Annotated in this window: 53 protein-coding genes (1 of these 53 only partly in view); 27 read left to right on the top strand and 26 right to left on the bottom strand. The window is 43.8% G+C overall.

Annotated features, from left to right (window positions below):
- The first annotated feature begins 381 nt into the window (after positions 1-381).
- Together rimM and metF are read left to right on the top strand one after the other, a co-directional pair.
- Positions 382-909, top strand: coding sequence for a ribosome maturation factor RimM (gene rimM, locus LKO28_RS05975; RefSeq protein ID WP_227693798.1), 528 nt, complete (start codon positions 382-384; stop codon positions 907-909).
- Positions 910-975: 66 nt separating this feature from the next.
- Positions 976-1,932 carry a methylenetetrahydrofolate reductase [NAD(P)H] gene (gene metF, locus LKO28_RS05980; RefSeq protein WP_227693799.1) on the top strand — a complete coding sequence of 319 codons (957 nt, stop codon included), beginning with the start codon at positions 976-978 and terminating at the stop codon, positions 1,930-1,932.
- 53 nt (positions 1,933-1,985) lie between these two features.
- Here metF and LKO28_RS05985 read toward each other — a convergent pair whose 3' ends face one another.
- On the bottom strand, positions 1,986-3,656 hold the full coding sequence (locus LKO28_RS05985; protein WP_227693800.1) for a glutamine--tRNA ligase/YqeY domain fusion protein: 1,671 nt from the start codon (positions 3,654-3,656) through the stop codon (positions 1,986-1,988).
- A 251-nt stretch (positions 3,657-3,907) separates the two neighbouring features.
- Between LKO28_RS05985 and LKO28_RS05990 the strand changes: the two genes are divergently transcribed.
- Positions 3,908-5,185 carry a hypothetical protein gene (locus LKO28_RS05990; protein ID WP_227693801.1) on the top strand — a complete coding sequence of 426 codons (1,278 nt, stop codon included), beginning with the start codon at positions 3,908-3,910 and terminating at the stop codon, positions 5,183-5,185.
- Between the two features lie 38 nt (positions 5,186-5,223).
- Here LKO28_RS05990 and LKO28_RS05995 read toward each other — a convergent pair whose 3' ends face one another.
- The 16 genes from LKO28_RS05995 to LKO28_RS06070 all read right to left on the bottom strand — a co-directional run bounded on the left by LKO28_RS05995 (position 5,224) and on the right by LKO28_RS06070 (position 20,000).
- Positions 5,224-6,270: a TerC family protein gene (locus LKO28_RS05995; protein ID WP_227693802.1), complete on the bottom strand. Its 1,047-nt coding sequence runs from the start codon at positions 6,268-6,270 to the stop codon at positions 5,224-5,226.
- 11 nt (positions 6,271-6,281) lie between these two features.
- Complete coding sequence (locus LKO28_RS06000; RefSeq protein ID WP_227693803.1) at positions 6,282-7,253, bottom strand: polyprenyl synthetase family protein; 972 nt, start codon at positions 7,251-7,253, stop codon at positions 6,282-6,284.
- A gap of 146 nt (positions 7,254-7,399) precedes the next feature.
- The gene (locus LKO28_RS06005) at positions 7,400-7,963 is read right to left on the bottom strand and encodes a DUF3109 family protein (RefSeq protein WP_227693804.1); all 564 of its coding nucleotides are present in this window, start codon (positions 7,961-7,963) and stop codon (positions 7,400-7,402) included.
- Between the two features lie 5 nt (positions 7,964-7,968).
- Complete coding sequence (locus LKO28_RS06010; RefSeq protein WP_227693805.1) at positions 7,969-8,757, bottom strand: DUF3108 domain-containing protein; 789 nt, start codon at positions 8,755-8,757, stop codon at positions 7,969-7,971.
- A 31-nt stretch (positions 8,758-8,788) separates the two neighbouring features.
- Positions 8,789-9,304 (bottom strand): DUF2480 family protein, encoded by a 516-nt coding sequence (locus tag LKO28_RS06015; RefSeq protein ID WP_227693806.1) that lies wholly within the window; start codon positions 9,302-9,304, stop codon positions 8,789-8,791.
- Positions 9,305-9,363: 59 nt separating this feature from the next.
- On the bottom strand, positions 9,364-11,463 hold the full coding sequence (locus LKO28_RS06020) for a peptidylprolyl isomerase (RefSeq protein WP_227693807.1): 2,100 nt from the start codon (positions 11,461-11,463) through the stop codon (positions 9,364-9,366).
- Positions 11,464-11,577: 114 nt separating this feature from the next.
- A complete protein-coding gene (gene lptC, locus LKO28_RS06025; protein WP_227693808.1) occupies positions 11,578-12,180 on the bottom strand; it encodes an LPS export ABC transporter periplasmic protein LptC in 603 nt (200 codons plus the stop codon).
- A gap of 2 nt (positions 12,181-12,182) precedes the next feature.
- Positions 12,183-13,505, bottom strand: a complete 1,323-nt coding sequence (locus tag LKO28_RS06030) for a hypothetical protein (RefSeq protein WP_227693809.1) — start codon at positions 13,503-13,505, stop codon at positions 12,183-12,185.
- A 105-nt stretch (positions 13,506-13,610) separates the two neighbouring features.
- On the bottom strand, positions 13,611-14,594 hold the full coding sequence (locus tag LKO28_RS06035; RefSeq protein ID WP_227693810.1) for a DUF6427 family protein: 984 nt from the start codon (positions 14,592-14,594) through the stop codon (positions 13,611-13,613).
- Between the two features lie 6 nt (positions 14,595-14,600).
- The gene (locus tag LKO28_RS06040; protein WP_227693811.1) at positions 14,601-14,798 is read right to left on the bottom strand and encodes a CcmD family protein; all 198 of its coding nucleotides are present in this window, start codon (positions 14,796-14,798) and stop codon (positions 14,601-14,603) included.
- Between the two features lie 10 nt (positions 14,799-14,808).
- The gene (gene ccsA, locus LKO28_RS06045; protein ID WP_227693812.1) at positions 14,809-15,474 is read right to left on the bottom strand and encodes a cytochrome c biogenesis protein; all 666 of its coding nucleotides are present in this window, start codon (positions 15,472-15,474) and stop codon (positions 14,809-14,811) included.
- Positions 15,475-15,564: 90 nt separating this feature from the next.
- Positions 15,565-16,224 carry a heme exporter protein CcmB gene (locus tag LKO28_RS06050; protein WP_227693813.1) on the bottom strand — a complete coding sequence of 220 codons (660 nt, stop codon included), beginning with the start codon at positions 16,222-16,224 and terminating at the stop codon, positions 15,565-15,567.
- Between the two features lie 57 nt (positions 16,225-16,281).
- Entirely contained in the window at positions 16,282-16,656 is a 375-nt protein-coding gene (locus tag LKO28_RS06055; RefSeq protein WP_227693814.1) for a hypothetical protein, read from the bottom strand.
- Between the two features lie 110 nt (positions 16,657-16,766).
- Positions 16,767-18,608, bottom strand: coding sequence for an ABC transporter ATP-binding protein (locus LKO28_RS06060; RefSeq protein WP_227693815.1), 1,842 nt, complete (start codon positions 18,606-18,608; stop codon positions 16,767-16,769).
- 56 nt (positions 18,609-18,664) lie between these two features.
- Positions 18,665-19,213: a hypothetical protein gene (locus tag LKO28_RS06065; RefSeq protein ID WP_227693816.1), complete on the bottom strand. Its 549-nt coding sequence runs from the start codon at positions 19,211-19,213 to the stop codon at positions 18,665-18,667.
- Between the two features lies 1 nt (position 19,214).
- Positions 19,215-20,000 (bottom strand): S-adenosyl-l-methionine hydroxide adenosyltransferase family protein, encoded by a 786-nt coding sequence (locus tag LKO28_RS06070; RefSeq protein WP_227693817.1) that lies wholly within the window; start codon positions 19,998-20,000, stop codon positions 19,215-19,217.
- A gap of 278 nt (positions 20,001-20,278) precedes the next feature.
- On the opposite strand from LKO28_RS06070, the gene LKO28_RS06075 reads away from it, so the two are divergent.
- From LKO28_RS06075 to LKO28_RS06125, 11 genes are all read left to right on the top strand, one after another.
- Positions 20,279-21,238 (top strand): PhoH family protein, encoded by a 960-nt coding sequence (locus tag LKO28_RS06075; RefSeq protein ID WP_227693818.1) that lies wholly within the window; start codon positions 20,279-20,281, stop codon positions 21,236-21,238.
- Between the two features lie 72 nt (positions 21,239-21,310).
- On the top strand, positions 21,311-22,258 hold the full coding sequence (locus LKO28_RS06080; RefSeq protein ID WP_227693819.1) for a phosphoribosylaminoimidazolesuccinocarboxamide synthase: 948 nt from the start codon (positions 21,311-21,313) through the stop codon (positions 22,256-22,258).
- A complete protein-coding gene (locus tag LKO28_RS06085; protein ID WP_227693820.1) occupies positions 22,255-22,641 on the top strand; it encodes an STAS domain-containing protein in 387 nt (128 codons plus the stop codon). The genes LKO28_RS06080 and LKO28_RS06085 overlap by 4 nt, the downstream gene beginning before the upstream one ends.
- On the top strand, positions 22,628-23,542 hold the full coding sequence (locus LKO28_RS06090; protein ID WP_227693821.1) for a ribonuclease Z: 915 nt from the start codon (positions 22,628-22,630) through the stop codon (positions 23,540-23,542). Before LKO28_RS06085 ends, LKO28_RS06090 begins: the two co-directional genes overlap by 14 nt.
- 137 nt (positions 23,543-23,679) lie before the next feature.
- On the top strand, positions 23,680-24,759 hold the full coding sequence (hisC, locus tag LKO28_RS06095) for a histidinol-phosphate transaminase (protein WP_227693822.1): 1,080 nt from the start codon (positions 23,680-23,682) through the stop codon (positions 24,757-24,759).
- Positions 24,760-24,809: 50 nt separating this feature from the next.
- Positions 24,810-25,937, top strand: a complete 1,128-nt coding sequence (gene hisB, locus LKO28_RS06100; RefSeq protein WP_227693823.1) for a bifunctional histidinol-phosphatase/imidazoleglycerol-phosphate dehydratase HisB — start codon at positions 24,810-24,812, stop codon at positions 25,935-25,937.
- A 6-nt stretch (positions 25,938-25,943) separates the two neighbouring features.
- Positions 25,944-26,534, top strand: coding sequence for an imidazole glycerol phosphate synthase subunit HisH (gene hisH, locus LKO28_RS06105; protein WP_227693824.1), 591 nt, complete (start codon positions 25,944-25,946; stop codon positions 26,532-26,534).
- A 76-nt stretch (positions 26,535-26,610) separates the two neighbouring features.
- On the top strand, positions 26,611-27,363 hold the full coding sequence (locus LKO28_RS06110; protein WP_227693825.1) for a HisA/HisF-related TIM barrel protein: 753 nt from the start codon (positions 26,611-26,613) through the stop codon (positions 27,361-27,363).
- A gap of 2 nt (positions 27,364-27,365) precedes the next feature.
- Positions 27,366-28,118, top strand: coding sequence for an imidazole glycerol phosphate synthase subunit HisF (gene hisF / locus LKO28_RS06115; protein WP_227693826.1), 753 nt, complete (start codon positions 27,366-27,368; stop codon positions 28,116-28,118).
- A 19-nt stretch (positions 28,119-28,137) separates the two neighbouring features.
- Complete coding sequence (hisIE, locus tag LKO28_RS06120) at positions 28,138-28,719, top strand: bifunctional phosphoribosyl-AMP cyclohydrolase/phosphoribosyl-ATP diphosphatase HisIE (RefSeq protein ID WP_227693827.1); 582 nt, start codon at positions 28,138-28,140, stop codon at positions 28,717-28,719.
- Positions 28,720-28,730: 11 nt separating this feature from the next.
- Entirely contained in the window at positions 28,731-29,645 is a 915-nt protein-coding gene (locus LKO28_RS06125) for a WD40 repeat domain-containing protein (RefSeq protein WP_227693828.1), read from the top strand.
- Positions 29,646-29,650: 5 nt separating this feature from the next.
- Here the strand turns inward: LKO28_RS06125 and ruvA are convergent, their stop codons facing one another.
- On the bottom strand, positions 29,651-30,235 hold the full coding sequence (gene ruvA / locus LKO28_RS06130; protein ID WP_227693829.1) for a Holliday junction branch migration protein RuvA: 585 nt from the start codon (positions 30,233-30,235) through the stop codon (positions 29,651-29,653).
- A 2-nt stretch (positions 30,236-30,237) separates the two neighbouring features.
- Entirely contained in the window at positions 30,238-32,514 is a 2,277-nt protein-coding gene (locus LKO28_RS06135) for an NADP-dependent malic enzyme (protein WP_227693830.1), read from the bottom strand.
- Between the two features lie 191 nt (positions 32,515-32,705).
- On the opposite strand from LKO28_RS06135, the gene LKO28_RS06140 reads away from it, so the two are divergent.
- On the top strand, positions 32,706-33,737 hold the full coding sequence (locus LKO28_RS06140; protein ID WP_227693831.1) for a GntR family transcriptional regulator: 1,032 nt from the start codon (positions 32,706-32,708) through the stop codon (positions 33,735-33,737).
- 15 nt (positions 33,738-33,752) lie between these two features.
- Here the strand turns inward: LKO28_RS06140 and LKO28_RS06145 are convergent, their stop codons facing one another.
- The gene (locus LKO28_RS06145) at positions 33,753-34,478 is read right to left on the bottom strand and encodes an NUDIX hydrolase (protein WP_227693832.1); all 726 of its coding nucleotides are present in this window, start codon (positions 34,476-34,478) and stop codon (positions 33,753-33,755) included.
- 199 nt (positions 34,479-34,677) lie between these two features.
- Here LKO28_RS06145 and LKO28_RS06150 point away from each other — a divergent pair, with 199 nt between their 5' ends.
- From LKO28_RS06150 to LKO28_RS06170, 5 genes are all read left to right on the top strand, one after another.
- Positions 34,678-36,366 carry a ribulokinase gene (locus LKO28_RS06150; RefSeq protein WP_227693833.1) on the top strand — a complete coding sequence of 563 codons (1,689 nt, stop codon included), beginning with the start codon at positions 34,678-34,680 and terminating at the stop codon, positions 36,364-36,366.
- A 6-nt stretch (positions 36,367-36,372) separates the two neighbouring features.
- Positions 36,373-37,068, top strand: a complete 696-nt coding sequence (locus LKO28_RS06155; RefSeq protein WP_227693834.1) for an L-ribulose-5-phosphate 4-epimerase — start codon at positions 36,373-36,375, stop codon at positions 37,066-37,068.
- 22 nt (positions 37,069-37,090) lie between these two features.
- Positions 37,091-38,593, top strand: coding sequence for an L-arabinose isomerase (araA, locus tag LKO28_RS06160; RefSeq protein WP_227693835.1), 1,503 nt, complete (start codon positions 37,091-37,093; stop codon positions 38,591-38,593).
- 67 nt (positions 38,594-38,660) lie between these two features.
- Complete coding sequence (locus tag LKO28_RS06165) at positions 38,661-40,361, top strand: sodium:solute symporter family transporter (RefSeq protein WP_227693836.1); 1,701 nt, start codon at positions 38,661-38,663, stop codon at positions 40,359-40,361.
- A 35-nt stretch (positions 40,362-40,396) separates the two neighbouring features.
- On the top strand, positions 40,397-41,545 hold the full coding sequence (locus LKO28_RS06170; RefSeq protein WP_227693837.1) for an aldose epimerase family protein: 1,149 nt from the start codon (positions 40,397-40,399) through the stop codon (positions 41,543-41,545).
- Between the two features lie 38 nt (positions 41,546-41,583).
- Here LKO28_RS06170 and LKO28_RS06175 read toward each other — a convergent pair whose 3' ends face one another.
- Positions 41,584-42,186, bottom strand: coding sequence for an RNA polymerase sigma-70 factor (locus tag LKO28_RS06175; RefSeq protein WP_227693838.1), 603 nt, complete (start codon positions 42,184-42,186; stop codon positions 41,584-41,586).
- A 177-nt stretch (positions 42,187-42,363) separates the two neighbouring features.
- On the opposite strand from LKO28_RS06175, the gene LKO28_RS06180 reads away from it, so the two are divergent.
- The 5 genes from LKO28_RS06180 to LKO28_RS06200 all read left to right on the top strand — a co-directional run bounded on the left by LKO28_RS06180 (position 42,364) and on the right by LKO28_RS06200 (position 51,175).
- Positions 42,364-43,503 carry a FecR family protein gene (locus LKO28_RS06180; protein ID WP_227693839.1) on the top strand — a complete coding sequence of 380 codons (1,140 nt, stop codon included), beginning with the start codon at positions 42,364-42,366 and terminating at the stop codon, positions 43,501-43,503.
- 125 nt (positions 43,504-43,628) lie between these two features.
- Entirely contained in the window at positions 43,629-47,012 is a 3,384-nt protein-coding gene (locus LKO28_RS06185; protein WP_227693840.1) for a TonB-dependent receptor, read from the top strand.
- Positions 47,013-47,042: 30 nt separating this feature from the next.
- Positions 47,043-48,620 carry a RagB/SusD family nutrient uptake outer membrane protein gene (locus LKO28_RS06190; RefSeq protein ID WP_227693841.1) on the top strand — a complete coding sequence of 526 codons (1,578 nt, stop codon included), beginning with the start codon at positions 47,043-47,045 and terminating at the stop codon, positions 48,618-48,620.
- 14 nt (positions 48,621-48,634) lie between these two features.
- On the top strand, positions 48,635-50,143 hold the full coding sequence (locus LKO28_RS06195) for an arabinan endo-1,5-alpha-L-arabinosidase (RefSeq protein WP_227693842.1): 1,509 nt from the start codon (positions 48,635-48,637) through the stop codon (positions 50,141-50,143).
- Positions 50,144-50,158: 15 nt separating this feature from the next.
- A complete protein-coding gene (locus LKO28_RS06200; protein WP_227693843.1) occupies positions 50,159-51,175 on the top strand; it encodes a family 43 glycosylhydrolase in 1,017 nt (338 codons plus the stop codon).
- Between the two features lie 53 nt (positions 51,176-51,228).
- Here the strand turns inward: LKO28_RS06200 and LKO28_RS06205 are convergent, their stop codons facing one another.
- The 4 genes from LKO28_RS06205 to LKO28_RS06220 form a co-directional block, all read right to left on the bottom strand.
- Positions 51,229-51,792 carry a DUF4136 domain-containing protein gene (locus LKO28_RS06205; protein WP_227693844.1) on the bottom strand — a complete coding sequence of 188 codons (564 nt, stop codon included), beginning with the start codon at positions 51,790-51,792 and terminating at the stop codon, positions 51,229-51,231.
- Positions 51,793-52,458: 666 nt separating this feature from the next.
- Entirely contained in the window at positions 52,459-54,090 is a 1,632-nt protein-coding gene (locus LKO28_RS06210; protein WP_227693845.1) for an NAD+ synthase, read from the bottom strand.
- Positions 54,091-54,227: 137 nt separating this feature from the next.
- Entirely contained in the window at positions 54,228-54,890 is a 663-nt protein-coding gene (locus tag LKO28_RS06215; RefSeq protein WP_227693846.1) for an FKBP-type peptidyl-prolyl cis-trans isomerase, read from the bottom strand.
- Between the two features lie 71 nt (positions 54,891-54,961).
- On the bottom strand, positions 54,962-55,615 hold the full coding sequence (locus LKO28_RS06220) for an FKBP-type peptidyl-prolyl cis-trans isomerase (protein ID WP_227693847.1): 654 nt from the start codon (positions 55,613-55,615) through the stop codon (positions 54,962-54,964).
- 595 nt (positions 55,616-56,210) lie between these two features.
- Between LKO28_RS06220 and LKO28_RS06225 the strand changes: the two genes are divergently transcribed.
- Positions 56,211-56,834: a hypothetical protein gene (locus LKO28_RS06225; RefSeq protein ID WP_227693848.1), complete on the top strand. Its 624-nt coding sequence runs from the start codon at positions 56,211-56,213 to the stop codon at positions 56,832-56,834.
- A gap of 156 nt (positions 56,835-56,990) precedes the next feature.
- Entirely contained in the window at positions 56,991-57,419 is a 429-nt protein-coding gene (locus LKO28_RS06230) for a CBS domain-containing protein (protein ID WP_227693849.1), read from the top strand.
- On the opposite strand, the gene LKO28_RS06235 is transcribed toward LKO28_RS06230, so the two are convergent.
- Positions 57,416-57,671 carry the 3' portion of a thioredoxin family protein gene (locus LKO28_RS06235; RefSeq protein WP_227693850.1) on the bottom strand. The gene runs 233 nt beyond the window's last position, so 256 of the gene's 489 nt are visible here — the last part of the coding sequence; the start codon falls outside the window, past its right edge; it ends in the stop codon at positions 57,416-57,418. The genes LKO28_RS06230 and LKO28_RS06235 overlap by 4 nt on opposite strands.

Genomic DNA, 57,671 nt, shown 5'->3' on the forward strand with positions numbered 1-57,671 from the left:
TGAGTGAAGTGAGCTGATGGATACTAAAATAAATACTTGTCCATAAGAATCTTCCCTTCGAGTCTTTTACTTTAGGGTTGGTACTAAGGATGAACTTGTACAATTGTAAAACATCCGGATGGGACTTAAAAGGTAAAGAAAGGTGCCATAATAGCGGATTGCTCGCGATGGGTAATGATAGTGGCGAGGCGGAAGAAAGACGACCTTATATTGTTCTGCGGTCGTTTTTCAGCCGGCTATTCCGTTAAAAACAGCATGTTGTTTGAGCGAAGCGAGTTCCATGCTGTTTAGGAATAGGCAAAGAAAAACAGCAGAACGATATACAGTCTTGACTTTTTTGTTTCTTTTTTTGTCAAGAAAAAAAGAAAAAGAAAAAACATTATGAACATTAACGAAGCATTCTATATCGGTTATCTCACAAAAACGCGCGGTTTAAAAGGCGAAATGCAGCTTTATTTTGAATTCGACGATTATATGGACTTAGACTTGGATGTTCTTTTTTTGGAAGTGAACCAAAAGTTAGTTCCTTATTTTGTGGGGGATATAAAATTACACCATAACAGTACGGCTTATCTTTATTTGGAGGATGTGGATCATGTAGATAAAGCAAAAGAGCTGATAAAAAAGAAAGTATATCTCCCCAATGATAAAATGCCGGAAAGAGATCCAGACGATTTTCGCTACACCGATTTAGTGGGATATCTTGTTGTGGATGAGCAGGAAGGTGAACTTGGTGAAATAACCGCTGTTCAAGAGTTTCCGCAACAATTCTTGGCTACTGTTGACTTTGATGGACAGGAACTCCTATTTCCGTTGAGTGAAGATCTTATTTTGGGAATTGATGAGGAAGAACAAGTCATCGAAGTCGAATTGCCGGAAGGTCTTATCGATCTATATCGGGAGTTATAAAACGAAAATAAATTTCATTTTCATAACTCCTTTAACTTCCATATCTTTCCGCAACTTTTATATGAAATGAAGATTATAGACCATATTAAGAACGCAAACGGAAAGACCTTGTTTTCATTTGAGCTATTACCTCCAGCGAAGGGACAGGGCATACAGAGTATTTTCAGTACAATGGATGAATTGATGGAGTTCAACCCTCCGTTTATTGATGTGACGTATCACCGCGAGGATTACCTGTATAAACAACATGATAACGGGTTGTTGGAACGTGTGGCTTACCGAAAACGGCCGGGAACTGTTGCCATTTGTGCGGCTATTATGAATAAGTATAAGGTCGATGCCGTACCGCATTTGATTTGTGGCGGATTTACGAAAGAGGAAACGGAAAATGCCCTTATCGATTTAAACTTTCTGGGTATAGACAATGTATTGGTGCTGCGGGGCGATGCTAGGAAAGGTGACCCTGATTTTGTCCCGACACCTGGTGGCCATGCTTATGCAACGGAACTGCTTCAGCAAGTTGTGGATATGAATAGTGGGAAATACTTGCATGAAGATATAGAGAGTTCTGCAAAAACTGATTTTTGTATCGGCGTTGCGGGCTATCCGGAGAAGCATTTTGAATCACCGAATTTCAATACCGATTTTAAATGGTTGAAGAAAAAAGTGGAAATGGGTGCGGAATTTATTGTAACCCAGATGTTTTTCAATGTCGAAAAATATAAAGAGTTTGTCACGAAATGTAGGGATAACGGTATTCACGTCCCGATTATTCCGGGTCTAAAGCCTATGACTACCAAGAGACAATTGATTACATTGCCTAAGATTTTCCATTTGGATATTCCAGAGGAATTAAGTGAGGCGGTAGAGAATTGTAAGACGAATGCTGACGTACGTCAGGTAGGTGAGGAATGGTTGGTAGAGCAATGTAAGGAGTTAATCAAGTTCGGTGCTCCGGTCTTGCATTTCTATACGATGAGTAATCCGGGGCCGACCAAGAAAATTGTGGCGCGTTTAGCTTAGAAGATAATTGAACAAATAAAAAGCGGCTATTTTTTATGGCCGCTTTTTATTTGTTATCCCTTTTTAACCTCTTTAGCCCAGCTATCTTTTAAGGTGACTGTGCGGTTAAATACTAAGTGTTCTGTGGTGGATTTAGTATCTAGGGTGAAGTATCCTAAACGGATAAACTGATAGCCTTTACCCGCTTCTGCCGTCGCCAGATCAGGTTCTATATAAGCTTTGCGAATGATTTGTAAGCTATTGGGATTAATAGATGCTTTAAAGTCCTCCGCAGCTGCTGGATTTTCTTCATTAAACAGGCGGTCGTAAAGTCTCACTTCTGCTTCTTTGGCATGCGCTGCGGATACCCAATGGATCGTTCCTTTTACTTTTAAACCGGAAGTATCCTCGCCGGATTTCGAGTTCGGAACATACATACAATGTACTTCTGTGATATTACCTTCCTCGTCTTTCACGTAGTCGTGGCATTGCACAATGTATGCATGCTTTAAGCGAACAGAAAGGCCTGGACCCAGACGGAAAAATTTCTTGGGTGGTTCTTCCATGAAGTCATCCCGCTCTATCCAAAGCTCTTTGGTAAAGGGAAGCGCACGTGAACCCTCTCCGCCTTCTACTTCTGGGTTGTTTTCGCCGCTTAGTTCCTCTGTTTGTCCGTCAGGATAGTTAGTGATAACGAGTTTGATCGGATCTAACACCGCCATTCTTCGCCAAGCGGAGGCATTGAGATCTTCCCGTATACAGAATTCCAATAAACCGGCATCAATCATGTTTTCCCGCTTTTGGACACCAATGCGTTCGCAGAAATTGCGTATGGAGGCAGGTGTATAACCACGGCGCCTCAATCCGGAAATCGTAGGCATACGCGGATCGTCCCAGCTCTCCACATACCCCTCGTTTACTAGCTGCAATAATTTGCGTTTGCTCATGACGGTGTAGGTCATGTTTAACCGTGCAAACTCATATTGTCTAGATGGGAATATTTCGAGCTTTTCGATCAGCCAATCGTATAAAGGTCGGTGGGGAATAAACTCTAGTGTACAGACAGAATGGGTGATTTTTTCGATAGAATCGGATTGACCATGGGCAAAATCATACATCGGATAAATACACCACTTGTCACCGGTACGGTGATGGCTCGCATGTTTTATACGGTACAATAGGGGATCGCGTAAGTGCATGTTGGGACTCGCTAAATCTATTTTAGCACGGAGAACCTTCTCGCCGTCTTTGTATACGCCATCTCGCATCTCTTGAAAAAGAGTTAAGTTTTCTTCGATACTGCGGTTCCGGTCGGGTGTAGGGACGCCAGCTTCCGTGGGTGTTCCTTTGGATGCTGCAATTTGCTCAGACGTGCTGTCGTCTACGTAAGCGAGCCCCTTTTTTATTAAATCAACTGCGTAACTATACAATGTTTCGAAATAATCGGAGGTGTATAGTTCCTCTGCCCATTGGAATCCCAACCACTGAATATCCTGTTTGATACTGTCTACATATTCGGTGTCTTCCGTGACAGGATTGGTGTCATCGAAACGCAAATTGGTTTTTCCATTGTACTTTTGAGCAAGCCCAAAGTTGAGGCAAATAGATTTTGCGTGCCCGATATGGAGATAACCATTTGGCTCCGGCGGGAAGCGTGTTAAAACACGTCCGTCATGGGTGCCTTTGCGAAGATCTTCTTCGATAATCTCCTCGATAAAATTCAGTGGTTTTTCTTCGTTTAACATAACTACAAAGTTAACTTTTTTAAGTTCTTTTTTCCCTCAAAAAAGAACCAAAAAAATCGTCGCTTCGAATGTTTACATCAGGGATAGTACTAAGGATGAGTTTGTACAGTTGTAAAACATTCGGATGCGACATGGGAAGGTTAAATATGGTATGGTGCAGTGCGTAAATAAAGCGGAACCTTGCAAGCCTAGATCTTCTGCTTCTTTTCCCTCAATGGGAAAAGAAAGACAAAAATTCTGTAATTTCGAACATGAAACTTATCATCAGCAATATCTTTCTTCTAGTATTTATCGTTATACACCCTTGTTTGGGACAAAAAACGAAGAAGCCTTTGGTTATGGTGTATGGGTCGGATTTGTTAGCGTTTTCCGCTGCGGTGCAGAGTGCGAAATCAAGCGTTCCCACGTTATGGTTGGTTGAAGGGGAGCAATTCATGCCAGAATTTGCTAATGAACAGGTGGATTTGGAGACAATGCCAAACATCGATGGCGGGATTTGGATGGAAATATTGATGGAAATGGCCATGGCTAAATCGCCGAGTGATTCGCTGGCGGCAGTGGTTAAGCGGGAAATGAACCCTAGGCTATTTCAGAATGCTACTGATAAAATATTACGTAATTTATCACATCTAACGGTTATAAGGGGGGAAGATATCCTTTCCGTCAAGCAGCGGAAGCGTGATTGGGAAGTGCAGGTTTCTAGTAAAAATAAATATGTGGTGCGGTGTGTGGTGGATGCTTCGAAGGGTCAAACTTTGTCGCAACTTGGGGAAGTCTCTTGGGATGATAAGCCCAAGCAGCTGCAACCCCTTCGCGCATTATCGCTACATCAAGTTCGTACACTAGTTGCAGCCGGACAAATCGACAATATGCTTTATGGGGTAGCAATAAGTAATATACTCGATGGTGAAAAAGCGGGTTTTTTCAATTTGAGGGATTTTGAGGAAATACGGCATGCAGCTATGGCGTCTAGCGCTTTTCGGGCTGCTATTGGTCAGGCTGTCGGTGCAACAGCTGCTTACCTAGCTTTTTTTAAAACGTCTGCTGATCGCGTGGATATACGAAAATTGCAAACCGAATTAATGACCTATCAGGCACGCATTTTACCTTATCAGGATATATCGATAGACGATACGCATTTTTATGCATTACAGCGCTTTGGTTTGGCCGGTGTATTGACGAATCTAAATAAAGAAAAGGATTTTCATTTCGGGAAAGAAGAACGAGTAAGTTTCGAGGAAGTAGAACCTATTTTTGATCGATTGTATTCCCGGAGCCAATTGTGGTTTTTAGACCATACAGGAGACTATTTTCGATGGAAAGATTTTCTGTCATTAATTAAATTCGTAGGGCTCCGCGGAGATGAAATAAACCAACAGATAGAAAAGGAATGGTCCCGGAAGCTTGGGTTCGAAGGTTCTTTTGATCCGGAAGCGTTCATCAATCGCTATCAATTTGCCGTAATTCTAGATAGGTATGCAAATCCTTATGTAAAAGCTGTGACCCAAGAAGGGGATTTTATTAATTGATTTTTATGTACTTTTTACCTTGACGAAAAAAGAAAAGATCAAACCTTTTCTTTTTTCGGAAACATTAAAGATGCTACAACACTAATTAACAAAATAGATATAATAATAATTAGGGAGTGCACGGTTTGAAAACCAAAAGCTTCGAGCCAACTGTGTAGTAGCATTTTTGCTCCGATGAAAATTAATAGAAATGCTAAACCAACTTTCAGGTAATGGAATTTGTCGATAATATTCACTAACAGAAAGAACATCGAACGCAATCCTAAAACGGCGAATATATTGGAGAAGAATACGATATAAGGGTCTTTTGTGACCGAAAAAATAGCAGGAATAGAGTCTACTGCAAAAATTAAATCCGTAAACTCGATAACCAATAATACTAAGAATAGGGGAGTCATGTATCTAACTCCATTTTCTATGTGGAAAAACCGACCGCCGTCCATGCGTGGCGTCACCTTAAAATATTTGGACATGAATCTTACGACGGGGTGGTTTTGGGGGTCAACTTCCTCTTCTTTATTTCTGTTTAAATACATCATAATTCCGGTGTACACCAAAAAGGCGCCGAAAACATAGAGTATCCAAGCAAATTTCGCGATAAGAGCCGCTCCGATAAAAATAAATATACAGCGTAGAATAATCGCTCCGATAATTCCCCATACTAATACTTTGTGGTAGTACTTCTCTGGAATACCAAAGGAGGTAAACAGTAGTACCATAACAAAGATATTGTCAACAGAGAGTGCATATTCTACCACATAGCCGGTAAGGTATTCTATTGTAAGCGTTTTGTTATATAACTGTATACTTGCTGCTAGGTCGTTTGGATTGATATCTATATTATGGTAATGTCGAGCGATGATTTCCTGTAGCTGTGAGAAGTCATGAACATTGTGTAGCTCATTTCCCCAGATATACAGTACTAGGCCGAATCCTAGCGCGAAGAATACCCAGATAGCGCTCATAATGGCTGCTGCTTTAAATGATACAGGCTTGTCGCTCTTCGAGAACAATCCTAAATCAATCGCCAGCATGAGGATGATGAATACAATAAACCCTCCAAAAAATAACAGTTCGTGACTCATATGATGTTTTTCTATTTATTTCTTTCTGTCGTAAACCTGACTAGTTGCTCCAGAGCAAGTTTGTAAGGATTATCAGGAAACGTTGTTAATATATCGAAGGCTTCTTGTTGGTATTGCAACATCTTTTCTCGTGCATAATCCATACCTCCACTGCTCCTTACAAAAGTAATAACTTCGGTAGTCTTATCTTTGTTTTCATTGTGGTTTTTTACCAGATTGATAATATATCTCTTGGTGGCGGAGTCAGTTTTTTTAAGGGCATAGATAAGGGGCAAGGTCATCTTTTTTTCTTTGATGTCATTTCCCACAGGTTTCCCTACGTCGTCGAAACCGAAATCAAAAAGATCATCCTTTATCTGAAAAGCTATTCCTACTTTTTCTCCGAACAGGCGCAGACGGTCGATGGTCTCTTGTGGAGCATTTGCCGAGGATGCGCCACACGCGCAGCATGCTGCAATGAGGGAGGCCGTTTTCTTACGGATAATTTCAAAATATACGTCTTCTTGAATGTCGAGTTTGCGTGCTTTTTCGATCTGCAATAACTCCCCCTCGCTCATTTCTTCCACGGCATCCGACATAACTTTTAATAAGTTGAGTTCATTATGTTCAACCGAAAGAGACATGCCTTTCGAAAGCAGGAAATCGCCTAGCAGTACCGCAATTTTGTTTTTCCACAGCGCATTCACTGAGAAGAATCCGCGGCGTTCATTCGCATTATCAACGACATCGTCATGAATTAAAGATGCGGTGTGTAATAATTCAACCAATGAGGCAGCTCTATAGCTAGAATCATTAATGTTTCCGCACAATCCGGCGGAAAGAAAAACAAACATCGGGCGCATTTGCTTCCCTTTTTGTTTCAAAACGTATTGCGTAATGCGGTTCAATAAGGGGACAGAACTATGCATCGATTCCTTAAACCGACTTTGAAATTCTTTTAGCTCTTGTGCTATTGGGGTTTGTATATCTTTTAATTTTAGCATGAAAAATGGCTAATCACCGCGGCTTTTTAAACAGTTAAAATTGCGATAAATATAAGAAATATCCCTGTTCGGCAAAACATAAACATGGATGAATATAAACGGGATATTCCATAGGGACAAAAGATACACATTATATCTGAAATAGCTTATAAAGCGTCGATTGCTAATTCCAATTCTTTATACCAATCTTCACCGTATTCCCGAATAAGCGGCTCTTTCAGAAATTTGTATACAGGTACACCTAGTTCCTGGCCAAAGGTGCAGGCATCGCTGCAAATATGCCAGCGATCGTAATGCAACACGTCAAAGGCAGGGTAATGGGTGGTTCGAATAGGGTAGAGGTGGCAGGATATGGGTTTTTTCCAGTCTACTTCTCCTTGTTCATAGGCTGTTTCGATGGCGCATTTCGTGATCCCGTTATCCCAGGTAACATAAGCACATTCTTTATTGCCATCTACGCAAGTGGTCGTCAGATCGCCGTCCATATCGATGACGTGTGTGCCCTGTTCTTCAATAGCCTGAATGCCCTTCTCGGTCATGTAGGGTTTTACTTTAGGGTAGATTTCCCGAAGGATATGGGTTTCATTTTCGCTTAAGGGTGCTCCGGCGTCCCCTTCTACGCAGCAGATGCCCTTACATTTATTAAGATTACAAACGAAGTCATTCTTGATAATGTCCTCATGCACAAGTACGTTTCCTACTTCAATCATATTGTTTATTTTGAATAACTAACACGTTTTCCGAGTGTGTGTTTCAATCCTTTTGCGTCTACCAATTCCATGGTGACCGAACCTACTAAAATCTCGACATGGGCTTTGACAGGAATCCGGTTTCCATCATTGGTAACCCATAGGAAAAGTTGGCTGTCTTTTCGGAATATCCGGCCGGGACTAATCTCTGGGCTGAATTTAATACATTCCAATTCTCCTAATGAAGTTTTGATTTTTTCGATGCCAATATATTTTACACCTAATTGTGCTACCTCGTCATTTAAAAAATACGTGATCTTAAACGAATCGCCCTTTTTTACCGAAGACAGGTCTAGGTTACGGGAAAAATAATAGGCGGAAAGCAGGTCGAAAAACTGTGCTGTCGGACTGGTAAATGTTCCTTTCTTACCTGAAACTTTTTTGTTCCGATGGTCGAAGGTGGCGTACTCTTCGCGCGTGTAGCTCCCTTCATGGATGTCTTCTATATAGAGATAGGGCAGGTAGGTATTGCCGTCTATATAAGAATCGTATTTGTTTCTAACTTTATATACAGAAAATATCCCCGAAGTCTGGCCAAAAGCTGATAAATGGAAAGCATTGGGATTACTAAAGCGCAATTTCGATTTTTCCACCTTTAGGGTTCCGGTTGCGACGGATAAGATCCCGTATTTCAATTTATAAGTCAAATGCTCACCGGCTTGGTATGTGGGTTGAGATAGGTAAGGTAAGGTTTGTCCCATCGTCAAACCCATGCTACAAATCCAAAGCGTGATAAACGTATAAAATTTTTTCATATAGAAATGGACAAAGATAGCCGGTAATAGTTTAAAGCTTGCGTTTATACACCGGTACCGTCGAACAGGGTTCGCCATACATGATGCTCTTGACGACTTTGCTTAAGCCGAGCGTAAATTTTATAAATGCAGATTCTGGGATATAAATTTCTCCACATCCTTTTACCACTACACGTTCATCTTGATATTGTTTAAAGTCTATCTCGTCTAGGGCCTGGCTAAATAAGCTATTCCATACGGTATCTTTGTCGCCAAAATGGACCGAGACAGCGAAAGGTTCGAGCGTGTTCGCGAGGAGCATATATGCCCAAGTAGGGACGATCGCATCGGTGGAACATATGATGCCAATATGTTTATTTTGATATTGGCTCCAGTCGTGTTCTTTAATAAATGTTCTAAAATCTTTTTCTTTTAAGATAAGCCCGTGGAATAAATTATCCTTGATGTCATACACCACGATTTCCTCTTTGGGGGCGTAATTGGCCAAATCGACCGTAACTAGGCCGCTCTGGGCTACTTTATTGACGATGTTTTCTTGAATCTCCATACGATACAAAACAAAAAGCCGGACAGTTATTGTCCGGCTATAAAGTTACTTATTATATCCTAATAGAATCTAATGCGATTGTCATGAATATCGGCTTTGTGTTGAAGCGCTTGGTAAATTGCTCCCCAAGAGCGTTGTGCTTTTGCCGTTTGTATTTGTTGCTTCTGGTTATTGATATCGCTGGCAACAAGTTCTGCCGGGTTTACAAAACCGGTTACTTGTACCGCATAAACGCCTTGCTCGCCTTTGACCGCTTTCGACAGTTTGTTGGGTTGCAGGCCAAATGCTGTTCCGACTACTGCTGGCTCCATCGCAATACCTGGAAGTACTGGGTTGGCTAAGACGATATTCTCGATATCTACTGCTGGTTTTCCTAATTTTTGTGCAACCTGATCAATAGACGACGCCCCGTTTAATGCATTGTTCAGCTTTTCGGTAAGCATTTTAGCCTTTACCTCATTACGAACGCGTGCTTCCATTTGTGGCTTTGCTGCTGTTAGCGATAGCGTGCCCTTAGGTTGGATATCGGCTACGCGAGCGACGATGAAATGATCTTCAGTATCAAAGATACGCTCAGAAACGTTGCCTTTTTCTGCCTCAAAAGCCCAGCGAATTAAGTCTCTCGGTACTTCCACGCCATTAAACGTATTGTCCATGGTCATTACGCGTTCTGCTTTAAGTAACGGCGTGCTGTTTTTATTGGCGATTTCTTCAAAGTTTTTACTATTTGCGTCACTAAAGAAACTGTTTGCTTTTGCGTACGCAGCGTCCGTGGTAGCTTTACCACTGTTAATCACCTTGTCTACAATCGCTGCTTTAACAATTTTAGAGTTACCAACTTGTTTCTCAATGCGAATAATATGGGTGCCGAAACGGCTATTAACGATTACGACATCACCGATTTTACCCGAAAATACGGCTTCGTCAAATTCAGGAACCATTTGTCCGCGGGCAAAAGTACCTAAGTCGCCGCCGTTTATTTTACTACCCTCGTCTAAGCTAAATTGTATTGCCAAGGCAGCGAAACTTTCTCCTTGCTGAATCAAACCTTTGATAGAATCTGCTTTCGCTTGTGCTTTGTCTACACCACCCTCTGCGGTAGGGTTCAACAAGATATGTGACGCTTTTACGGAGTCCGGACTAAATTTTGATTCTACAACTTTCGCTATTTCAAATCTATCTTGCGATAAAAAAGGACCTACCGTCGTACCTATTGGGCTGTTGAAAATTACCGAATCCAGTGCAGGGCTAACTTGGCCTTTACGTAGGTAAGTATAGGGATATTTCGTGTCGGAGTTGACGGCTGCAAATAGTGAATCTGTCGTGGAATTTATGAGTTCACTTTTCAATTGTTCGATAACTGATTTTGTAGCGGCAGTATCATTAGCGGTAGGTGTAGCGTCAAATAATACGTACTCTATTGTTCTGGTTTCCTCTGGATTCTCAAAGGCGTTTTTATGCGCATCATAATACGCTTTATAATCTGCATCGGTTAATTTAATTTCGGCATCTTTCACCGAGGAATAATCAAGCGTCAAATATTTAAAGTTCGCCAATTTATTGCGTTGGTTGTATTCTTCTTGGGCTTCCAAAGAAGTAACATAGACACTGTTGACCAATAGATTCGAATACTTTTCGTTCAAACGTTCGTTACGGATGTTTTCTAAAAGCATCTCCCATTGCTGACGCATTTCCGGTGTTCCTTGGCTATTTATTTGTGAAAGAAACGTGTTGAGTTGGGTTTTATCAAATACCCCCGTTTGCGGATTTGTAAATGCTTGAACAATTTGAGGAGATGGGTTTGCACCAGACACCAAACTGTTGAGTTCGTCTCTGCCGACCGAAAGACCGATTTTTTCGATCTCTTGTTTCAAAAGTTCTTGGGAGATAAATTGATTCCAAACTTGTTGTACCGCATAATTACGCATCTGAGGGGATGCAGATCCTCCCATTTGCTGTTGATACATGGCCGTCGTTTGATCCACTTGTGCGTTAAAGACTTGATAGTCGATGGATTCTCCATTAACGCTGCCCACTTGATTTTGATTCTTCATCCAAAAAGGAGTCCCATAGCTGATGATATCTCCTAATAAAAACGCAATAATTGCCAAACCGATCACGGTTACTACCAGCCCCGCTCGGTTCCGCAAATAGCTCATTAATCCCATAGTCTATATACTCTGTTTATTCAGTTACTTAATTGACCTTTATTAAAAACAAGGCGCAAGATACAACTTTTATGAAAAAAAAGTGTAAAAAAATCACCAGACATTTTAATTGCCGAAAGAAGGAAGTTGTTGATCGTTTGACGGAACAAAGAAGCCCGTCATATTTTGGCCATCAATTTTTTTGAAGTCTGCGTCCGAAACGAAGGAGGTGGCCTGCAGATCTCCGCGTTGGTCCTTGAATTGGAATGTGATCGGAACTGTATTGTAATAGATGTTTTTTTTCTCGTCAAAATACAGTTCTTCTGTCTTGATGACGGAGCCATCAGCCATGTTGACCACTACATTGCGCCTAAATTCGGTAAGACCCTCGTTCTGCTTTTGGAGTGCGTATTCTGAACGAATACGTTGGGATTCGACACCCTTCTCATCAAAAAAACGTATTAATACGCCTTCTTTAAACTCGTACATCGCAATGCTATCCGGATATTCCCGAAGCTCAGGAGCGGTTAGTTCGGCCTTTACTCGTGCAGAGTCACTGTAGATGACGGTTACATCTTTAGAAACGTTTACATTTTCTTCCTGTTGTATGTTAGCGATCTTCTCTACATCCCGTAGATCGTTTTCACAGGCGATGAATACGAAGGCGCCTAACGATGCATATAGCGTTAAGGATAAGCTTTTTGTTATGTGACGACCTCGCAACAACATAGTTAGTCTAAACTGCGGCGGATAAACCAAGAGTCATTGATCGTAAATCCAAAATTGATATTAATGTACCGTTCGCGCACTAGGTTATGTTTGAGGGAGCCTTGTTGTCCAAACTCGGCTGATATGTTTATTTGAGAAAACGTGCGACCAAAGTTTGTTTCCGGAAGTGGTAATCCAATCCCAACACTAACGGCCATGTCGTTGATGCGTTGATTTCTATAGACAACAGGCGTTTGATTGTAACGAAATCCTAAGCGATAATCCACTTGGTTCCAGTAGCGTACCGAAGTGGGGTCGGGTTTAATCTGGCCTCCGACGGCAACACCATAGCTTTTCTCCAATTTGTTTTGCCCTTCTTGTACTTCGAATTTGGACCAATCGGCATAATTAAAATCGGCACCGATTAACCAATTATATCCTTTTGATAGGGTGAAGCCTATATTATGCTTTAAAGGCAGTTGGATTTTTCGGGAAGCAAAGGATCCTGTACTAACCGTGTCTAGTGGTGGTGCAATATAATCTTCGTCGAAATTATTCTCCGAAATCGTAATGATTCGACTTGGTCTCGCTGTAATATTGTTATTCAACGTTCCGGAATAACCGAGGGTTAGGTTGTACTTGTTATTGATAGATTTGCTGTATTGAAGACCATAGTCAACGGTTAATCCTCGTATGTTTCGCGTTTCCTTAAGTTCTGCCGGATACGTAGATAGATCGCCTACAAATTTGACTTGGGTTATGTCGTGTAGGTTTCCGAAAAGAAAACCAGCATTGGCCCCGATACTTAAACCTTTAATTGGGGATACCCCGTATCCTAAATAGGCTTTGTTGATGCCGCCTTCGCCAAATATTTGCTTCTCATAAACTAAGTTGTCTATGGATTCTACATTTTTCGAAGAATAGCCTACATCGGAGAATGGGATGAGTCCGAAAGAAAAACCTCCGTATTTTTGCAGCGGAATACCAATCGCGACGTGTCCGAAAGCAAAATCGGCGGTATGATCACTCACATTATCTCTGGAGAGCTGTGTGAAGTTGCCGTACATCCCCGCTTCCAGTACGGTGCGGTTTAATGCAGAATAAGAAGCTGGATTGGCAATATTCAACGTGGGGAGCCCCGTAAGGTACCTCACACCGGTGGAAATTCCTCCCATAGCACGCGTTTGAGGTAATAAGTCGTTCCGCATTTGTCCTAGACCAAATTGTGAGTAAGGCGAATGTGATGTGGATCGTTGTGCGTATCCTTGCTGAATACCTACTAAACTTAATCCTAACAATAATTGCAGTGCTATTTTGGTGAAACTTCCTATCGAACGTATGTGCATGGTCAAAATTTGCTACAAAACTATCTAATTTTTAACTATTCCGTTAGTTCTATTTGTTAAAAAAGGTTAATCGAATGGTTGTTAGGGAGTTGTGGGTTTGTTCTTCTAAACGAATTGGAAATAGATGATAGAAGCTATGATAATAAGATATAGTGTTTCGTATATCCATTTTGATTTAGAATTGGTGAAATAAAATGCAAGGTATATTGCGAATGGGGGAGCACAGAGCAAGAAATGGTTAATCGTGATATGCTTATTCAGGTAGAAAGATCCTAATGTCAGTAGGATCATGAAAAATAAAAGTTGGAATGATTTGCGCAGATGGACGACACTCTTGAAGAAATGGTCTTTTAATACAATGAGGAAAAAAAATAGGGTGATAATGACTGGCAGCAATACGAGGTAATCGTACATATTTAGAGAGAGTTCGGTCGGGAAAGCGTAGCTAAGGGGCTTGAAAATGGCGAAAAATTCGGGGAGGCGGCCCATCCAATAATAGATCACACCTAACAGGAAGTATATGGTCGAAAAGCCTAATAACGGTGTTAGCCATTCTCTCCAGTTAAAGGGACGAAAAATTAATAAACTTATCCATAAAAGTACCATCATCACCATAAAGGGGAAGTAAATCAGGCTCCCGATGGCTACGATCATTCCCAGATCAAGCATCAGCGCTTTTATGTCGTGTTGTTTATAGATATTGAATAGTTTACCCAGCATCCATATCGTGATGAAATTACAGATAAGAGGAGGGGACAAAACTAAGAAGGGGGTTAAGAGGCTAACCAGCGTCATATACATCAATGCTGGGGTGAAATTGGGTTTGCCGAGCAGGTTGAAGTTGTTGACAATACGGTTTAAAAAAAAACCTTGTAAAAGCGTGAGGATCAACGTTACCATCACGTTGGCTTCCGGAGATAAATTGGAGCCTATACGTATCCCGATTAGGTTATTGACCGCCGGCTCAAATAAAATCGGGGTGATGTGTGCTGGAAGGCTAAGGAAAATACCGAGGCATAGAACCAAACCGATAGCCGAGACGAAAATAATATTGACCGGCGAAAATTTTCGATGTTGGTTTATAATCATCGTTTTTTACTCCTCCAGCTTCTTAATCCGTCGGTCCAATAAAAACAGGAATATGCCCAATACGATAAAAATGGTTACGAGCACGAGCACGACGACGTATATCTTCCCTGAGCTACGTAGGCCAGTAGCCATCTCTATTTCGCCCTGGGCGAAGACATTGATGCTCGCGATGAGAAGTAATAAAAAGGTAGCTATCTTCTTCATGATAATACGGTTATTCGATAATGTTTCTTTTGTTTTCCAGCAGGCGTACGCGATAACGTAACGAGCATATCCAGAAGCCGAGTAGTATCCAACCGATAGTTGCGGTATAAAACACCGGACGCATTTGGTTGTCCATATCCAAATCGCCGAACGTTCCGTTGCCACCGCTTCCAGGGTGTAGGGAATCTGTCATTTTGGGCATGATGTACATCAGTACGATCATGATGGGGAACGCAAAAATATTGTATACTGCCGATATCTTGGCTCTTTTTTGCTCTTCTTCTAGGGCGTTTCGTAGCACAACGTAGGCTAGATACATGAGTGTAGCGATCGCCGAACCGTTGGTTTTTGGGTCGTTAGGCCAAAAATCTCCCCAGGTGATATTAGCCCACTGCATGCCGGTTAACAAGCCGATAATACAAAAAACAATGCCCGTATTGACGGCTTCTACGGCCATCAGATCGTCTTGAATACGGCCCTTGCTTAGATAACGCACGCTATAAATAACCGAAATCAGGTAAAGGACAAACATCGTAGACCACATCGGTACGTGGAAATACACATTACGGATGGTCTCATGTAGGAGGAATAAGGCGGGTACCGGACCGAGGAAGCCTGCAATAATGCTAATGGCCACCATCACCAGTCCTAGAATTTTCCACCAAGATTTTTTCATCTGTCGTTTGTTTTGCTCAAAATCACCATATGCTGGTGACTTAAAAAATTATCTAAAGATGATCCACCGGAAGGCGGATCGGTTGCAGCATTAATCCCGCCAAAGATAAGGAAATAACAATAAAGATATAGTAACCGTAATTACATTAATTGCTAGTAAGACGACGATATCATTTGTGCTATCTACTCTTGGTGCGCCTGCTAATGCATTTTGCGATAAGGATATCAAGACAATAAGTAGTGGGATAATAACGGGGAAACTTAAGATGGCCATGAGTGTGCTGTTGTTGCCCGCTTTTGCACTAATACCGGATACCATAGTAAAGACGGAGGCAAAACTCATACTTCCTAACAAAACTGCGGTGGCATATAAAACGGGATCACCTACCGGATTGTTAAAGGTGACACTATAGGCGAGGTACGCGATCACGGATAAGAGGACCATAATGAGCGTGTTGTAAATTATCTTCGATAAAATAACTGCGTGGGGGCTAATCAGCGTGTAGTAATAAAGTTGTCTGTTTTGGCTTTCTTGAACGAAACTTCGGCTAATAGCGTTTACACTTGCAAAGAGCATAATAATCCAGAACAGGGCGTTCCAAACAAGTGTATCTACAGATTGGAATGCTTGATAACATACAAATACTGTAGATACAACATATAATAAGATGCCGTTTATCGCGTATTTTGAACGCCATTCAAGAACGATATCTTTATAAACTAATGTTTTTACCTGTTGGAGTGTATTCATATACGATGTAAAGATACGAATACTTGCGTGTGAAACTGCGCAAACTCCAAAATAGCTTTAAGCTTTGTCGAGTTCTGATTTTGCTCGGTTGACTACTTCTTCTGCCTTGTCTTCTGCGTGGTGTACAGCTTGTGAAGCCTTGTCTGCCAATTTGTGTGCTTTGTCGGCTGCTGCATCTACTGCCCGCACGCCCGCATCTTTCGCTTTGGCTTTCAGGTTTTCTAATTCGGCTTTCGTCGATTTTGCAATTTTAGCAGCACGTTTTGCCTCTTTTTTTGAAAGTTCTTTAATTGACTTCGTCAAATCTTTTACACTTTCGTTCGCACGTTCCAGCTGGCGTTTGCCATCATCGGTGCCTAACAAATAATAAGCAGCTGCTCCAGCAGCTAAGCCAAGAAGTGCGAATGCAATGAATCCATTTTTATTTTCCATAATACCTGTTTTTTGTCTGTTCTGAAAAATTATTAATATTTTATTAATCTAACAAAAAGCGCTGCAAAAAGTTTTTCGTAAGTATTTTTTCTGAGCAAAAAAAGAGCTGTTTATCCGGTTTGGGTAACATGCTGTATTGATTGTAAAGAATACAGGTGATGATAAAGACCGCTACCTTTGGACATCAGCTCTACATGGTTTCCTATATCCGATACTTTGCCGTTTTCAATTACTACGATCTGATCCGCATCTTTTATGGTGCTTAATCGGTGGGCAATAATGACGGAGGTACGGTTGCGCATTAACTCTTCTAAAGCTAATTGAACAAGACGTTCAGATTCGGAATCTAAAGAGGAGGTTGCTTCGTCTAGAATTAGAATAGCTGGATCTTTCAATAATGCGCGTGCAATAGCGATTCGTTGACGTTGTCCACCGGACAATTTTATGCCTCTTTCGCCCACTAGTGTTTCGTAACCTTGTGGGAAGGTCATAATGAAATCGTGTGCATTCGCTCGTTTAGCAGCCTCTATAATTTCTTCGGCGTTGGCGTCTAATCGGCCATATCCGATGTTTTCGCGGATGGTACCTCCGAACAGCAACACGTCCTGCGGAACGATCGCTACTTGGTTACGGATGTCGGTAAGCGAATAAGCTGAGCTGTCCTTGCCGTCGTAGACGATATTTCCTGCTGTAGGCGCGTAAAATTGCAAAATGAGGGAGGCTATAGTTGATTTTCCCGTACCACTAGGACCTACCAAAGCCAATTTTTTACCTGCCTCAACATGAAATGAAATATCTTTTAAGATAGGGATGTCCGGCCGTGAAGGATAAGTAAATCCTACCTGGTTAAAGCTGAGCGCCCCCTTCATGGGCGTTCTGATGTCATTGTTGCTTTCCGATATTGTTATCATCTCCGGTTCTTCTTCCAAAATGTCGAGCACACGTTCGCTAGCACCAATGGAGCGTTGTATGTTCGCATATAATTCCGGGAAGCTGCCCATCGATCCAGCGACAAACATCGAATAGAGTATATAAGTCGTGAGGTCGCCTACGGAGATTTCACCTTGTGAGACAAGGGAAGCACCGTACCAAATAACGAGAATAACAGCTCCGAAGATGCAGAATATAATGAACGAGGCGAAAATGCCCCGATAAGTAGCCCCTTTTACCGCCAGTTTTACTACCGCATTCAATTTATGTGCATAGCGATGGGCCTCATAATATTCATTGACGAATGCTTTGACGTTGGTGATGCCTGATAGTGTTTCTTGCACGATCGTGTTGGAGTCGGCCAATTGATCTTGTGCTTGGCGGGATAAATTACGTATAAAGCGGCCGAAAACAATAGCGATGATGATAATGATAGGTAGAATACATAGATTCATCAGCGCTAGTTTGGGCGACACGAGGACTAACAAGCAGATACCGAAAGCGAGGCTGATGGCTTGACGTAGCATCTCTGCTAAAGTCGTTGTCAGCGTGTCCTGAATTTGAGCTAAATCTGTAGAAAGACGACTGTTTAATTCGCCCACTCGTCTATTTGCAAAAAACTCAATGGGTAAAGTGATGAGTCTATGGTAGGTGTCTTTGCGGATGCTTGCCAACGCTTTCTCTGCTATCTCTACAAAAAAGCGTATTCTGCCGAAAGATAAAATCGATTGGAAAAAAAGTAGGGTCATCGCAATGCCTCCAATGCTAAGGAGATCAGCGGGTAGCCAAGGATAGGTTTGTTGTCCCTGAGCGGCATCGATCATCGCGCCAAGTAACGCAGGGAACGCCAGCATCGTCAAGCTCGATAAAATAAGAAAAAACATGCCCCATATAAATTTTCCTCTATATGGTTTTAAATAGGTGAAAATTTTTAACGCTTTCTTAAGTAACGCCTTATTTATCTTGGGTTTAGGTAAGTCTTCCGACTGTGTATTACCACTATTCAAACGCGATCTCGCCATTCTCTTTAACTGGGATTATTAGCTAGCAAAAATACAGTATTATTTATGTGACCTTATCACTCTTGCGTCAAATTTTGATGCTTACGGTCCCTAAAATATCTGAAAGTGATAAAGCCTAGCCCTAACAGGAGGAGGATCGTGCAAAAGATGATGGTACGTTGACTGCGTTGTTGGTTGTTCAGGATGTCGATTTGCTGACGTAGTTTCTCGTTTTCGCTTTGAAGTTTCGTAATGGTTTGCATGTAGCCCAAAATTTCCCGATCATACTGTATAACCAAATTTTCATTTCGACTACTTTCATTGCCTTTGATATCGAGTAGTTTCTTCGTTTCCAGAAAGATGTCGTTATCTACTAGAACAACCTCTCGGAGAATGTTAATGGACTTCTGCATGTCTGCTTTCCGCTTGAACAAACCGAATATCCCGGTCTTCTGCCGTAAGCTAGTGTCGAACGCTCCAAAGCGTCGACTACGCTCTTCTAATAAATTATTTACGCGTTTTCTTTGTTGTTCGTAGTTGAGGGAATCTATGTCAACATTAGGTTGCGCAAGGCATCCGGGCAGTATTCCCGCAAAAAAGAATAAAAAAATGAAGAATTGCTTCATGTTAATCGTCTAGAAATTCTACCATTACGACCTCATCCTGCTGTAATCCCAATAGTCGGCTTGCATGGCCTTTGTTGATAGCAATTTCCAAGAAATTGCTGATTCCGAATAAACAAAGTTTTTCTCCTTCAGGTACTTCATTATAGTGCCAACTCAGTCTACTGATGGTTTCGTTCCTTTTAAAATGTAGTTTGAAGGCTCGTCCTTTTTGGATGTCGTTGAAAAGTTCTTTGCTGATGTTGCTAATGACGTTTCCGAATGCATCGATATAGGAAACATGTCCTTTTATCGTGTTAACGGTTACCAACGGTTGTACCAATACTTTTTTGAGCGGTTTGTCCATTGGTTGACCAATGACAGCTAGCGGTTCACCCTTAGCAATATGGCAAGCGGCTTTAGAAAGAATATCAGCAAGCGGGAAATGAAGATACCGTAAGTCTTGCATGATGTCGATTTCGAATAACTCTTGGGCTTCATGTTCTCCCAAGATAATGCTGAAAATGCCATTGTCTGCTCCCACAAAAAAGTGGTCTTCAAATTTCATCATGGCGTAGCGGGAATCCTCTTGAAAAACAGTATCGATACCGATGAGATGTACCGTTCCTTTCGGGAAATAATGGAAAGCGTTACGAAGCACGACAGCGGCACGCTGTATATCAAAAGAAGGTATTTCGTGCGTAATATCTACTAGACGGACATGCGGCAGCTGCGATATGATGCTGCCTTTCAATGCCGCTTGATAAAAATCACGGTGCCCCAAATCTGTTGTAAGCGTTATTACTCCCATACACTATGTACCCTTTAGAGATACGAAAAAAACATTAAAATGTGATGCTGCTCTCTCCTTTAAAAGAACTACAAAAGTAATAAAAGAAAGTGCAATATAAACCGTTGCCGCGCTAAATTCGGTTTTTTTGTTGCGCACCTACTAATAACGGAACGTAATTTGTATTTTTGATTCATTAAATGAATTGTATCAAGCAGCTTAATAAGAAAATTGGTCAATAGGTATAGCGGATTGCTGTAAAACATCTATCTTTATTACACATAATATATACAAACAATTTGAACGAAGTACTTATACCATTAGATGACGTTAACTTGGTGACGTTATGGGGCACTCAAAATGAATATTTTGAGTTAATAAAGAAGGGGTTTCCGAAACTGCGTTTAGTGGCCCGGGGCAATGAATTAAAGGTGTTAGGAGAAGAATCCGAACAGCAGCGGTTTGAGAAAGTATTTGCGCGCATATTGACACATATAGCGCAATTTCAAAACTTAGATGCCGCGGTTTTAGAGGATATCTTGGGTATAACAGGTTCCGCAGTGCGAACAGATGAAAAGAAAGCAGAACCGGTGGCTTTTAAAGGAGAGCCGATAGTATATGGGCCTAACGGTTTGATCGTCCGTGCCCGCACACCGAATCAACTAAAAATGGTGCAGAGTATCGCTCATAATGATATTCTGTTTGCCATCGGACCGGCGGGAACGGGAAAAACGTATACGGCCGTAGCATTAGCTGTACGGGCGCTAAGGAATAAGGAAATAAAGCGTATCATATTGACGCGTCCTGCGGTGGAAGCTGGCGAGAATCTTGGATTCCTGCCGGGCGACCTCAAAGAGAAGGTGGATCCTTATTTACGCCCATTGTATGATGCGTTGGATGACATGATTCCGGCGGATAAATTGAAAGATTATTTGGAACGCAGGGTGATAGAGGTTGCACCGCTAGCCTTTATGCGTGGTCGTACCTTGGATAATTGTTTTGTTATCTTGGATGAAGCACAGAACGCTACCGATATGCAATTGAAAATGTTTCTTACACGAATGGGGCCTACGGCAAAATTTATTGTCACTGGAGATTTGACTCAAATCGATTTGCCTAAGAAAACACAATCTGGCCTAGCGACCGCGGTAAAACTTTTAGAAAAAATAAAAGGTATCGATATTATTCACTTAAGCGGGTCCGATGTAGTTCGGCATAAGCTTGTAAGACGTATATTGGAGGCGTATGGCGATATTTAGGTTAGCATAATGATGATGAACAAGTAAAAAGAACATGCGCAAAGCACGGTACGAAGCATTATAAATAACAAGATGAACGCAATAAAAGAAACAGCATTTAAATTCCAGAAACAAAAGGCCTTTTATAAAGGCAAAGTGCGTGACGTATATAGCCTTGCGGAGGATTACTTGGTGATGGTGGCTTCGGATAGAATTTCGGCTTTTGATGTTGTTTTGCCTCGTCCGATCCCCTACAAAGGTCAAGTGTTGAACCAAATTGCGGCTAAATTTTTGGAGGCTACTCAGGATATTATTCCAAATTGGGTTATTTCGGTACCCGACCCCAACGCTACGATAGGTTATAAGTGCGAACCATTCAAAGTCGAAATGGTGATCAGAGGTTATCTTGCCGGTCATTTATGGCGTACTTATCGGGAAGGAAAAAGAACGATATGTGGGGTGACTGTGCCGGACGGGTTGAAAGAAAACGATAAACTTCCGCAGCCGATTATAACGCCTACTACAAAGGCAGATGTGGGGCATGATGAAGATATTTCGCAAACAGATCTCATTGCGAAAGGCATCGTAAGCGAAGAAGATTATGAACAATTAGAAAAATATGCGCATGCGCTCTATCAACGCGGTACAGAAATGGCGCGTGAACGCGGACTAATACTGGTTGATACGAAGTATGAGTTTGGAGAGCGTGGGGGGCAAATTTATTTGATGGATGAAATCCATACGCCCGATTCGTCTCGGTATTTTTATGCCGAGGGGTACGAGCAGCGCCAAGCCAAGGGGGAGCCACAGCGCCAACTTTCCAAAGAGTTTGTGAGAGAGTGGCTCATGAATAATGACTTTCAAGGCAAAGATGGTCAGACGGTTCCCGAGATGACGGATGAAATTGTGCAGTCCATATCTGCACGCTATATTGAACTTTACGAACATATTACTGGAGAACAATTTCAATATCCAGACAGTGAAAACATCGTTTCGCGGGTGGAACGAAATGTAATAGAAGCATTAAATAAATTGATATGAAATTTACGGTTGACAAGCATGAACGCTATGTGGTTATTGAACCACTGCGGAACTTCCTAGACGGGGAGGCTGCAGCGAAATTGAAAGGTGAGTTTATGTTGCGCCATACGGGCGGCCAGCGTAATATTGTATTAGATCTGTGTAATGTTGAGGATGCGGATGAAGACGGCTTGCGCATGGGGTTATTGGCGCGTCGGTTATGCAAAGCCTCGGGTGGGCTCTTTATTCTTACTGGCTTAAACGATAGACTCTTAACCTTGCTAAAGATGGCCAATATGGAAGGGTATTTTAAAACAGCCCCAACAGTTTCCGCTGCAGAGGATATGATTTTTGGTAATGAAATTCGATTAGATCTAAGAACGGGCCAGCATGACGAAGTTTGAGGTTTTGATTTTGGGAAACAGTTCGGCGACGCCCATGTTCGGGCGTCATCCAACATCCCAAGTTCTAAACTTTAATGAACAGCTTTTTCTTATAGACTGCGGTGAAGGTACCCAAATGCAATTATTCCGCTATGGCATAAAAGGCAGTCGGATTAACCATATTTTTATCAGCCATTTGCATGGAGATCATTATTTTGGTCTTATTGGGCTGCTTTCTTCACAACATTTGGTGGGGCGTAAGAACGAATTGCATTTGTACGGTCCGCCTGCGCTCAAAGAGATTCTGGAGGTACAATTTAAATACTCGGATACGCAGCTGCGTTACCCCTTGATTTTCCATGCAACAGATGAGCACCAGGAACAAATTATATTTGAAAACAATCTCCTTTGTGTACGGAGTTTTCCGCTACGCCACCGTATCCCCTGTACCGGTTTTCGTTTTGATGAAAAACAGCGGTCAGCTTCCTTAAAAAAAGAAGAAGTGGAGCGGTTGCATATACCGGCATCCTACCGGCGTCTTATCAAAAATGGAGTAGACTACGTGGCTGCAGACGGTACCGTTTATCCAGCCAAAGATCTGACCGATACGCCGCCCCCATCGCGTAGCTATGCATATTGCTCCGATACCGTCGTGCACGATGATTATTTGGAGGCTATCCGTGGAGTCGACTTGTTATATCACGAAGCAACATTTTTGCATGATCGGGTCGAACGTGCGAAGGAAACGTTTCATACAACCAGTTTGGAAGCAGCAGAAGTAGCGCGTAAAGTAGCTGCTAAGAAACTGTTGCTTGGGCATTTTTCCGCTCGTTATAAAGATTTACAGCCCCTATTGTCAGAGGCAAGGACAGTTTTTTTTGCTACAGAGTTATCGGAGGAAGGCAAATGGTTTTTAGTATAGGGTTTTTGTATATTTTTCCGCATCTTTACACGTTCAATTGAAGACCTGCATGAGCAGTTGCTAAGAAAAGAATAGAAATCATTTAGCCTATGCAAGCTTCATTGCCATAAAGAATACATTGTTCTAATGAAAAAAATATGAAGACGTCTTTTAGCCTAAACGTATTGCTGAGGGATAACATAAAAAAATTAGTGCCCTATTCATCTGCACGGGACGAATTTAAAGGGGAAGCCTCTGTTCTATTGGATGCCAATGAAAATGCGTTTGGTTCACCATACGCTAAAAACTATAATCGCTATCCGGACCCCTTGCAACATCGAGTAAAAGAAAAACTGCGCCTTATCAAAGGTGTCCCTGAGGAGAATATTTTTTTGGGGAACGGTAGTGATGAAGCGATTGACATTCTTTTTCGTGCTTTTTGTGAGCCGGGAAGAGATAACGTTATTTTAGTGCCGCCCACGTATGGTATGTACGAGGTTTCGGCCAATATTAATAACGTCGCCTATAAAAAAATAAACTTGACAGCCGATTACCAGCTGGATTTAGAAGGGATTGCTTCGGCTATTGATGCGCATACCAAACTTATCTTTATCTGTTCCCCTAATAACCCTACTGGCAATAGTATTCACCGACAAGATATCGAGACAATCTTAGTCAATTTCGATGGGATTGTGGTTGTCGATGAAGCCTATATCAATTTCGCTAAGCAGGCTTCTTTTACGTCGGATTTGGGAGAATTTCCCAATTTGGTGGTCTTGCAGACGCTTTCCAAAGCTTGGGGACTTGCTGCCTTGCGATTAGGGATGGCTTTTGCTAGTAAGGATATTATCACGGTTTTTAACAAAATTAAACCACCCTATAACATCAATCAAGCGACGCAAGATATTGTGTTGGAGGCTTTGGATGGGGTGGATATTGTCAATGAGTGGATTAAAGAAGTTGTGAAAGAGCGGGAAAAACTCGCCGAATCATTGCTGACGATGCCTCAAGTTGTGCATGTGACGCCTTCAGACGCCAACTTTATATTGGTCAAGTTAGAGGAGCCGAGAGCGCTTTATGATTTTTTGGTTGATCGGGGGATTATTGTGCGCGACCGTTCTAAAGTCGAATTGTGCGAAGGATGCTTGCGGTTGACGATTGGCACGCCCCAAGAAAATAATCTGTTATTAAAGAGTATGCGGGAGTTTTATGAGGATCAAACGCAGAGAAGGATGTAAATAGCACACCTACGGTGTTAACCCCGTATCAGTTATTGGAAAAAATAAAAATGAAGAGAGTATTATTTATAGACCGCGATGGTACGTTGATCTTGGAGCCGGAAGACGAGCAGATTGATTCGTTTGCGAAGCTTAAGTTCTATCCGGGAGCACTGCAATATTTACCACGCATAGCAAAAGAACTGGATTTTGAATTGGTTTTGGTATCCAACCAAGATGGGTTGGGCACCACATCGCATCCCGAAGAAAATTTTTGGCCCGTACATCATTTTATACTAGATACGTTTGCTGGAGAAGGGGTTCAATTTGTCCGGGAGCACATTGATCGTACATTTCCACATGAAAACGCCCCTACCCGGAAACCGGGTATCGGCATGTTGGGAGATTATTTCAACGCAGAGAAGTATGACCTAGCAGGATCTTTTGTGATAGGCGATCGTGTCAATGATGTAAAGCTAGCGGAGAATATGGGCGCGCAAGCCATCTGGTTGCGTAACGATGAAATGTTAGGCAAGGCGGAGAACGTGCAGATACAAAACGATGCGATTGCGTTGGAAACAACCGATTGGAAGTCTATATATGAGTTTTTAAAACTAGGCACGCGTACCGGCGAACACCATCGTAAAACGAATGAAACCGATATCTACATCCACGTAAATTTGGATGGTTCTGGAAAATCAGATATCGATACCGGTTTACCGTTCTTTGATCATATGCTTGATCAGATCGCACGACACGGTGCAATTGATCTAACGGTAAAGGCGAAAGGTGATTTGCACATCGATGAACATCATACTATTGAAGATACCGGTATCGCGTTGGGCGAAATCTTCCTAAAGGTTTTAGGGGATAAACGCGGTATTGAACGTTATGCGTATACTTTGCCGATGGATGACTGCCTGGCACAAGTAGCGATCGATTTCGGTGGCCGAAATTGGATCGTATGGGAGGCAACTTTCAACCGCGAGAAAATAGGGGATATGCCTACAGAGATGTTTTTCCATTTCTTTAAATCATTCTCGGATGCATCGAAGTCAAATTTGAATATCAAAGCGGAAGGCGATAATGAGCACCATAAAATAGAGGCTATTTTCAAGGCATTCGCGAAATCAATAAAAAAAGCAGTTCGCCGAGATGCGGAGAATATGCAATTGCCGAGTACAAAAGGGGTTTTGTAGAAAAAGATGATCGGAATCGTAAATTACGGAGCAGGAAATATTTTTTCATTGACCGCGGCACTGCACCGTGTCGGTATTGCCTATGGTATGATCGATAAGGTCGCGGATTTTGATCTTTACGATCGTATTATAATCCCGGGAGTGGGACACGCCGGAGCCGCCATGCTGAAATTGCAAGAGACGGGCTTGGTGCAGCATATTATCGCATCGGGCAAACCGGTATTGGGGATTTGTGTGGGGATGCAATTGTTGACGGCATTTTCAGAAGAAGGTTCGGCCGAACTTTTGAATATTGTGCCATTGAAAACCTTGCATTTCGAAAAGCGTATTGGCAAGAAAGTTCCACACATGGGATGGAATAGTATCGTGCCCAAGAAAGATTGTCCTCTTTTTAAGGGGATTTCTGAGAATAGTTACTTCTATTTTGTACACTCTTATTTTATTGAGGCGGATGAACAATACACCAGTGCGTTTTGTACATACGACGTGGTTTTTTCAGCTGCTCTACAAAAAGATAATTTTTACGGTGTACAGTTTCATCCGGAGAAATCCGGGAAGCCTGGAGAGCAGATATTGCTGAATTTTTCTCAATTATAGGTAGATATTGTTTATAATTGTTGATTATTAATTGACGACTTTATAAGTCGTGACATTTAACTTATTACTGTAGAATATGTATATCATTCCTGCTATTGATGTTTTGGATAAAAAGGTTGTCCGTCTGAGAGAGGGCAATTACGATGACGTCACGACGTATGACATATCATTGGAAGAACAAATAAAGATGTATCATGCCAATGGTACCGAAATCGTTCATATCATTGATTTGAATGGTGCGAAGGGCGATTTCAGTAATCAGGATTATCTGTTTGACATTATTCGTAAAACAGATATGAAAGTGCAGTATGGCGGAGGGGTGAGAAGCATTGAGAAAGTCAAAGAATTAGTGGATGCAGGTGTTTATCGGGTGATCGTTGGAACGCAGGCTATTACCAATCCAACCTTTTTGGAGGAGCTTAGCAAGCTTAATGAAGGACGTGTAAAATACGCTGATCATATTGTTATTGCAATCGATGTATTGGATGAAGTCATTAAATATTCGGGTTGGCTAGAAAGCTCACCCATTAAGCTGATCGCTTATATCGACAAATGTCTTTCTTTAGGTTTTTTCCGTTTTCTATGTACAGACATTAGTAAGGACGGAAAGCTCGGTGGCGCCGGTGTAGAACTATATCAGAAACTACTGGATCACTCACCGATCATCAAATTGATAGGATCAGGTGGGATAAGTTCGATGGATGACATCCGTGACTTACAAGCACTCGGTAGAATGGAATCTTGCGTGGTGGGGAAAGCCATCTATGAGAACAAGATTAGCATTGACGAGATTAAAGACTGGAACCTGAAAGCGCTTATCAGTATCTAAGTATGTTGGCAAAACGTATTATCCCCTGTTTGGATGTCAAAGATGGTCGTACTGTAAAAGGCGTTAACTTCGTGGATCTGCGGGATGCTGGCGATCCAGTTGAGCTCGCTTGGCAGTATTCGCAACAGGGAGCAGACGAATTGGTGTTTCTCGACATCACGGCTACGCACGAAAAACGTAAGACGACCATCGAGCTGGTAAAAGCTGTAGCTAAGCAAATTAATATTCCTTTTACCATAGGTGGCGGAATAAACGAATTGAAAGACGCCGAGATATTATTGCATGCCGGAGCAGACAAAATTTCAATCAATTCGGCAGCCGTGCGTAACCCGGCATTGATTGACGAACTTGCCCGTTCTTTCGGACGTCAATTTGTTGTTGTTGCGGTCGATACGCGTGTGGTCGACGGAGAAAATTTTGTTTATTTACGCGGTGGTCGAGATAAAACCGATATACGCACGGAGGATTGGGTTAAAGAAGCAGAGCAACGAGGCGCGGGAGAGATCCTTTTGACTTCAATGGATCATGACGGAACGAAGAATGGCTTTGATAACACGTTATTAAGACAAATTAACGAGACGATAAATATACCATTGATTGCGTCGGGCGGGGCAGGAAAACAAGCGCATTTTGTGGACGTATTTCAGCAGGCCAATGTAGATGCTGCTTTGGCAGCATCGGTGTTTCATTATGGCGAAATTTTGATCCCAGAGCTGAAAGAGACGCTCCGAACGAACGGAATTGTGGTTAGATAGCTAATATAAATACAATAAAATGGATTTCGCAAAAGGAGACGGATTGATTCCCGTTGTTATACAGGATAGTCAGACACTCGAAGTGCTGATGTTAGGGTATATGAATGAGGAGGCGTGGACGAAGACTCAACAAGAGAGACGCGTAACCTTTTATTCGCGAAGCAAAAATAGATTGTGGACAAAAGGAGAGGAAAGTGGTCACTTTTTAGAGATGGTTTCTTTCCATGCGGATTGTGATAATGATACCTTATTAATAAAGGTCAGGCCGGCGGGACCGACCTGCCATACCGGCGCGCGCAGTTGTTTCCAGACCGAATATAATCAGAACTTCCTATTACAATTGGAGCGTATCGTGCAGCAGCGTTACGATCATCCGATAGAAGAATCTTATGTGAACCGCCTACGGCAGAGAGGCTTGAATAAAATCGCCCAGAAAGTTGGTGAAGAGGCTGTAGAAACAGTTATAGCTGCATTGGCCGAAACGGAACACGATTTTATCAATGAGTCCTCCGATCTATTCTTCCATTTGCTGGTACTTCTTCGGGAAAAAGGTTTGGATTTACAGGTGATTGCCAAAAACCTAGAAAGTCGGCATCAATAAAAAGGAGTAATATGCTAACGGTTGATGTTTCTTTATCTAACACATTCATAGGTCATCAAAATCCTATATTCGCCGTATCCCACGGTTTGGATGCGTCGACCATTTTTACCGGAGGTAATGATAAAGGGGTGGTAGAGTGGGATATGCGTGAAGGAAAGTTTAAGCGTATTTTGTGTGCCGTTCCGGCTTCCGTTTATGTGCTTCATCTGCTAGAAGAAGAAGGGGTTTTGATCATCGGATTGCGTAATGGAGAGGTATGGTTTGTGGATATAGCACGACAGGAACTTATCCATAAAACCCAGACTGAAAAAGGAGCGGTTTTTGATCTTAGGGTGCTTCCTGATAAACGAGAGATTATCGCAACAGGCGAAGAAGGCGTGGCCTACGTCTGGTCGTTAGATAATTATGCTTTGCTCTACAAATTCCCTATAGCGGATACAACGGTACGTGTTATTGAGCCTTATCCAAACACGAACCAGATTGCTTTCGGCGATAAAAATGGGGTCGTACACCTCTATGATACGGCTGATTTTCGAGCGATAACTAATCAGCAGGTACATAGCCTTCCGGTTACGGCTTTGGCCGTTACGGATACGAGTTTGCTTACAGGGGGGAGAGATGCGAAGCTGGTTCGGCTAGCGCAGCATGATCTGTCGATTATAGAAGCTATTACACCGCATATGTTTACCGTGTATGCCATACTTCCGCATCCAAGTTTGCCGATTATCGCGACCGTCAGCCGCGACAAATCGATCAAAATATGGAACGCCTTATCGCTAGCTCTGTTAAAAAATATCAGTATCGAACGGGGATATGACGCACACCGTTTGTCCATTAATACCGCGACTTGGGTTGGTGACCAATTAGTTACCGCTGGCGATGACAAACTCGTGAAAATATGGGATGTCTCCGTGCAGGACAGTTGATGTTTTTACAAACGCTTTAATGCTGCTTTAATCAGTTGCTCCACGGTTTGCTCCGCATCACTCGCCACCAGACTATTCAATACTTTTTCTGCCTGAGGTTTCCCAAAACCCAACATCAGTAGTGCGCTGAGTGCTTCCTCTGGTACTGATTGTTTGGTAACTGGAAGTGGAATAAGCGCATCAGGTCCTTGTTTTTTCAGTTTATCCTGAAGCTCTAAAATAACACGTTGAGCCGATTTAGGCCCTATTCCTTTTATCTTCTGCATCACCTGCACCTGCCCTTGGATGATCGCGTTCTGGATTTCCTCAGGGGTGATGGAAGAAAGCATCATGCGTCCGGTATTGGGGCCGATACCCGATACCGAGATTAAGTGGTTGAACAATTGACGTTCGCCCTCTGTTGCAAAACCATAAAGCGTTTGCGAATCTTCTCGGACCTGAAATGAAATGTAGAGCTTACATTGTTCTTGATCTTTAATCAGGCTATACGTTGTGAGCGAGATATGGATGTGGTAGCCGATGCCACCCACATCAAGGACGACGTGGGTGGGGGCTTTGAATACTAGTTTTCCGTTAAAATAATCGTACATGACTATCCTCTTTTTTCATGTTCCTGAACATCCACTACCGCTATGGTCACCATGTTGACGATCTCCCGGACGGAACTGTCTAATTGCAATACGTGTACCGGCTTGTTCATGCCTAATAAGATGGGGCCTACAGCTTCCGCATCGCCGGCTTCCTGCAAAAGTTTATAAGCAATATTACCCGACTCCAAGCTAGGGAATACTAAAGTGTTTGCCGGTCCCCCATTTAGCGTGCTAAACGGGAAGTTCGCTTTTAGGAGTTCACTGTTTAAAGCGAAATTCGCTTGAATATCCCCATCCGCGATAATGTGGGGAGCTTTATTACGGAGTACTTTAGCCGCTTCGCGCACTTTTACTGCAGTTCTGCCGTCGTTTGAGCCGAAGTTCGAATAAGACAACAACGCAATACGGGGCGTGATATTGAGACGTCGGACCGCTTCATCCAGCAGGATCGCGATATCAGCCAGTTCCTCCGATGTCGGATCCGCATTTACGGTGGTATCTCCGAAGAAAAGTGGACCTTTAGACGTCAACATGATGTACATCCCTGCAACCCGACTATTGGGTTTAGCACCAATCACCTGTAGAGCAGGGCGTATCGTAGACGCGTAGTTCCGCGTTAGTCCGGAAATGAGGGTGTCTGCCTCACCGAATTGCACCATACTCGCTGCAAAGTAATTTCGGTTGCTGGAAATTAATTTAATTGCTTCATGCTCTGTTAAACCTCGACGCTGTCTTTTGTCATATAGGTGTTTTACAAATTTTTGGAAACGTTCCGAGCCCTTTTCTTCAGCCGGATTGATTATTTCTACATCTTCTAACTCAAAGCTGTATTCTTTGATCAATTCCTGGATTTTTACTTTGTCACCGAGTAAAATCGGAAATGCAATCCCTTCTTCTTTTACGATTTGTGCTGCGCGCAGGGTTTTATAATTGTCTGCCTCGGCAAAAACTACCCGTTTTGGATTTTTCTTGGCTCTGCTGGTTAAATTGCGGATAATTCGATCGTCTTTACCCAGGCGCTTCCTTAAATCATCTGTATAAGTTTCCCAATCCTGGATTTCTATTCTAGATACCCCGGAGGCCATCGCCGCCTTAGCAACGGCTACGGACACTTCCGTGATCAAACGTGGGTCTGTTGGTTTCGGGATGATGTATTCTGGTCCGAATCTTAAGTTATTCGTGTCGTAGGCCTGATTCACTTCCTCGGGTACCGGTTGTTTAGCCAGCTCCGCGATGGCGTGCACCGCTGCAATTTTCATTTCCTCATTGATGCATGTCGCCCGAACGTCAAGTGCACCTCTAAATATATACGGGAATCCCAAAACGTTATTCACCTGGTTTGGATAATCAGAACGGCCGGTTCCCATAATAACATCATCTCGTGTAGCTACCGCTAAGTCATAGGCAATTTCCGGATTTGGGTTTGCCATGGCCAGTACGATAGGTCTTGGAGCCATCGATAGCAACATGTCGGGTGTCAATACATCTGCAGCCGATAACCCGATGAATACATCTGCGTTTTTCACAGCATCCGCCAAGGTGTGCAGATCTTTATCCGTAGCAAATTGGGCTTTTGTAGCATCAAGATTTTCTCGGTCAGCACGGATCACACCCTTGCTATCCAACATGACGATATTTTCTTTTTTAGCCCCCACAGCCATATACATGGACGTACAGGAGATAGCAGCAGCTCCAGCACCGTTAACAACAATCTTAACCTGACTGATATCTTTTCCGGTCAATTCACAGGCGTTAATCAAAGCAGCGCCTGAAATGATGGCGGTACCATGCTGGTCGTCGTGCATCACCGGTATGTTCATCTCTTCTTTTAGACGGCGCTCGATCTCAAAACATTCCGGAGCTTTAATATCTTCGAGGTTTACCCCTCCAAAAGTAGGTTCGAGTGCTTTGACGATGTTGACAAATTCGTCGACATTCTTGGTGTCGAGCTCGATGTCAAAGACATCAATATCAGCAAATATTTTGAATAGTAAACCTTTCCCTTCCATAACCGGTTTACCAGCTTGGGCGCCGATATCACCTAAACCGAGTACCGCCGTACCGTTGCTAATAACGGCCACCAAGTTTCCCTTGGAAGTATATTTGTACGCGTCTTCGCTGTTTTCCGCAATAGCTAAACAAGGTTCGGCTACGCCAGGTGAATACGCTAATGATAGGTCGCGTTGCGAATTGTGAGGCTTTGTCGGAACAACGGCGATCTTTCCGGGTCTTCCCATTGCATGGTAATCCAAAGCATCTTTTTTTCTGTTGGTACTCATTTGTGTTATGTAAATTTTGGTCTTCTATACAAATCTAAAGTTTCAAATGAAGATTAGCGAATTTTTTGGGCGAAAACACATTTTCTTCAAGTAGTGCTTCAGGTTATCCTATCCCACGTAGAACAACGTAAAAACTTGTGTTTTTTCTAAAAAAAGCGTTTCTTTAACCTTTCGTATGTAGCAGGCATAACATGAGCGACATTGATTTCATTAAAAGTATCCAAATTAGCGAGTTTTCATCCACGCCAAAGTATCTGCAATTGGCCGATGCGGTCATTGAAGGCGTGCGTAAAAGCAGGTTAAAACAGGGGGATATCTTGCCGTCGATCAATGAAGTGAGTGTCTATTTCGATATTTCCAGAGATACCGTGGAGAAAGGTTATCGACATCTCAAAAGTCTGGATATTATATCTTCTACTCCCGGAAAAGGGTATTTTGTCGCCAAATCGGATGTGGTAAGTAAGCAGAAGATTGCACTATTTCTCAATAAACTAAGTGCACATAAAAAAATTATCTACGATGCCTTTGCGCGCGAATTGGGCGATGAGGCTTCTTTGGATTTGTTTGTCTATAATAGCGATATTTCTCATCTACGAAGTCTCCTGCTAAATTTGACAAAGCAATACGATCATTACGTCGTTTTCCCACATTTTAAAGAGGGAAGCGATCAGGCGCCCGAGGTGCTTGGTCTTATTCCGAGTAATAAGCTGATGTTGTTAGGAAGGCTTATAGATGGAATAGAGGGGGATTTCGATGCTGTTTATGAAAATTATGAAAAAGATATTTATGAAGCGCTGGAAACGATGTTACCCGCTCTTTCGCGGTACCGCACGTTGAAACTCGTCTTCCCAGATCATAGCGATTATCCGAAAGCTATTATCAAGGGGTTTTATAGATTTTGTCAGCAATACGCATTTGATCACCTGCTCGTGGGAAACCTCCACACGGAACTATTAAAAAAAGAAGAGTGCTATATTCTATTAGCGGAAGACGATTTGGTTCATGTCTTGGAAAAGTCCATCACCAAAGATTACCAAATTGGCAAAGACATCGGTGTGATTTCTTATAATGAGACGCCGCTCAAAAAGTTTATCCTCAACGGGATTGCCACCATATCCACCGATTTTGAATTGATGGGGAAATCAGCAGCACAAATTATCAAACAACAAAAAAAGGAGCTGAAGGAAAATCCCTTTTATGTCAATATACGGCCGTCGCTATAGCATAAGAGGTCGTGATTATTCCTCCACAGACCAACTTGGCAGATAGCGTAGGAAAGACATAATTTTCTCCTTGTATATATCCATATTTAAACGGTAATAGAAAGCTCCCTTTCTGGAATTCTCTTTGTCTTTTTCATTCAGTTTGATCAGTAGGCCGGAAGCAAGTAACTTACGGCTAAAATTGCGCTTATCCAATTCGATATTATACACGCATTCATATAGCGAGGCGATTTGCGGTATGGTAAATTTTTCGGGGAGTAGTTCGAATAGGATAGGATACAGCGCTGCCTTCGTACGTAAAGTATGTTTCGCGGCAGAAATCATATCTTCATGATCAAAAATAAGTTTAGGGTGTTGATCCAGCGGGAACCACTTTGCTTCGTACTCCTCGCTTAGGATATGTCGGTATTGTGTAGCGTCGATGAGTGCAAAATACACAATACTCACCACGCGACGCTCCTCCCGGCCAGGTTCGCCAAATATGCCGCAATTCTCCATGTAAACTCCTTCCAGATTGGTGAGCTGTTTGAGTACGCGCGAGGCTGCTTTTTCAGGGCTTTCGTCCTCCTGTACAAATCCGCCCATCAAACTCCATTTATTGCGTTCGGGAACGATCGCTCTTTTAACCAATAAGATTTCTAATGACTCTCCATTAAAGCCTAAGATGACACAATCTACCGCCAGTAAGGTTCGAGGCTCATTTTTATAAAAACTTCTAAGTTGATTGACTGGTTTTCCCACGTTAAAGATGCCTGATTTGATCGGTTAATATATGGACAATTATACTTATTCTTATGAAAATAAAATAAAATTTTCACTTTTCTAAAATTAAGTGTTAATTTGACATTAATTTTGGTAAAAGTGAATCTTAGCTCCTGGTGTTTTAGCGGGGGTAAAAGAGTAAAAAATAAGGTGTTATAAACCACAAAAGGTGTTCATAATGGAAAAATCGTATGTGATTGGATTGGATTACGGCAGCGACTCGGTTCGGGCCGTATTGGTGGATGCAGGTAATGGAGAAGAAATGGCATCGTCCGTCTTTTATTATCCGAGATGGAAAAAAGGTGCATTTTGCGATGCTGCGGCTAGTCAATTTCGCCAGCATCCCTTGGATTATATAGAAGGGCTGGAAGCCACAGTAAAGGATTGTTTGGCAAAGACGGCAGGTGTTGTAAGTGCTCAACAGGTAAAGGCTATTTCGGTCGATACGACAGGTTCTACACCGATCGCCGTAGATGATAAAGGCGTTCCGCTGGTGTTTAGGGAGGAGTTTGCTGATAATCCAAATGCCATGTTTGTGTTGTGGAAGGATCATACTGCGGTGCAGGAAGCCCAACAGATCAATGAGCATGCGGAAAAATTTGATATAAATTACCTGCAATATGTGGGTGGCGTGTATTCTTCGGAATGGTTTTGGGCCAAATTGTTACGCACTTTGCGGGTAGATAAGCAGGTGCGTGAGGCCATGTATACTTGGGTAGAACATTGCGATTACATTCCATTCTTATTAACAGGCGGAACGCACGCAGATCAAATCAAGCGCAGTGTTTGTGCGGCAGGGCATAAATCATTGTGGGCAGCCGAATTTGGAGGGTTGCCGCCAAACGAATTCTTTAGTGCTTTGGATCCCCTGTTGGATGGCTTAACAACACGATTGTTTACCGATACGTATGCTGCAGACCAAGTCGCGGGCACTTTATCGGAGGAATGGTCGAATCGGCTTGGACTAAGCACCGATGTTGTGATCGGCGTAGGAGCTTTTGATTGCCATATGGGCGCTGTTGGCGGAGAGATTGAGCCCTATTACCTGAGTAAGGTAATAGGTACTTCTACCTGTGATATCTTAGTTGCTCCGAAAGCCGATATTTCCGATACATTAGTTAAAGGGATTTGCGGACAGGTAGACGGTTCGGTTATTCCCGGCATGATCGGGATGGAAGCTGGGCAGTCAGCCTTCGGGGATGCCTATGCTTGGTTTAAACAGGTCTTAACATGGCCGGTGAAAAATTTATTAGTAAACAGCGAGGTGTTGTCTGAGGAGGATACGAAAAAAGTATTGGATTTTATCGATGATCAGGTTATTCCTCAATTGGGTAAGCAGGCCGAAGCACTACCCGTAACGGAGACCTCCGAATTGGCGTTAGACTGGTTTAACGGTCGTCGTACACCGGATGCGGACCAGACGGTGAAAGCCGCGCTATGTGGTCTGAACTTGGGTACCGATGCACCGCGTATTTTTAGAGCGATTGTAGAGGCTACCTGTTTTGGCGCTAAAAGCATCGTCGAGCGTTTTATTCGAGAAGGAATTCCGGTTAAGGGTATTATCGGGCTTGGTGGCGTAGCAAAAAAGTCACCGTTTATTATGCAGACAATGGCCGACGTGATCAATATGCCGATTCGTGTGCATAAATCAGAACAAACCTGTGCATTAGGAGCGGCGATGTTTGCTGCAACGGCGGCGGGTATTTACGCGCGGGTAGAGGATGCCATGAAAGCGATGGGACAAGGCTTCGAACACACCTATGTGCCTCGTCCGGAAATGGTTTCGTTATATGCCGAACGCTATAAACAATATCAAACACTCGGCACTTTCGTAGCAGATAACGGGTGTAACAAAACGACTAAATAATAAACAATGTATACAGCTATAAAAGAAGAGGCCTATCATTGCAACATGCAATTACCTAAATTAGGCCTGGTTTTATTTACTTTTGGCAATGTCAGTGTGGTGGATCGGAGCGCAGGCGTCTTTGCCATCAAGCCAAGTGGCGTGCCTTATGAGGAATTGACACCTGATAAAATGGTTATTGTGGATTTTGACGGGAATACTGTAGAAGGAAATTTACGTCCATCCTCCGATACGCGGACCCACGCTGTACTTTACAAGCACTGGGAAGAAATTGGCGGTATTACCCACACGCATTCGACCTATGGTACCGCCTGGGCGCAAAGCCAACGGGATATTCCGATTTTTGGAACAACGCATGCCGATCACCTAACGGTTGATATTCCTTGCGCACCACCGATGAGCGATGAAATGATTGTAGGGAACTATGAGTACGAGACAGGTTTTCAGATTATGAATCATTTTGAGCAGCAACAGTTGGATTATAAAGAGGTTGAAATGATACTGGTTGGAAATCATGCCCCTTTTGCCTGGGGAAAGACCGGTATCAAATCCGTATACAATAGTGCGGTGTTAGAAACAGTCGCACAAATGGCCTATTTAACGGAGCAGATTAATCCCCAAGCACCTAAGCTTAAAGACGCATTGATCAACAAGCACTACGACCGCAAACACGGTTCAGACGCTTATTACGGACAGGAATAAAAGAAAATTAGATATAATAAAAATGAATATAGAGCTTAAGCGTTTACAAGTCTGGTTCCTCACAGGTAGCCAAGATTTATATGGAGAAGAAACCCTACGCGAAGTAGCGGTACATGCTGCGGAAATAGCAGATTATCTTTCTGCGCACAAAAATATACCGGTAGAAGTTGTATATAAGCCCATCGTAAAAAATAGCGATGAGATTTATGACACGATCGTAGCAGCGAACGCTAGCCGCGAATGTATCGGTTTAATCACTTGGATGCACACGTTCTCTCCCGCTAAGATGTGGATAAGAGGGCTGACCGCTTTGCAAAAGCCTTTATTGCATCTACACACGCAATATAATAGAGACATCCCATGGGAAACGATGGACATGGACTTCATGAACTTAAATCAAAGTGCACACGGAGACCGGGAATTTGGGCACATCGTAACCCGTTTAAATATCGGACGTAAAGTAGTAACTGGCCATTGGCAGGATGAAGAAGTCATCGAGCGCATTAATGTATGGGCACGGGCTGCTGCGGCTTGGCATGATTGGCAAGGTGCTAAATTTGCACGTTTCGGCGATAATATGCGTTTCGTGGCGGTAACCGATGGGGATAAAGTAGAAGCGGAAACCAAATTTGGATTCTCGGTGAACACCTATGCAATTGGTGATTTAGTGGCTATCATTAATGAGACCACTGATGCCGAACTTCAGGCCTTACTCCAAGAATATGAAGAAACCTATGAACTGGCAGATAATGTAGTAGAAGGCGGGGCAGACCGCCAAAGTTTGGTCGAAGCGGCTAAAATTGAAATCGGTCTTCGCAAGTTTTTGGAAGCAGGTAATTTCAAAGGATTTACAGACACGTTTGAAGACTTGCACGGCATGGTGCAGCTACCAGGCTTGCCTGTTCAGCGCTTGATGGCCGACGGATACGGGTTTGCCGGAGAAGGTGATTGGAAAACACCGGCTTTAGTGCGTGCATGTAAAGTGATGGGCGCTGGTTTGCCGGGAACAACCGCCTTCATGGAAGATTACACCTACCACTTCGATCCAGACAATGCCATGGTATTGGGATCGCACATGTTGGAGGTCGATGCGGCACTAGCGGCACACAAACCAAGAATTGAAGTACACCCGTTGGGTATCGGTGGTAAAGCAGATCCGGCCCGTTTGGTGTTCAACGGTATCAGCGGTTCGGCGCTTAATGCGTCCATCGTCGATATGGGTACACGCTTCCGTCTAATTGTCAATAAGGTGGAAGGGGTTCCTGTGGTAGAGAAGCTTCCAAAACTGCCGGTTGCCCGGGTTTTATGGAGACCATTACCCGATATGAAAACCGGATGTAGCGCATGGATTTATGCGGGAGGAGCACATCATACCGCGTATAGCTTAAGCTTGACACCGGAATATCTAGAAGATTTTGCTCGGATAGCTGGACTAGAATATGTCGCTATTGACGAAAATACGACATTAACTGGGTTGGAGAACCAGCTCAGATGGAATGAACTTTATTACCTGTTAAAAAAATAATCTAACCGAGGCTTTCCAACACATCACGATGTAGCGGAAAGCCTTTTTACCTAAAGCTGTATACTAAATGGAAAAATTTGCAACAGTAGACTACATCATCTTCGTAATCTACTTTTTTGTGGTAGCCGGATACGGCTATTGGATCTACCGTAAAAAAACGGCCGCACAGAACACGAGTAAAGATTATTTTCTCGCAGAAGGCTCGTTGACTTGGTGGGCTATCGGTGCCTCCTTAATCGCGTCTAATATTTCGGCGGAGCAATTCATCGGGATGAGTGGAAATGGTTTTGAAGTCGGTATCGCGGTGGCGGCCTACGAAATTATTGCTGCGGTCGCGCTTATCATCGTTGCGGTATGGTTTATCCCGGTCTATCTCAAGAATAAGATCTTTACAATGCCGCAGTTTCTGAATAACCGGTATAACGAGACCACGAGTTTGATTATGGCTGTGTTTTGGTTATTCTTGTACGTATTTGTTAACCTAACATCTATCCTTTATCTAGGGGCTATTGCGATTTCCAGTCTTGCAGGCGGAGGCGATACTTTCCATTTCATTATGGTTGCGTTAGCTGTCTTTGCGGTTATCATTACACTAGGTGGTATGCGCGTGATCGGTTTTACGGATGTTATCCAAGTCGTTGTTCTGATTATTGGTGGGGTGGCTACAACCTACGTAGCACTTACTTTAGTGAGCGAGCACTTCGGATTAGGCAAGGACGTACTTGCCGGTTTCAACGCATTGATGACCGATGCGCCGGAGCATTTTAATATGATCGTAGAGAAACCGGGGCCAGGCGCCACACAGGAAGAAATTAATAAATACTTGATGTTACCCGGTATAGGTATGTATTTGGCAGGAATCTGGATCGTGAACTTAAACTACTGGGGCTGTAATCAGTATATCACCCAGCGCGCATTAGGAGCAGATCTGAATACCGCACGTAAGGGGATTCTCTTTGCAGGTTTCCTGAAGCTGTTTATGCCGATCATCGTGATGTTACCCGGTATCGCGGCTTACGTCTTGTATAAGAACGGTGCGCTACAGGAAGAGATGGCACCGGGCGGAGTATTCCATGCCGACAACGCTTATTCGGCGATCTTGGGTTACTTGCCGAACGGTATGAAAGGACTGGCATTGGCTGCATTGACCGCGGCTATTGTAGCAGGTCTTGCCGGTAAAGCGAACAGTATCGCGACGATCTTTACGTTGGATATCTATAAAAAATACCTAAACAAAGATGCGAGTGAAGGTAAAATGGTTTGGGTTGGTAAATTGACGATTATCGCCTCTATCGTCGTTGCCGTACTCTTTACCTGGAATGATACTTTAGGTATTGGCGGAGCGGGTGGATTTACCTTTATCCAGAAATATACCGGTTTCATTAGTCCGGGTGTCTTTGCGATGTTCTTGTTAGGTATGTTCTGGAAAAGAACGACTGGACCTGCAGCCATCGCCGGTCTGATTACAGGTTTTGTGCTTTCCGTGTTCTTTAATGAATTTGCGGTTCAGGTCTTCGGTCCGGAAACTTGGTTATACACCGCTTATTTGAACAAGTTTGGCGTGTACGAAATTCCGTTCCAGATTTGTATGGGATTGGCTTTTGCCTTCACGATGTTGGTTATGGTGGGTATCAGTTTATTTGGACCTAAAGTTAATCCGAAGGCATTTGAACTCGATAAAAAGATGTTTAAGGTGGAACCTTCTATTCTTGTAATGATTGTGATTACATTATTACTTGTAACCGCTATTTACGTGAGATTTTGGTAGTTGAATACACACAACAACGATAAACTTTAAAGAATATGAAAAGAAATGTTTTCATGGCATTATTGGCTACGGCTTCGTTAACGCTTGCCTGTCAGCAAGGAGCCAATACAGGCGAAACTGGCGATGCCGCAATGGATAGTACCGAACAAGCGGCATTTAATGCAGTTATCGACGGTAAAGATGTGCAATTGTACACCTTACAAAATGATAAACTGCATATCACGTTGACGAATTATGGCGCACGGCTAGTTAGCTTACGCGTAAAGGATAAAGACGGCAAGGATACCGACGTTATCTTAGGTTACGATACGGCAAATGAATTTAAGCAAAACGCCATCAATTATTATGGCGCTATTGTAGGCCGCTATGGTAATCGCATCGGTAATGCTACGTTTACCTTAAGCGGTACAACGTATGAACTAGAAAAAAACGACGGTGAAAACTCCTTACACGGTGGGACTAACGGCGTGTACAACAAAGTGTGGACGGTAGAGCAATCTGCTGATACAGCCATTACATTAGCGTACACATCGCCCGATGGCGAGGCGGGATATCCAGGTACGGTAACCATGAAAGTTACCTATTCCATCACAGACGAAGGAGGCTTGGTTATGGATTATGTAGGTACGACCGACAAAGAGACTGTACTAAATTTGACGAATCATGCTTATTTTAATCTGAATGGAGAAGGTGACGCGACGATATTGGATCATGAATTACAGATCGATGCCGATGCGATTACTGAAGTTGATGCCAACTTAATCCCTACCGGTAAAAGCTTGCCGGTAGCCGGCACAGCATTTGATTTTAGCGAAGCACAGACGATCGGATCCCGTATCGACGCAGAAAACGCGCAGCTAGCGGTAGGAAAAGGTTACGACCATAACTTTGAATTGATCAAAGGTGACGGTTTTCGTAAGGTCGCTACGGTGTATGCACCCAAAACCGGTATAGAAATGCAGATTTTGACAACCGAACCTGGATTGCAGTTTTACAGCGGCAACTTTATGACGGATAGCGATCCCAAAGGCAAGGGAGGAAAGGCTTATCCATTCCGTTCCGCATTTTGTCTGGAGACGCAACATTTTCCCGACGCACCTAATCAGCCATCTTTTGCGTCGACCGTGTTAAAGCCGGGCGACCAATACACATCAAAAACCGAGTATCGGTTTCTAGTGAAATAATAAAAAGCGACGGCGATGAGTACTCATCGCCGTCGCTTTTATAACATAAACCAACATAACAGTATCGCCATCACCTTTAGTTGTAACCTAATATGTCGTAAGGCTACGGTTAGTTGATTTTCTACTGTACGCTTCGATATCCCCAATTTGTTCGCAATCTCCTCGTTGGTCAGATGTTCCTTTCTACTCATGAAGTATATTTCTTGACATCTAGCCGGTAGCGATTGCAAGCTGTTATCCACCTGTCTTTCTGCGTCTTGATAAATGAGACGTTCTTCGCCCTGATTGGCTATCGCCTCACCCGTTTCTGTCAGCTCGTCGGTATACGAAATGGTCAGGGCTTTCCTTTTTTTAAGTTCTTTATACACATGGTAGCGTGTTGCCGCCCGAATGTAAGCAGTGAACGATTGAATAGCCAATGTTTCACGTTTTTGCCAAAGATTGAGGAAGATATCATGCGTAATCTCTTCACTTTTTTCCTGGTCTTTTAGATAAGAAAAGGCGGTGCTGTATAACTTCTCCCAATGGCGTTCAAAAAGGGTTGAAAAAGATAGCGGGCAGTTCTTGTCCTGTACACGGCACCAAAGTTCCTGATCGTGCTGTGCCGAACATCCCGTTGACCGTTGTTTTCCGTTGCCCATAGCTTGTAAGACTTCTTCTATTGTTATGTACGCTAGGTTGATTTGTTTATGTAAAGCAGGTTCATTTCCCTTCCTAGGGTCAGCATCTCAAACTTACCTAAAAAGTTTTTAAAAAAAAATAAAAAAATATGTGTGTGCGGAACCGAAAAAGGCTCTCTATAATAAAGGGCCTAAAATATGCTGACCAAAGAAGAATATATAAAACTGTACGAAAAATATAAGCGTGGACAATGTACGCCTGCGGAATTGGCAGAGTTGGCCTCCTACGAGGATGACTTTGTTTTGCAGGAGCAGCCCTGGGATCACGAGAAATTCGGAGACAAAGAGGCTGTACAACAACGTATTTATCAACATTTGCAAGCGGCTATACAATCGGGGCAGGACGATAACAAGCGTGGGAAAATACGCCACACGCTCCGAAAATGGATAACGTACGGGGCGGCTGCGCTGGTATTGCTGACGCTCGGCGTATACGGATTGATCCGGGAGAAAAATACAGTGCCCGAACAGGTTGTCACGATTTCCCCAGGAGGGAACAAAGCGGTGCTTGTGTTAGAAGATGGTGTGGAAGTTTCGCTGAACGAACTGGGCTTAGGTGAGGTTGCTATAGAAGGCGAAGTGCTTGCCCGTAAAACCGGAGAGGGAGCGTTGAATTATGATGCACGCACTCCAGAAGAAGTCACCTATCATACACTCCGTACACCACGAGGCGGCCAATTTCAACTGACGCTGGCCGATGGAACCAAGGTATGGTTAAATGCCTCTTCCTCCATCCGTTTTCCAACAGCCTTTACGGAGAAAGAACGACTGGTTGCTATAGAAGGAGAGGTGTTTTTTGATGTGCAGCCGGACAAAAAAAGGCCCTTCGTGGTGAAATCAGCCAAGCAGAAAGTGACCGTCTTGGGTACCCGATTTAACATTATGGCCTATGCCGATGAAAATCACATAGAAACCTCGCTTATTGAGGGAAAGGTGCAGGTTTCGACGGATGGGGCTCAATTTATGTTAAATCCCGGCGAACGGACGATTTATGACAAGCGCAATGCAGGCATGCGAAAAGCCTCTTTTGATCCCGAAGAGATTTTAGCTTGGCAGGCCGGATACTTTATGTTTCAAGAGGAAAACATAGAAGGCGTCATGCGGAAGATCGCGCGCTGGTATGATGTGGATATTATATACCAAGGGGATATGAAAGGAAAAATATTTTCAGGGACCGTTTCCCGGTTTAGCGAGGTAGAAGAAATACTAGATATGTTAACGCTGACGGGGACGGTATCCTTTACGATAGAAGGAAGGAGGATACGGGTGATGGGCTAACTAATCCTGCTGTCGTAGCCAAAATGACCGGGAGCGATGCCGCGCTCCCAGTCGTTACGTTGATGGCTAATGCAAGTAAAAAAATAAACCGAAATTCTTCATTACATTAAAACACAACACACCAAATGTACAAAAATTATGATGTGCCGCCAAGCTTATGCAAGGATAGGAGGTGGCAGAAAATCTGGAAAATCATGAAGTTAATGATATTCTTTATGGTGCTGGGAACCATGTGTGTACACGCATCTGGCTACGCCCAGCGAATTTCGCTTAATCTCAAGGAAGTATCCTTAGAGCAGGCCTTAAAAGCGATCGGGAAAAAGAGCGGGTATCACGTGCTGTATAATCCCTTAATGATGGATAAATCCAAACGCATATCGTTACAATTAAAGGATATGCCAGTGGAGAAGGCGCTCGCCCAAGTTTTTGCCGATGAACCCCTGGTATACACCGTCAGTAAGAAAACGATCGTATTGAAAAGCGTCGATAAGCCGAATCTACGAGCGCGGAACGACGTACGTCAGGAGGCGCTTCAACAGCAGGTTTTGGGCTCGGTAACCGATTCTATCGGACCGGTACCGGGCGTATCCGTTGTCGTGAAAGGGGACCGGGCAAACGGAACCATGACCGACGAACAGGGGCGTTTTCAGCTATCCGTCCTCGATGCACAGACCACGCTGGTATTCTCGAATATCGGTTACGAAACCCAGGAAGTTGCCCTGAACGGACGAAGTGCGTTGAACGTTAAGCTTAAGAGAGTCAAGGCCGATCTAGACGAAGTGGTCGTTGTGGGTTATGGAACGCAACGTAAACAAGATATCACCGGTTCGGTAGCCGTCGTCGAAATGGATGAAGCCAAGAAACTTTCCACCAATGATGTTGGGAATATGTTGCAAGGCCGGGTGGCGGGGGTATCGGTAACCAGCGACGGGCAACCGGGCGCTTTCCCGCAGGTCAAACTACGCGGTATATCTACCTTTAATAATTCGGATCCACTTTACGTGGTAGACGGCATCCCGCTGGGGGGCGTACCTCGCGAACTCAATCCAAACGATATTGAGTCTATGCAGGTATTGAAAGACGCCTCTGCCGGAGCCATCTATGGCTCACGGGCAGCAAATGGCGTGATTATTATTACCACCAAAAGAGGGCGCACTGACATGCCGATGAAGGTAGATTACAGTGCTTACTATGGTGTGGATAAAATATGGCAGATCATGCCGGTTACCAATGCGCATAATTATCAAATGCTGAATAACGAAGCGCGGTACAATGCCAATAATAAACCCCTAGCACCTGGTAATGATCCTAATTCGCCGCGGTTTATTACCGACGTAGATACCGACTGGCAGCAGGAAGGGCTCCAGACGGGCCGGCGGCACAACCAGAATGTCAACATTAGTGGAGGCGGAAAGCACAATACATACCTTGTGTCTTTGGATATGTTTGAGAATACCGGAACCTTTGTGGGAAATGGACCGGATTATACCCGATATACGGGGCGGGCAAACCTGACACAGGAGCGGGGACGTTTTCGTTTTGGCCAGACCATTTCCTTTGCCCATTCCGATGAGAATGCCCTGGTCACTGGGGATGGCTTATTGGCAGGAGGCCGCCCGCCGTTGATTAACGACTTGGTGTTTGCCATTCCAACCATGCCCCTATATGACGAAAATAGACGAGGAGGCTTTGGCGGAACGGCAAGTGACTTGCACGATGCGATATCGCTCAATGGCATCGGCTTCAATAGTTTAATCAAAAACAGCACGACCGTGAGTCGGCTAACGAGCAACCTTTGGGGAGAGGCCGAGCTTTGGAAGAACGACCACCATAGCCTAAAATATCGGCTGAATTTCGGCTACGATATCAATGAGGTGCGCGATCTGACCTTCACGCCTCGCTTTAATTTAGGTTATTTCTTCATCAATAATATCAACCGCGTGAACGATAATAACCGCCGGTATGAGAACTTGTTGATCGAGAATTTACTGACCTATGATTTCACCAAGGATGAACATTCCCTGTCCTTATTGGCCGGACAGATGTACCAGAAATATGGCGCTTGGGAAAAATTGGTTACCGGTACCGGTTTTAGCGACGAAAATTTTGCTTCCCTGCGCAATGCCGAGGAAACCAGCGCCAATAACTTTGATCAGTTCAATGCGTTAGCATCCTATTTAGGACGCCTCAATTATAACTATGCTGACCGCTATCTATTTACCGCGACTATACGGCGCGATGCATCATCGCGATTCCGTCCCCAAAACAGGGTGGGATATTTCCCATCTTTTGCAGCTGGATGGCGACTAAGCAATGAAAATTTCTTTCCCGATACCCAAGGCGTGATTTCGGATTTAAAATTACGCGCGAGCTGGGGGAAATTGGGGAATGAGAATATCGGGAATTACCTTTATCAAGCGGTGATTAACCCTTCGGTTGTCTATACCTTTGATGGGCAGCGGGTATTAGGGGGGATACAAACCAGCGTGGTCTCTGAAGATCTGAAGTGGGAAGATCGCATTACCAGTAATATCGGTTTAGACGCCCAACTTTTTAACCGCAAGTTTGACCTCTCAGCCGAGTATTACGTGAGTGAAAGTAGAGACATCTTGGTACCGATACCGATTCCCTTGTCGGTGGGCTCCATTAACGCAGCGCCGATCGTCAATGGCGGAACCTTGCGCAATAACGGCGTGGAGTTGTCTGCCGTCTATCACAAGACCGGCGGGGATTTTACCTTCGATATCGGGGCTAACTTTACCACCGTCAGGAATCGGGTGCTGAGTCTAGGGGAAAATATACAGCAACGGCTCGACGGACATTTCCGCACGGAAGTGGGAAAAGAGGTCGGACGCCATTACGGATTCAAAACGGCAGGCATTTTCAAAACCCAAGAGGAAGTAGACAGCCATCCGCGTCAGTTTGATGGGGCAGGCATCGGGGATATTATTTATCAGGATATCAATGGGGACGGTCTAATCAACGATGAAGACCGGACGGATTTAGGCAGCGGCTTACCGAAGTATCAATATGGCTTCCATTTCACGGCCGCGTATCACAATTTTGATTTTACGCTTTTTGCATCGGGAATGGGGAAGTACTTGATCAATAGTCGTCTTTATCGCGATATGATGCATACTGGTGGCGATGCCAACTATCACCAAGATATGTTAGATCGCTACACGTCAGTCAATACGGATACCGACATTCCTCGTCTGCATTGGGAAGATCCAAATCGCAACTGGGAGAACTCCGACCGGAAAGGCTGGCTGCAGGACGGGAGCTATTTACGGATTAATACCCTTTCGTTGGGATATACGCTGCCGGCACAACGTTTCACGTTTTTATCGAAGGCTAGGGTATACCTCACGGCGCAGAATTTATATACTTTTCAAAAGTATAAATCCTATAACCCGGATTATACCTATGGCGTCTTTACGCCGGGATTGGACGGCGGATCCTATCCGAAGCCAAGAACCATTATGGTAGGTGTGCAGCTCGGATTTTAACCAAGGATTCATTTTAATCATTTTGTGAATATGAAAAAGATTTTAGTGGTTTTTGCAGCGGCCATGTCGCTCATAGCCTGTGATGATAAATTAGATTTATATAACCCGAACTATCCCACTACCGAGACCTTTTGGGAAACCGCGGCACATGCCGACGCCGGCGTGATCGCCACGTATAACGCCTTAGCTTTAGAGGGCACCTATACGCGGTCGTTTCCGGGGCTCAGCGATAGTCGTGGCGATGATGTGCAGGGGAATAGCCCTTGGGGCGACTTAGTTTTGGTCGGACGTTTTACGATCCCGAGCAATTCGGATCCCGTGATGTGGATTTGGCGCGATCATTATCTCGTCGCCACGCGGGCCAATCAAGTATTGAAGTATGTGCCCGAGATTCCGGACGAACAGTTTGCCGAAGGACATAAGAACCGGGTGTTGGGGCAAGCTTATTTCTTACGGGCATTTGCCTACTTTAGCCTGATCAATACCTATCAGCGGATACCGTTAATTACGGAGCCTCCGGTAGGAAAGGAAGCCTATTATCCGGAGACGGCCACCCCAGAAGCCGTATGGGAGCAGATCATAGCCGACTTGCAACAAGCAGAAAGTTTATTGCCGATATCCTATGCAGAGGTCAGTGGCCCAGATGCCGGACAGAAAGGACGGGTAACCAAAGGTGCAGCTGCCGGTTTGCTGGGGAAGGTCTATTTGTACACCAAACGGTATAATGAAGCCTTAGTACAGTTGGAAAAGTTTGTAAAGCCGGGCGGAGATTTACATGGGGTGTATAGCCTGATGCCAGATTTCCGTTCGAATTTCAATACTATCCATGAGAACAATGCAGAGAGTTTATTTGAGATACAGTTTTCGGCCGAAGGAGGAACCGACGGAAACTGGACGGGAGAGCCTAATGCAAACTGGAGACAGTTCACCGGTTTGGCCGTTACTTATGCGCCACCGGGCGACGGTTTCGGGGGGTACAAAGACTATGAACCTTCCCCCGGACTGTATCGGGCGTTTAAGCAGGAAAAAACGGTAGATGGCAAAAGTGATCCTCGCCTTTTGGTAACCATTACCTCGTACGAGCCAGACGATAATTCGACGGAAGTGTACGGACGGGAGTGGCCTTATGCATCCCAAACCGTACGTTACATCCGGAAATGGACACACGATGGCTTGGGTATTTTGGATGATGCGCCGGAAACCTTTGAAACCGGTGGAACCAATTATCGGATACTGCGGTATGCAGATATCCTGTTGATGTATGCAGAGGTACTAAACGAACTGGATCGTACGGTTGAAGCTTACCCTTTTATACAACAGGTTCGCGAGCGCGCCAAACTACCCGATTTGGCTGTTACGAAGCCGGGGCTCAGCAAAAGTGGGATGCGAGACCAAATAGCGCACGAACGGATGTTGGAATTTGCTATCGAAGGGCAGCGTATCCACGATATTATCCGTTGGGGCTGGTTGTACGATGCCGATAAATTAGCTGCGCTAAAAGAAAGAGATAGCGATTTTGATAGTTGGAGGCCGGGCAAAGAATATCTGCCTATCCCATTCAGTGAGTTAAATAACAATAGGAAGCTGTCACCCAACGATGCAAATTGATAAAGGAATAAGCGATGAAAAGAATAATATTGTATTGTACAGCGGCCTGGCTGCTGTTACAAGTGGCTGCCTGTAGCAAAGATACCTTTACCAGCCAGCCATTAACAGAGGTCGATCCTGGTATTTTTGAACCAAAACCGTTTGATGTCCGGAATATCACCGATACCTACGGACATCTCCAAAGTTATGCCTTTACCGGACAATGGGGGCCCTATAACCTCCACGACCCCTCCATTATCCAAGACGGCGAATGGTATTACTGCTTTAGTACGGATGTCGCCTACGGACAAGCCATTCGCCCAGGTATTATGGTACGCCGTTCGCGGGATTTGGTCGAATGGGAATTCCGGGGCTGGGCATACGATGGATTGCCCCAGCAGGCCGTAGATTATATAAAAAGCCAAAGTCAGGATCATACACCTAACGAGGGGATTTGGGCACCTTATATTATGAAGGTGGGAAATGAGTACCGCCTGTATTATTCCTTGGCTTCCGACGGTTTCCGCGTGAGCGCTATCGGGTTGCTGACATCGGCCTCGCTGGATGGCCCTTGGGAAGAAAAAGGCCTGGCGGTTACCTCCAAGACAGCCGGCCTGGGCACGAATGCGATCGATCCCAGTGTCGTGGTAACGCCGGCGGGCGAACACTACATGTATTACGGTTCCGCATGGGACGGTTTATATGTGGTCAAGTTAGACCCCGCTACCGGCTTGGCGGCGGCAACGGGTGATCAAGGACACCTTATTGTACGTCGGGGAATGACCAATGGCGTATATAACGGCAATCTGGAAGCACCGGAAATTGTGTATCACGAAGAGCAGAAGAAGTATTACCTGTTCGTTTCGTACGATTGGATCGATACCAAATACAATGTCCGTGTCTTCCGGTCAGATAGCCCCGAAGGGCCATTTGTCGATTGGAACGGTGAGTTAGCTACAGCGGCATCGGATCATGCCGACCAGCTAGTGTTAGGGCCTTATGCCTTCAAGGGCCATGCGGGTTGGCAAGGTATAGCCCATTGCTCGGTTTTTCAAGATGGTCAAGGCCAATATTTTATGGCCACACAGGGGCGGCCGGCGGTCGATCGGTTTTATATGGTGATGCACGTCCGAAAGATGTTCTGGGCGGACAATGGCTGGCCGATGGTCAGTCCGCAGCGCTATGCCAATGTGGAACAAACGCCGATAACTAAGGAAGAGATTATCGGAGAATACGAGCAGGTGATACACGGCTATGTACGCGTACCGGGCTATGCGGAGGAACAGACGGATCCCCATATCAACAAGGCGGTGGATGCGAATCCGATGCTGCATGCCGATGGCACGATATTCGGAGACACGAACAATACCTGGCGTTATGTGCCGGAAACCGCTAGTTTGGAATTGCGTTGGGCTGGGGGGCTGTTCGTGGACAGCTTTAAAGTGTCCCGCGAACGGGACTGGGAAAAAGGGAAGGAGTCAACCATCGTGATGACGGGTTACAACGGCGGTGGATTGGCGATATGGCTGAAAAAAATAAATTAATTTATAAACGAGCAAATGAGAAAAGCATCTATTTTATTCGTATGGTGGTTCATTGGGATGATGACGGTACAAGCGCAACTCGTCCGGACGGCGGATATGGTCGTCCACGACCCGGTATTGATGGAAGAAAAAGGCGTTTATTATTTATTTAGCACCGGGCATGGCATTTCCGTCTGGTCGTCTACCGATATGGAACATTGGAAACAGGAAGCACCGGTCTTTGACCAAGCACCGCAATGGGCGGTCGATACGATTCCGAATTTCAAAGGCCATATATGGGCGCCGGATATATATTATCATGAAGGCACATATTACCTCTACTATTCGGTGTCTGCTTTCGGCAAGAATACCTCCGCTATTGGCGTAGCGACTAATCGCACCTTAGATCCCTCTTCATCGGAATTTGGTTGGGTAGACCATGGGCGCGTGATCCAATCGTATCCGGATGTTACCAACTGGAATGCCATTGATGCCAATATTATCGAGGATGATCATGGCAATGCCTATTTGTCTTTTGGTTCGTTCTGGGATGGACTGAAATTGATTCGCTTGCAGGACGATCGGCTATCGGTTGCGGAAGACATTGCGACCATGCCGACCATCGCTAGCCGGAAAAAAAATTCCGACGACCCCAACCCTCCGGCGATCGACGATAATCCGGTGGATGCAGGCGGAAACGCGATCGAAGCCCCATTTATTTTTAAAAAAGGAGATTATTATTATTTGTTCGCTTCGATTGATTACTGTTGCAAAGGTATCCGTAGTACCTACAAGATGATTGTAGGGCGTGCGAAGACCGTGGAAGGGCCTTATTTGGATGAAACCGGAAGAGATATGGCGCAAGGAGGCGGCAAGATTCTACTTGCGGGAGACCAGCGTTGGCATGGTGTGGGGCATAATGCCGTGGTGACGATAGGAGGGGAGGATTATTTAATTTTTCACGGCTATGATGCGGAAGACGGCGGAAAGCCTAAGCTTCGTATCGAACGACTGGACTGGGGGCCGGAAGGTTGGCCAGAGGTCAAGCACTAAACAAAAAAGGGTCGATCCACGTGGATCGACCCTTTTTTGTTTTAGTGTTAAGCTTATTTATTTAGAGGATATTGTTTAAATATGCCCTTTACAATTTCTGGCAGTTTATTAATAGTCTTTTCAGGTGATTTAACTTCCGATGACCCTCTTGCTTGCCACACCACACTATTGGTACGTCTATCTACAGCCTCTATAATGAGGTGAGCATAACGGTATTTCTCATGACCTACAGGGTAGCTATAACCACCGTAGCCCATTCCCCAGCCCCAGCCCATACCCCACGGGCCCCAGCCGCCCCATCCATACGATGGGCTGTATACCATTCGGCTTTTGTTATTCACAATGGTGATATAGCGAAAAAGAATATCCGGGTTTTCATTCCCATATTGCATACCCAGCGCCGCTAATTCTTGGTTGGCAGCATGCAGAATATTACTTTTAGCGATATCATTATTTAGATAGTTCTTAGATAACGAATCCACCGGCGGAAGCCAGCTATACGTCCGGTATTGACTAAAATCTTGTTGCTGCACCCGAGTGGTGTTATACTGCACCGATGCACACGAAGCGAGAATCGCGACAACACCCAATAGGAATATATATTTTACCGTCTTCATAATTTCTTTATTTTGTATGTATTAGACAAAGGAGGTTTGCAAAGGTTTAAAGGATTTTATGTTCTTTTTTTCCTCAAAAAAGAACCAAAAAAATCGTCGCTTTGGATATTTTACATTAGGGATGGTACTAAGAATGAGTGTCTACATATGTAAAACATCCACATGCGACATGAACGGTTAAAGAGGGGCAATACAATGGCATGATCCTCATCCTTAAGATCCAAAGCGTCGACATTTTATGAATATGTGCTTATTTTGGTGTTATTCATAAGTATTTATTATCAATGGTATCCATGAGCTTACCTCATTCGGTTTCTATATTCACTGCATATTAAGCCATAGGAACCGTAGTCTATTTAAATTCCGGCACGATGCTATTCGCGATCCTTTCCCCCATAGTAAATGCCCAGATAAGGTTTTAGCAATGCTGTTAATTCCGGCACGGATGCCCCTGCAATATCCCCCCCCTTAACATTCAAATGTCGCATATTCACTGCATATTAAGCCATAGGAACCGTAGTCTATTTAAATTCCGGCACGGATGCCCCTGCAATATCCCCCCCCTTAACATTCAAATGTCGCATAGGAAACTTTGCATCTGTACAAATTTGCTTTTGCACATACCCACTATGCAAAGATTTCCAAGCGACGAGGTTTTGGTTCTTTTCACGGGGAAAAGAACACCAAAGGCATTATCCGCCCACTACCAAAAGCTTTGGGGCTTACCCGCAGGGTAGGAGGTGCTTGGAAACGTTTGAATTCCGCTCGGTTTAATAAGTGTGCGATACGTTTTACAACGGCTTCCTCAAATCCCGCTTGGATCACTTCGGAAGCTGATTTTTCCAGTTCGATAAGTTGATACAGCACACTGTCTAAGATATCATAGGGTGGTAAAGAATCGGAATCTTTCTGATCCGGACGTAATTCGGCAGAAGGCGGTTTTACGATGGTATTCACCGGTATAATTTCGCGTTCCCGGTTAATATGGCCGGCCAAGGCATACGCTTGGGTTTTGTAAACATCGCCAATAACGCTGAGTGAACCCGCCATGTCACCGTATAGCGTTCCGTATCCTACCGCGGCTTCGCTCTTATTGGAAGTGTTTAACAGGATATGCCCAAATTTATTTGAAAGCGCCATGAGGATCGTTCCCCGCACACGGGCCTGTATATTTTCTTCCGTGAGATCGGGAGCGCGATCCTTAAAGGGTTCCGCTAACGTTTGTTCAAAAGCTGCCGCGACGTCCTTGATCGGGATAACTTGGTAAGAACAGCCCGTGTTATTCACTAAATCCATGGCGTCCTTGAGGGAATGGTCACTGGAATAGACAGATGGCATCAGGACGGCAAGTACATTTTCTGCACCGAGCGCTTCACAGGCTAATGCCGCTACAACGGCCGAATCTAATCCGCCCGATAGGCCGAGGACCGCTTTTTTGAAACCAGACTTTTGAAAATAATCCCGGATCCCTAACAGCAGCGCTTCGTGTATTAGCGCTATTTCCGAAGGCTTTTCTTCCGGCTGTGCCGCTGTGGCTGAAGCGGTATGGATATCCAATAGGGTATAATCTTCCTCAAAACGCTTCAGTTCGGATAAGATATTCCCGTTTCTGTCCAGGGCCAAAGAACGCCCGTCAAAGATAATATCGGCATGGGCGCCAACCTGGTTAACATACACCAGTGGACAGCCGGCTTTAATGACATTCCGTTTTAAGACATTGATGCGGTTTTCGAAGTGGGTATACGAAAAAGGGGATGCCGCAATATTGATAATGAGCGACGGGTTTTCCTTCCGCAACTCCGCCATGAAGTCGCCTACATAGGAGTTCGATACTTCATCATCCCACAAATCCTCGCAGACGGTTAGTGCGATTTTCTCGCCGCCGATTTCAATACAAGATGCAGAACGGTTAGGCTCAAAGTAACGGTATTCATCAAATACGTCGTAATCCGGTAATAAACTTTTCTTGCAGATGTGCTGAATTTTTCCGTCTGCCAGTACCACGGCTGCGTTGTAAAGTGGTTTTCCCTCCGGATCGGTGTTCGGCACCGGCGCGCCGATGATGCAATGAATACCTTGGCAGGCTTGAGCAATTTCCTGTAGGCTATCCCTGCACTGTTGAATAAATTGCGTATTTCGTAACAGATCCTTAGCCGGATACCCGCCTATAGCTAGTTCAGCGAAAACAATTAAATCAGCACCTGCTGTTTTGGCGCGTTGGATATGATGGATGATTTTTTTGTTGTTGGCGGCAAAATTCCCGATGTGGTAATTGAGTTGAGCAAGGGCTATTTTCATTATGCATGGATTTGTTGGAAGTAAAAATAATAAAACCCTTGGATACCTGAAATGTTTGGCGGACTTTGTTTATTTCACGGTCAAAACAAAAGCCCGCGATTGGAATCAACGGGCTTTTGTTTCGTATAGCGATTAAACTATTTTGTATCCTTTATATCGACAACTTCAATCTTGAAATGAAGTGGCGAATCCGCGGGAATAGTGATATTCCCATCTTTGTCTTTTCGGGTGCTACGGTCATAACAATAAGGTGATGGGGCGACGAATTCGATAATCGCGCCTTTCTGCAATCCCTTTTCGGTAAGCCCACCAATTTTATAGTCTTCTCCGTTTAGACGGATTTCTTTAGGATAAAAAGCGATATCCCAAGCCGGAATGACGCTGCCCAGTGGGAAAGAACGGGTATTATCTTCCGGATCATCGGGAGAGGTTTGATCAAAGGTATCTCCGTTTAACAATTTACCGGTATATTTTACTTCTACGGTAGGCCGCGAAAGAGACAAGCCACCAGTAGCGCCCGGAACCAACCAACGGGTATAAGATCCTACCGTGCCAGACGTGTGCACCTTGAACCAAATACCGGTGGAGTCGTCTAACACTGCGCCGGGTATATGTTCTTCGGCAAAAGCTTTGAGTACCGGTGCCTGTTCTTTTAATAAGGCTTCTATCCGGGCATTATTAATGGAATCTAGACGACGTTGTTCGTCTCGCCAATCTTGGTTGTCGTCGGATTTGCTACAAGATGTGACGCCAACCATTACCAGTGCAAAGAAAAAAAGAAGTTTTAATAGGTTATTCATTGTTTTGATTAAAAAAAGAGCGTGTCTACTGTCGGACACGCCCTCTGAATGTGTTATTTGTGATTGTTTTATTATTCGATTTCTAATACTTCAAATTCGTAGACTAAGGGAGAATTGGCTGGGATATCTCCTACTTTATTTGAGCCAAATGCCCAGATTGAAGGAGCTACTACACGTATTTTACTACCTTTTTTTAAACCTTTGGCAGTAAGACCTCCTACCGGATAATCTTCTCCATTACTTCGAATCGTTTTAGGGAAGAAGGAGGAAAACCAAACTTGATTGTATATGGTAGTGTTATTAGCCAATGTCGCAAAATCGAAATCGCCGGCATCTTCAGACTGAACTTCTGTTCCATTTAATAAAGACGCTGTATAAGTTAATTTTACCTTTGGCGCTTTATAGCCTTGTCCAGAAAATTCGTATGTATAAGCCTCATCATCCTCTTCTGTCGGAGTCTCTAAGACTTCAAACCAAAAACCTCTTTTAGGTGATTTTCCTATCAGTGTCAAAGGATATTCCGTATCATCTTCTTGCCACCCTTCCGAGGGGTTTGCGGCTAAATATGCCTCAATTTTGAGCTCGTCTGAAGCTAATGAAGCCGCGATGGCTTCTTCTTGCTGGCGTTGTGCAGCTTCTCTGTCTGCACTGTCATCTTTCATACAAGAAGTGAACGCGATGGCTGTTACTGCTAATACTAATAGTGGTTTAAATAGAGTTTTCATTTGATTATTTTTCTTTTTGTCTTTTCTAAAGGATAGAACGCAGGTCTATTCGTTAATGCTACAGCAAAAGTAAGAAAATTATACAAAGCGCATTCATTTGTGGCATTACCATTTTTTGTTAAATCAACAGCACTTTTTTGTGTGCAGCCTAGATGTTTTGTTGGGCAATAACCTTTCTATTTCCGGAATATAATGCGGTTTGTAAGCCATTTCTTACATCTGTTAAGCCAAAACAATGTTTTTGTGGGTAGCCCGAATGTTTTGTTCTGCAATAAGGTTTCTATTTCGGGCATATAACCTTGTTTGTATATCATTACGATTATTTGTTAAACCAAAAAGACCTTTTTGTGGGGAAAAACGAAGTTTTTTTAGTTGAAAAAGTAAATATGCCAAACTTTTAAAAACGGGGTTTCTGAGTTATAAACGCATAAAACCATAGCGTTTTTGTGAGTAGGGGGTCAAATTGCGCCAAAATTTTCCGAAAAAGTGAAAAATTTTGGCACGATTTGACCCCCTGTTTCCTATAGTGCCCTCTTATATTTGCCCCTGTTGATCGATATAGACATTATTTTTTTAATCGTTAAAAACATTCATCATGGCAAAAACAACATTAAAAACCGGCGCTCCGGGCAACAGCGAAGCAGCGTATGTAAAGTTCGTCGAGAACATCATGGTTAAATTAACGGATAACATCGCTTTATTCCCGGGTGTCGCATCTGATCGGGATGCTTTGGGATATGCGCTGACGGTATTCAAGCGTGCACAGGCGAATGCCGCATACCGGGACAAGCGCTTGGTTGTCATCAAAAATCAGGCGTATGCGGCATTGAAGGCTGCGGTATACCGTTTGTCATTGTATGTAGAACGGCGGGCAGACGGGGATGAGGCAATGATCTTAGCGGCAGGTTTTATACCTTCCAAAAGAGGCGCGCATGTATTGGAACCCGCTCCTAAACCGAAAACCTTTTTCGTAAAGGTCAATGCGCATGTTGGGGGTGTTGCCGAACTCAAAGTGAACAGCTGGAGGCGGGTGCTTGCTTATCAATTTGAATACCGAAAGAAAAACGGCGATAGCCATTGGAAGAAGGTAATGAGCTCGAAATCCAAAGTAACGATAACCGCGCTAGAGCGGATACAGGAGTACGAGTTTCGTGTCGCCTATATTGGCCGAAATCCGCAGATAACCTATAGTGATGTTGTCAGCTCATACGTATTTTAGTCGCTATTTTTTTTATAGGAACAAAACCGTTATCTTTAAACAGTAATCAGCAATTTGCCGTTGTCGATAGGCTTTTTATCGTGCTGCGGTGTTTTGGAAAGCCGTTCCCGATACGGTCAGGGGGCGTGCTTATCAACCATTATAAATTATAATAAAATGAAAACCGTAAGACACATCCTCCAGCAAAAGGGTGCGGCGGTGTACGCTGTAAACCAAAGTACCTCTGTTTTTGACGCATTACAGTTGATGATGGAAAAAAACATCAGTGCCTTATTGATTATGGAACAGGAAGCCTTAGTGGGAATCTTCACCGAACGGGATTATGCCCGGAAAATTATCCTGCATGGAAAATCATCCCGAGAAACGCCTGTTCAACTTGTCATGACCCCCGATCCGCGCACGATTACCAGCGATGAGAAGGTGGAATATTGCATGGAATTGATGACCAATAAGCATGTGCGGCATTTACCGGTCGTTGAAAATGGTAGAGTACTTGGAATGATTTCTATCGGAGACCTCGTGAAACATATCATCGAAGATCAAAAGCAAACCATTGACCAACTGCAGAACTATATTAGCAGTTAGGGTTGCAGGCCGGCGATAGCGTCTAGTAGTTTCTTCAATTGTGTTGCGGTTAACACACCGCCGTGCCGAAATAATACCTGATACTGCTGGTCTAATAATACCCAAGTCGGGAAAGCGAGTGTGCCGGGGCCGTTCAATGCTCGTGCAAGTTCGTGCGTTCCGGTATTTTTGCCCGTGGGCCGGAAGGAATATGGCTGGCCCTGAAACGAAATATCGGCTTTACTTTCTGCATCGAAGGTGATGAAATAGAAT

Source organism: Sphingobacterium sp. FBM7-1 (assembly GCF_020687765.1).
GTDB lineage: Bacteria > Bacteroidota > Bacteroidia > Sphingobacteriales > Sphingobacteriaceae > Sphingobacterium.

Bases quoted from the DNA above. Each gene is read 5' to 3' on its own strand.
- LKO28_RS06035 (WP_227693810.1), bottom strand. From the start codon at position 14,594: ATGATTATAAACCAACATCGAAAATTTTCGCCGGTCAATATTATTTTC.
- LKO28_RS06005 (WP_227693804.1), bottom strand. From the start codon at position 7,963: ATGATTGAAGTAGGAAACGTACTTGTGCATGAGGACATTATCAAGAAT.
- LKO28_RS06195 (WP_227693842.1), top strand. From the start codon at position 48,635: ATGAAAAGAATAATATTGTATTGTACAGCGGCCTGGCTGCTGTTACAA.
- LKO28_RS05990 (WP_227693801.1), top strand. From the start codon at position 3,908: ATGAAACTTATCATCAGCAATATCTTTCTTCTAGTATTTATCGTTATA.
- LKO28_RS06135 (WP_227693830.1), bottom strand. From the start codon at position 32,514: ATGAGTACCAACAGAAAAAAAGATGCTTTGGATTACCATGCAATGGGA.
- hisB (WP_227693823.1), top strand. From the start codon at position 24,810: ATGAAGAGAGTATTATTTATAGACCGCGATGGTACGTTGATCTTGGAG.
- LKO28_RS06015 (WP_227693806.1), bottom strand. From the start codon at position 9,304: ATGGAGATTCAAGAAAACATCGTCAATAAAGTAGCCCAGAGCGGCCTA.
- LKO28_RS06070 (WP_227693817.1), bottom strand. From the start codon at position 20,000: ATGGGAGTAATAACGCTTACAACAGATTTGGGGCACCGTGATTTTTAT.
- LKO28_RS06140 (WP_227693831.1), top strand. From the start codon at position 32,706: ATGAGCGACATTGATTTCATTAAAAGTATCCAAATTAGCGAGTTTTCA.
- LKO28_RS06060 (WP_227693815.1), bottom strand. From the start codon at position 18,608: ATGGCGAGATCGCGTTTGAATAGTGGTAATACACAGTCGGAAGACTTA.
- LKO28_RS06150 (WP_227693833.1), top strand. From the start codon at position 34,678: ATGGAAAAATCGTATGTGATTGGATTGGATTACGGCAGCGACTCGGTT.
- LKO28_RS06030 (WP_227693809.1), bottom strand. From the start codon at position 13,505: ATGCACATACGTTCGATAGGAAGTTTCACCAAAATAGCACTGCAATTA.
- LKO28_RS06125 (WP_227693828.1), top strand. From the start codon at position 28,731: ATGCTAACGGTTGATGTTTCTTTATCTAACACATTCATAGGTCATCAA.
- hisH (WP_227693824.1), top strand. From the start codon at position 25,944: ATGATCGGAATCGTAAATTACGGAGCAGGAAATATTTTTTCATTGACC.
- LKO28_RS06230 (WP_227693849.1), top strand. From the start codon at position 56,991: ATGAAAACCGTAAGACACATCCTCCAGCAAAAGGGTGCGGCGGTGTAC.
- LKO28_RS06020 (WP_227693807.1), bottom strand. From the start codon at position 11,463: ATGAGCTATTTGCGGAACCGAGCGGGGCTGGTAGTAACCGTGATCGGT.
- LKO28_RS06190 (WP_227693841.1), top strand. From the start codon at position 47,043: ATGAAAAAGATTTTAGTGGTTTTTGCAGCGGCCATGTCGCTCATAGCC.
- metF (WP_227693799.1), top strand. From the start codon at position 976: ATGAAGATTATAGACCATATTAAGAACGCAAACGGAAAGACCTTGTTT.
- LKO28_RS05985 (WP_227693800.1), bottom strand. From the start codon at position 3,656: ATGTTAAACGAAGAAAAACCACTGAATTTTATCGAGGAGATTATCGAA.
- LKO28_RS06225 (WP_227693848.1), top strand. From the start codon at position 56,211: ATGGCAAAAACAACATTAAAAACCGGCGCTCCGGGCAACAGCGAAGCA.
- LKO28_RS06065 (WP_227693816.1), bottom strand. From the start codon at position 19,213: ATGAAGCAATTCTTCATTTTTTTATTCTTTTTTGCGGGAATACTGCCC.
- LKO28_RS06205 (WP_227693844.1), bottom strand. From the start codon at position 51,792: ATGAAGACGGTAAAATATATATTCCTATTGGGTGTTGTCGCGATTCTC.
- LKO28_RS06210 (WP_227693845.1), bottom strand. From the start codon at position 54,090: ATGAAAATAGCCCTTGCTCAACTCAATTACCACATCGGGAATTTTGCC.
- LKO28_RS06215 (WP_227693846.1), bottom strand. From the start codon at position 54,890: ATGAATAACCTATTAAAACTTCTTTTTTTCTTTGCACTGGTAATGGTT.
- LKO28_RS06110 (WP_227693825.1), top strand. From the start codon at position 26,611: ATGTATATCATTCCTGCTATTGATGTTTTGGATAAAAAGGTTGTCCGT.
- LKO28_RS06165 (WP_227693836.1), top strand. From the start codon at position 38,661: ATGGAAAAATTTGCAACAGTAGACTACATCATCTTCGTAATCTACTTT.
- LKO28_RS06185 (WP_227693840.1), top strand. From the start codon at position 43,629: ATGTACAAAAATTATGATGTGCCGCCAAGCTTATGCAAGGATAGGAGG.
- LKO28_RS06050 (WP_227693813.1), bottom strand. From the start codon at position 16,224: ATGAATACACTCCAACAGGTAAAAACATTAGTTTATAAAGATATCGTT.
- LKO28_RS05995 (WP_227693802.1), bottom strand. From the start codon at position 6,270: ATGAGTCACGAACTGTTATTTTTTGGAGGGTTTATTGTATTCATCATC.
- LKO28_RS06170 (WP_227693837.1), top strand. From the start codon at position 40,397: ATGAAAAGAAATGTTTTCATGGCATTATTGGCTACGGCTTCGTTAACG.
- ccsA (WP_227693812.1), bottom strand. From the start codon at position 15,474: ATGAAAAAATCTTGGTGGAAAATTCTAGGACTGGTGATGGTGGCCATT.
- LKO28_RS06090 (WP_227693821.1), top strand. From the start codon at position 22,628: ATGACGAAGTTTGAGGTTTTGATTTTGGGAAACAGTTCGGCGACGCCC.
- ruvA (WP_227693829.1), bottom strand. From the start codon at position 30,235: ATGTACGATTATTTTAACGGAAAACTAGTATTCAAAGCCCCCACCCAC.
- LKO28_RS06220 (WP_227693847.1), bottom strand. From the start codon at position 55,615: ATGAAAACTCTATTTAAACCACTATTAGTATTAGCAGTAACAGCCATC.
- hisF (WP_227693826.1), top strand. From the start codon at position 27,366: ATGTTGGCAAAACGTATTATCCCCTGTTTGGATGTCAAAGATGGTCGT.
- LKO28_RS06175 (WP_227693838.1), bottom strand. From the start codon at position 42,186: ATGGGCAACGGAAAACAACGGTCAACGGGATGTTCGGCACAGCACGAT.
- hisC (WP_227693822.1), top strand. From the start codon at position 23,680: ATGAAGACGTCTTTTAGCCTAAACGTATTGCTGAGGGATAACATAAAA.
- LKO28_RS06080 (WP_227693819.1), top strand. From the start codon at position 21,311: ATGAACGCAATAAAAGAAACAGCATTTAAATTCCAGAAACAAAAGGCC.
- rimM (WP_227693798.1), top strand. From the start codon at position 382: ATGAACATTAACGAAGCATTCTATATCGGTTATCTCACAAAAACGCGC.
- LKO28_RS06040 (WP_227693811.1), bottom strand. From the start codon at position 14,798: ATGAAGAAGATAGCTACCTTTTTATTACTTCTCATCGCGAGCATCAAT.
- LKO28_RS06010 (WP_227693805.1), bottom strand. From the start codon at position 8,757: ATGAAAAAATTTTATACGTTTATCACGCTTTGGATTTGTAGCATGGGT.
- LKO28_RS06155 (WP_227693834.1), top strand. From the start codon at position 36,373: ATGTATACAGCTATAAAAGAAGAGGCCTATCATTGCAACATGCAATTA.
- lptC (WP_227693808.1), bottom strand. From the start codon at position 12,180: ATGTTGTTGCGAGGTCGTCACATAACAAAAAGCTTATCCTTAACGCTA.
- LKO28_RS06085 (WP_227693820.1), top strand. From the start codon at position 22,255: ATGAAATTTACGGTTGACAAGCATGAACGCTATGTGGTTATTGAACCA.
- LKO28_RS06200 (WP_227693843.1), top strand. From the start codon at position 50,159: ATGAGAAAAGCATCTATTTTATTCGTATGGTGGTTCATTGGGATGATG.
- LKO28_RS06180 (WP_227693839.1), top strand. From the start codon at position 42,364: ATGCTGACCAAAGAAGAATATATAAAACTGTACGAAAAATATAAGCGT.
- araA (WP_227693835.1), top strand. From the start codon at position 37,091: ATGAATATAGAGCTTAAGCGTTTACAAGTCTGGTTCCTCACAGGTAGC.
- hisIE (WP_227693827.1), top strand. From the start codon at position 28,138: ATGGATTTCGCAAAAGGAGACGGATTGATTCCCGTTGTTATACAGGAT.
- LKO28_RS06055 (WP_227693814.1), bottom strand. From the start codon at position 16,656: ATGGAAAATAAAAATGGATTCATTGCATTCGCACTTCTTGGCTTAGCT.
- LKO28_RS06000 (WP_227693803.1), bottom strand. From the start codon at position 7,253: ATGCTAAAATTAAAAGATATACAAACCCCAATAGCACAAGAGCTAAAA.